Consider the following 55,409-nt stretch of genomic DNA (forward strand, 5'->3'; position numbering starts at 1 on the left):
GGAAGCCGCCTGACCCCAACGCGATGCGGGCCCCCGGCATCCCGTGGGGGGACACTTGATCAAGCTCGCCACCGGCGAGCCACCCGCGAAGCGGGCGAAGCCCCCAACACCCACTGAGGGGTGCCTGCCATCCCGTCGACCTGGCGAAGCCCGATCACACCGGGTCAAGGGGGCCCGAAGCACGACCCAACCCCATGCCCAAACTCCCGGGCCCCCTTGACGCGGTGTGATAGCCCGTGGGAGGTCGACGGGATGGCAGGCACCACCACGGACACCAGTCCCTGCCAAACCAACCCCGTGCCCAACCCGCTGCCATCCCGGAGACCAGCCCCTCCGGCGAGGAGGCCCGTCCGGCAGGACGCCCTCCGGCGAGGACGCCCGTCCGGCGAGGACAAACCCAGGACGGGAACAACCCCCGGCGGGAAACCCACGACAAGGTCAACCAGGGAAACCCTCGGAAACCGCAACCCGTCACCCCGCAGGCGGCGGAGGGACGTCCTCGGGCAACAGCAGGCAGAGATCGTCCATGGTGGGCTCGGTCAACGAGCGCGTACGCCGAGCATGACGGGCGATGGCCTCGTCGAGCACCTGCCGCGCGTACCGCCCGTTCCCGAACGACTCCCCACGCCGCATCTTCGCGAAGTGGGCCCGCAACGCGGCAACCGTGGGCCCGGTGCACTCGTACCCGGCGGCCGTGGCGTGCTGGTTGACGATCGTGACCAGCTCGTCCGGCGTGTAGTCGGCGAACCGCACCCGGTGTGAGAACCGCGACGACAACCCGGGGTTGGCCGCCAGGAACCCGCCCATCTCCCGCTCGTACCCGGCGGCGATCACGACCACCTCGTCCCGGTGGTCCTCCATCAGCTTCACCAGCGTGTCGATGGCCTCGCGGCCGAAGTCGTGCCCGCTGCCCCGGCTCGACGACAGCGTGTACGCCTCGTCGATGAACAGCACCCCGCCGCGCGCCCGGTCGAACGCCTCCGTGGTGCGCCGCGCGGTGTGGCCGACGTACTCGCCCACCAGGTCGGCCCGCGCCACCTCGGTCACCTGCCCCTGCGCCAGCACCCCCAGTGCGGCCAGCAGCGACCCGTACAACCGCGCCACGGTCGTCTTGCCGGTGCCGGGTGGCCCCGCGAAGATCAGGTGCCTGCTCACCGACGGCGCGGGCAGCCCCATCGCCTGCCGCCGCCGCGCGGACGCCAGCAGGTCGACCATGTCGGACACCTCGGCCTTGACCTCCTCCAGGCCGACGAGCCCGCGCAGCGTCCCGAGCAGCTGCTCGATCCGTTCCTCGTCCACCCGTCCCGCACCCGCGCCGACCGACGAACCGGGCAGCGGGCCGAGGTCCTCGGGCAGGAGCCGGGTGAGCGCGACGTGGCCCGCGTCGGGGTCGTCGGCCAGCCGGTACGCCTGCCTGCCGAGCATTTCCTCGAACACCTTCCGCGCGGTGCGGCCGTTGCCGAACGCGGCGTCGCGCGGCAGGTTCGTGAAGTACGTGTGCAGCGCGGCCCTGGTCTCGAACTCCAGCCGGTAGTCGTGGCCGCGGCACAGCCCCTCGACAATCGTGACCAGCTCGGCGGACGAGTAGTCGGCGAACTCGATGGTCCGCGAGAACCGGGACGACAGGCCGGGGTTCGCGGCGAGGAACGACCGCATGTCGTTGGTGTAGCCCGCGACGATCACCACGACCTCGTCGCGGTGGTCCTCCATCAGCTTCACGAGCGTGTCGATCGCCTCGCGGCCGAAGTCCGGGCCGCCGCCGCTGCCGCCGCCCTGCGACAGCGTGTACGCCTCGTCGATGAACAGCACACCGCCGATGGCCCTGGTGAACATCTCGGTGGTCTTGATCGCGGTGCCGCCGACGACCGACGCGACCAGGTCCGGCCGCGCGACCTCGACCAGCTGACCGGACTTCAGCACGCCGAGCGCGGTGAGGATCCGCCCGTACAACCGCGCCACGGTGGTCTTGCCGGTGCCGGGCGCGCCCGTGAAGACGAGGTGGCGCGACAACGGCGGCGACGGCAGTCCCGCCCGCGCCCGGCGCTCGGACATCTGGTGCAGCCGCACCAGGGTCTCCACCTCGCGCTTCACGCCGTCGAGCCCGACGAGCTCACCGAGTTCGGCGAGCAGGTCCTCCAGCTCCTCCGCGTCCGCAGGCCTCTCGTCCGGTGTGGCCTCCTCGCGGGGTGGTGCCGCGCCGGCGGGCAGGCGGGTGCCGGCGCCGAGGTTGCGGTCGGTGACGTTGTCGCCGACCTCGACGTCCTGGTCGGACAGGACCGCGATGCCGTCGCCGAGGTTGTCGCGGACCACGCAGCCCGCGATCGAGCCGTCCGCGTGCCCGTGCCAGGTCACGCCGGACTGGCACTCCCGCACCTCGCCGCCCGCGACGACGAGCCGGGCCTGGTCGCGTGCGGTGAGCCCGGCGGCGGCCGCGCCGACGACGCGGCAGTCGGTCACCGTCGCCCGCGCCTGCCGCTCGACCACGACGCCGTTGCCGGTGCCGCCGGTGATCTCGCAGCCCGCCATGCGGAGCGTGCCGTCCTCGCCCGCGACCACCGCGTCGTGCCCGGTGCCGGTGAACACGCACTCGGCGAGGTCACCGGCCGACCCGTCCAGCACCTGCACGGCGTGGCCGCGCGCGCCGTCGACGGTGACGCGGTCCAGCTCGACGAACGCGTTCTGCACCACCACGATCGCCTGCGCGGTCACGTCACGCACCCGGCAGTCCCGCAGCACGGGCCGCGACCCGCCCGCGGACAGCAGGGCCACGCCGTCCACATCGGACACCTCGGTGCCGGTGGCGGTCAGCCCACCGCGCTCCTCGACGACGATCGCGGTGCCGGTGATGTCGCGGACGCGGGACTCCCGCAGCTCGACGACCCCGCGGTCGGCGGCGAGCACGGCGCCCTTCGCGCCGGTGATCGCGCAGTCCTGCAGCGTCGCGGCGCCACCGGACCGCGCGACCACCGCCGTGGTGTCCACATCGGACAGGGTGCAGCCGGTCAGCTCGGCCCTGGCGCCGTCGAAGACGAGCACACCGGCGCCGCCCTTGTTGCGCACGGTCGTGCCGTCCGCCCGCAGCTGGGCGTCCTTGCGCGCCACCACCGCCACCTCGGACCGCGCGGTGATCACGCACTCGTCCAGGCGCAGCGCCCCGGTGCGCAGGTCGACCGCGACCTCGCCGTCCCGGTGCGCGAACTCGATCCCGGACACCTCGACGTGCTCGACGGTCACCCGCAGCACGGGCTCGCCGACCGACTCGACGCGCACGTCGCCGGGGGTGCCGGAGCCGGACAGGGTGATGTCCCGGTCGAGCACGATCGACTCCGGGTACACGCCGGGGCGCACGGAGATCACGTCCCCGTCGCGTGCCGCGCTGATCGCGTCGCCGATGGTGCGGTAGCAGTCCGGCTCGGTCGGGGACACCCCGAGCACGGAGCGCACGCCGGTCATTCTGCTCGCCACGTCGGGCCCTCCTGGTCGGTCGGGGTCAGCGCCACGCGCACGTGGTGGCGGGCGAGTGGGGAGATCCGGGCACCCGACGGGGCGGTCGCCATGGCGTGGACCGCGAGCCGGGGATCGGGTGCGAGCTGGTAGCGGTCGAGGTAGTAGCCGGTCGCGTCGGACCACACCCAGGTGCCGTCGGTGCGCAGGCCTGCCGGGACCGCGCCCGCGGCGCCGGAGACGACGTCGGTCATCCTGCCCGCGGCGGCGAGCACGACCTCGCCGCCTGCCAGGAACCGCAGCAGCCGCCCGCGTTCCGCCGGGTCGACGACCAGCTCGTGGTCGAGCGCGAACCAGGGGCCGCGCACTCCGGCCCCGTCGAACGCGCGGGCGACGTGCACGTCCGGGCCGGGCGTCGCCGACCACAGCAGCGTGGCCGCGAGCAGCGCCCGCTCGTGGTAGCCGGGCAGCTCGGTGTCCGGGCCGAACACCTCCACCTTGGGGGTGTCCTCGAGGCGGGACAGGGCCTTCTGCGCCACCGCGGTCACCGCGGGCAGGTCCGCGTCCGCCTTGGCCTGCACCAGGTACACGCGGTGGGTGCCGTCCCGCGTGGTGGCCCAGCAGGCGTCGGCCTGCGTGCGGACGGCGGCGACCAGGGTCCGGTCGGTCTTCTCGTAGCCGCCGGGCTCCGGCGCGAACGTGTGCTTCCCGGGCGTCGCCCTCCCCGAGGGCAGCACGTCGAGCAACGCGCCGAGCCGCGGCAGGTCGCCGTCGGCGAGCGCCTCCCGCGCGATGAGGAGCCAGCCGTCCGGCACGCTTCCCGCCAGCGCGAGCAACTCCCGGTGCTGATCCACGGTCCTCCCCTTTCCGCTCAGCCCGCGGCCGGCAGTGCGCCGAACCAACGGCTGGTGTCGGTGGTGGCCACGGCCTCCTCGCGGGCCGCGGCGGCGGCGAGCAGGCGGGTCAGCGCCGCGTCCGACGCGGCGCCGTCCTCGGCGAGCAGGACACGGCGGACCGGCGTGGGCGCGATCGCGAGCACCCGCAGGCGGGTGTGCCCGGCGAGCACCACGTCGGCGCCCCTCCTCGGCGCGGGTGGTTCGTCACCGTCCGGGTCGGGCGGCGGCGGGTCGTCGAGCAGCCCGTCGAGGCGGCGGGCCGTGGTCGTCCAGATCAGGGCCTCGGCGGGCCCGACCGGTTCCGGCGCGGTGGCGGGCGCGGCGACCAGCGGCGCGGGCAGGCGGAGCACCGCGCCGGGCCGCGCGTCGGTGCCCTCCGGGATGCCGCGCACCACCACGGCGCGGGCCGTCGGCAGCCTGCGCAGGCCGTCGGCGAGGCACACGTAGAAGTCGGTGTCGTAGTCGCCCGCCGGGTCGTCGGCGAACACGCGCACGACGGCCAGCTCGGCGAGCAGTGCGGCGTGGTCGCCCGCGCCGAACCGCAGGCCGGGCCGTTCCGACAGCAGCCGGGTGACCGCGCGGGTCGCGACGTCGTAGCGCGACCCGAGCTTGGCCCGCATGGCGCGGCGCTGCGCGACCGTGCTGCGCGCGTTCTCGGGCACCTCGATCGCCGCGCCACGCACCGGGGACCGCGCGGGTTCCCGGCCGGGCAGCAGCCCGGCGACGGACGCGACGGGCGCGGGTTCCGGCGCCTGCTCGGGCTGGGCGGCCGGCACGATCGCGGGCACCGCCGTGGCCGCGGCGACGCTGGGGATGCCGCCGGTGGTGCCCGCGGCGGCGACGTTGGCCAGATCGGCGAGGTGGGAGTCCTCCTCGGCGGTCGCGACGGCGGGCGCCACCGCCGCGGGCACCACGGGCTGGTCCACCGGCCGCTCCGCCGCGGGCTCGCCGACCGACGCGCCGGGCGCGGCCGACGCCGTGAAACCGGCGGGCCCGCTCCTGGCGACCTCCGCCGGGCTGGCAGACGACGCGAACCCAGCGGTCTCACTCCTGGCGACCACGGGCTGGTCCACCGGCCGCTCCGCCGCAGGCTCGCCGACCGACGCGCCGGGCGCGGCCGACGCCGTGAAACCGGCGGGCCCGCTCCTGGCGACCTCGGCCGGGTGGGCAGACGACGCGAACCCGACGGGCTCACTCCTGGCATCCTCCGCCGGGCGGGCAGACGACGCGAACCCGACGGGCTCACTCCTGGCATCCTCCGCCGGGCGGACGGACGCCGCGAACCCAGCGGTCTCACTCCTGGCGTCCTCCGCCGGGTGGGCGGACGCCGCGAACCCAGCGGTCTCACTCCTGGCGACCACGGGCTGGTCGACCGGCCGCTCCGCCGCGGGCTCGCCGCCCGGCGCGCCGGGCGCGGCCGACGCCGTGAAACCGACGGGCTCACTCCTGGCGACCTCGGCCGGGTGGGCAGACGACGCGAACCCGACGGGCCCGCTCCGGGCATCCTCCGCCGGGCGGACGGACGCCGCGAACCCAGCGGTCTCACTCCGGGCATCCTCGGCCGGGTGGGCGGACGCCGCGAATCCAGCGGGCCCGTTCCTGGCGACCTCGGCCGGGTGGGCAGACGGCGCGAACCCGGCGGGCCCGCTCCGGGCATCCTCCGCCGGGCGGACGGACGACGCGAACCCAACGGGCTCACTCCTGGCATCCTCGGCCGGACGGGCAGACGACACGAACCCGGCGGTCTCGTCCGGCACGGCGGTGGCGTCCACCACCGGTCCGATGGCGGGCGCGAACCCGTCCACCACCGGCTCCGGGTCCGCGGGCGGGTCGGCGGACGCCAGGAACTCCGGTGCCGCGGCCTCCTCCTCGGCGTGCTCCGGCGCGACGGCGTCGAACGCGCGCTCCTCCTCGTCGACCTCGTCGGCGACGACGAGCACGCCGTTCTGGATGTCCAGTGCCGCGGTCGGCGCCGGCGGCTCGGGTGGCAGGGCGACGGGTGCCGTGACGACCACGCGGGGCGCGGGGGTGGCGAGGATGGGTTCCTCGGGGAGGATCCGCCCGTCCGCGGTCACGACGACCCGGCCGACGGGCGGCACGGCGTGCTCCCGTTCCGGGGCGGTGCCGTCGAGGAGGGTGGTGGCGGCGGCGACGTGGTCGGCGGCCTCGGCACCGGTGAGCGCCGCCGCGGCGGCCTCGTCGACGGGCAGGATGCGCAGCGCCGCCTTCGTGTCGGCGGGCAGCTCGCGGACGAGGCGGTCCAGGGCGGGGAGCACGGCGCCGGGCACCGGGCCGTCGGTGGCGAACACGATGTCGGCGGTCGGCCCGGTCTCGACCGCGAGCGCGGTCAGCACCGCGGGGTCGGGCGGCACGGTGTCGGGGCGCACGACCAGGCCGCGGGGCACGACGTCGACGCGCCAGCCCGGCACCAGCCGGAACGACCCCGGCTCGACCATGGGCAGGCGCGGCGGCGCCACCCACCGGTCCAGCACCGGCCGCGCCCCGCCCGGCCGGTACACGCTCTCCACCGCGAAGGGCCGCCAGCGAGCCGTGCCGTGTTCGTCGACGTGCACGAGGCCGCCGTCGCCCGGCACCCCGTGCGCCACCCGCACCGGCGCGCCGAGCGCGTCGGCGACCGCGCGGACCAGCTCGCCCGCCTGTCCCGCGGCGCCGTACCAGGCGAGGACGGCGCGGTCGCGTGCCTCGTCCGGCAGCGCACGCAGCACCTCGGTCACGGTCTCCCCGGGCGGCGGCTGCTCACCGGGCGCGCCGAGCACCACGTACAGCCGGTCGCGGTCGGGCACCTGCCGCAGCAGCGGGTCGCCGGGCCGCGCGTCGCCGCCCGGGGCGCGCAGCCACAGCCCGACCGGCACGTGCGTGAGGTGCTCGGCTTCCTCCGGCAGCCCGTCCTGCCACCACGGCGCGGGGAACCGGGCGCCGACGCGGGTGCGCCTGCCGCCGGGCCGGTAGGACACCCAGCCCGCGGCCGGGCCGGGCACGAACACACTGCCGTCGGCGAGCCCAACCGGGTCGCCGTCGGCGGCGGTGACCTCGACACCGAGCCGGTCGGCGAGGAGGCGGGCGGGCGGCAGGGTCCCGTCCGGGCCCATCGACCCGAAGCCGGGCGCCACCACGCACAGGTCGCCACGCACCTCGTCGGCGAGGTCGGCGACCACCCACGGGTCGAGCCGCCGCATCGCGTCGACGGAGGAGGCGCCGACGACGACGAACGTGCGGTCCCGCTTCGGTGGCAGGTTCGCGGCCAGCACGACAGCGGCGCCGTCGGCGTCCAGCCTGCCGACGACCAGCGCGTGCCGGACCCGCTCCACGGTGATCTCCACGCGGCCTCCTCCCACTCATCCCTGACACGGCCGGGACGCCGGAAAGAGTTCACTCACACGGGGAGCGGCCGTCCGGTCGGCGTGAAGCGCAGCGGTTCGGGTTCTTCCGCGTCCGGCCCGATCACGAGCGCGATCACGTCCCGGCCGGTCATCGTGGCCAGCTCGGCCGCGAGCGCCGCGGTCACGGTCGTGCCGACGAGCCGCAACCCGCCGAGGGAGGGCACGAGCCTGCCGCTGCCGGTCTCCGGCACGGGGATCTCCTCCCCCGCCGCCGCTGCCGTGCGCATCTCGTGCACCCGGACGGCGCGCTCGTGCTCGGCGACCGCGTACGGGTCGGTGCCCGACGGCGCCGCGGGCGGCGGGGCGCCGGTCCCGGCGATGAACTCGTTGTCCGCGTTCAGGGGGATCGCGTAGACGCGGTCGAGGCCGGGCAGCGCACCGGGCTCCGCTGGCCGGACCGTGCCCGCCTGGCTGTCCACGATGGACAGCACGCCGTGGTGGTTCACCACGTTCCACGCGTGCCCCCGGCCCGTGCGCGGGAACCCGAACACGAGCGCGTCCGACCCGTGGCCGCCCCGGCGGACCCGCTCGATCACCTCCGCCACACCGTCCGCGCCGCGCCCGACGAGCTCCGGCGCGTACCCCAGCTCCTCGGCGGCCGCGGTCGCCCCGCTGGCAGGACCGCCAGGGGCGCTGCCCGCGACGCGCGGCGTGCCGTGCCAGGTCTCGTGGAAGGCGAGCGCGGCGTCGACGCAGTTCACGTCGCGGCCCAGCTCGGTCCGCGAGCCGTTGACGAGCGCGGCGAACGCGGCCGGGTCGGTGAACCGCGCGCCGGCCGGCACGACCGCACGCAGCGCGTCGACATCGGCCGGGGACGGCGGCACCAGCTGTTCCGATACGGGCCGGGTCGCGGGTGGTTCGTAGGTGGTCGAGGGGCCGTCGGCCTCGAAGTCGTCGCGGGATCGCTTGCGGGGGCCCGATTCCGCGGGCGTGTGGGTGGTGTCGTTCTCGTGCGGCGCGCCGGTGTCCTGGGGCTCGAACGCGCCGCCGATCCGGTCGGTGGAGCCGGGTCCCGGCTGGCCGGTTGCGCCCGGGTCGAGGGACCCCGGGGCGGGCGGCGCGGGGCGCGGCTGGATGCCGGTGACCGGACCACCGTCGGCCTGGAACGCGTCACGGTTCCGCTTGCCCGGCCCGGTGTCCGCGGTGCTGTCGGACGTGGTGGCCGGGTTGTCGAACCCCGGCACGGTGAACGGATCCGCGCCGGGTCCGAACAGGTTCGGACCGGCGAACTCACCCATCGCGTTCGGGTCGAACGCGATGGGGTCGAAGGTGGTTCCGCCCCGGGTGTTCGGGTCGATCGCGAACCCACCCGGATCGTTCGGGTCGAAGGTGCTTCCAGTCAAGAAGTTCGGGTCGAAGGTGCTTCCCCCCAACGCATTCGGGTCGAAGGCGGTTCCGCCCGACAAGTTCGGGTCAACCGTGAACCCGCCCGAATCGTTCGAGGCGAAGGCGGTTCCGCCCGGCACGCTCGGATCGACCGTGAACCCGCCGTTCGAAGCGAAAGTGCTTCCACCCAGCACGCTCGGATCAACCGTGAACCCGCCATTCGAAGCGAGCGTGCTTCCGCCCAGCGCCGCCGGGTCCACCATGGCCCCGCCCGGATTGTTGGGGTCGAAGGTGGTTCCGCCCAGCGCCGCCGGGTCAACCGTCAGCCCACTCGAATCGTTGGAAGCGAAGGCGCTTCCACCCAGCGCGTTCGGGTCAACCGTCAGCCCGCTCGAATCGTTGGGGTCGAAGGTGGTTCCGCCCAGCGTGTTCGGGTCAACCGTGAGGCCGCTCGGATCGTTGGGGTCCAGGGTGAACCCGTCCAGGAAGGCCGGGTCGATCGTGAGCCCGGTCAGGTCATTGGGGTCGAAGTTCAGCCAGGACAGGTCGGTCGGGTCGGTGTCGTCCCAGGGCAGCGCGGGTGCGGTCGCGGCGGTGTCGCCGGTGACCGGGATGGGCGCGAGCGTGGTGTCGAGGCCGGTGAACCAGTCCGTGGTGTCGAGGTTCATCGCGTCGCCTGCCCGCGGGCCGGTCCCGTGTTCGGTGGCGAGCCGCTGCGACAGCTCCCACGCCTTGTCGAAGCCCTCCTTGTGGTGCCGGTAGGCGACCATGTCGGTGATCTTGTCGAGCAGCGCCTTCCTGGCGTCGTCCACCTGGGTCAGGTCGTGGTGCATCATGACGATCAGGTCGGCCGCGCTCTTCGCGGTGGTGTAAGCGTCCTCGGGCAGCTTGCCGAGCTGGTTGCGCGCCGAGTTCACCCGATCGTCCCAGTTCGGCACCAGGTCGGCGACGGTCGTGTCCGCGTTGCCGAGCTTGCCTGCGAGGTCGGCCCGCTCCTGCTGGCTGAGGCTGCGGAACCAGTCGTGGAAGTCACGGCGGCTCGCGTCGGTCATCGTGTCGTTGAGGGTGTTGAACCGGCCGCGCGCGTCGTCCGGGAGCGCGGCGTGCCAGTCGCGGAACTGCTGCCGTTCCGTGGCCTCGATGCTGTACTCGCGGGTCCGCTCGTGCCACGACTGCACCAGCGTGCTGGCCTCCTCGAACGAGGCGGGGAACGCACTGTCCAGCCACGGCGGCGACACCGCACGCGGATCGGTGATGAGCAGCCGGGTCTCGTTCGGCCCGAGCGGCCCCTGATCGGCGGAGAGGGGCTTGGCGTCGTACAGATCGACTTCGTTGAACCCGTCGGTGACCCCGGCCATCTCCAGCCACTTCCGCACTGGCACGACACCCTTGCCCATCGCCGGGTCGAGCACGACCTCCAACGGCGGCCCGTCGTTCCCCAGGTCGATACTGATCAACGGCGCGACGTGGTACCGCCAGGTCACCGGCCGAGGGTTGCCCCTGGTGGCGCCGAACGCGTTCTCCGACTGCGTGACCAGGTCGTTCCCGTTGCGCCCGATGAACACCTTCTTGACGTCCACACCCCACTCGCGGATCTGCTGTGCCCACAGGTGTGCTCGGATGTAGCAGCCGTCCTCCGGGTGCTGGGTCGGGATCGGCAACGGCCCGTCCGTCGGATGGTGGAACGTGGCCGTCGCCAGCTGGTCGTAGAACTCGTTGGCCCTCGCCAACGTCGTGGTGCTTGCCAGCGGCGGCGGGGTGGCGTGGGGCTGGGTCGGCGTCGGCAGTCGCGGGGTCAGGAAGTCCCCGAGGTCCACGTTGGCCTGCCCGGACGACTCCCCGACCGGTGCGGGCGCCGGCTGCGGTGCACCGCCGGGCAGGCCACTGGTGCGAGTGGTGCCGAACTCCGTACCGAGGTCCTTGGAGGTCTGCCGCGCGGACTCGGGCCCGTTCTGGTGCAGGTCCAGCATGACGACGTCACGGATCTGGTCGAGCAACTCCTGCCGCGCGATCTGCTCCGCGGTCGGCCGCCCCACGAACAGCACGGTCTGGTGCCCACCGCTGACGATCGTCGACGCGTCCTGGAACAGCCGCTGCTGCGTGTCGCGGGGAAGGTTCGTGAGCACGTCCCGCGCGTCGTCGACGCGCGCCTCCCACGCGGGGTCATGCGGATCCCGCACCTGTCGACTCCCGGACGGCTGCGGCTTCCGCCCACCTGGCTCGGCCCCCTGCCGCCCTTCGTGCGGTTGCGGGTTCCGGGAGAGGTCCGGCCCCTTGCCCCCGACGTCCACCGGGTCGGGCGTGAACCCGGTGGCCGGTCCCTTGCCCTTCGACTCGGTGCTGTCAACCGGCCCCTCGCCCCTCGGCTCGGGGCGGTCGGCCGGACCCTTGCCCTTCGACTCGGGGCTCTCGGCTGGCTCCTCGCCCTTCGACTCGGGCCTCTCGGCCGGGCCTTTGCCCTTCGCCTCGGGTTTCTCGGCTGGCTCCTTCCCCTTCGCCTCGGACCGCTCGGCCGGATCCGTGCCCTTCTGCTCGGCGCTGTCCGCCAGGCCCTTGCCCCTCGACTCGGGATCGTCGGACTTGCTTGTCGCCTCGGGACTCTCAGCCGGACGCTCGCCCTCCGCCTCAGCGCTGTCCGCCGGACCGTTGCCCTCCGACTCGGCACTGTCCGCCGGACCCTTGCCCCTCGACTCGGGATCGTCGGACTTGCTTGTCGCCTCGGGACTCTCAGCCGGACGCTCGCCCTCCGCCTCAGCGCTGTCCGCCGGACCGTTGCCCTCCGACTCGGCGCTGTCCGCCGGACCCTTGCCCTTCGCCTCGGGACTCTCAGCCGGACCCTCGCCCTTCCCCTCAGGGCTGTCGGCCGGGCCTTTGCCCTTCGCCTCAGGGTCCTCAGCTGGGCCCTTGCCGTTGTTGTGCTCCGGCTGGGTGCCCGAGTCGTTCGAGCTGCTCGAACCCGAGTTGCCGGTGTCCGGCGGGGTCGTGGCCGAAGGCGGGTCCGGCAGGTCGTCGACGGCAGCGTGGATGTCGTCTGGGGTGAGCGTCGACGTCGGGTCCACCGTGTACGCGGCCGGACGCATGTCCCTCGGCAGCGTGGCGACGAAATCCCGCACGTCCCTTGCCGACACACCGGGCGCCACGTGCAGGGTCCGGCCGCGCGGCGCGTCCGCCGGGGCCGGGACCGGCGCCGGGTCGCCGACAGGGTGGAGGATCCCGCCCACGGCGTCGCCGGTCACCGTGAACCCGGCCGGTGCCTGCTTGCCGCCGTGCTGCCACACGTCGGCGATGGTGATGAGGCCCTTGTCGAGCGCCTCCTGCTCCCACACGCGCACATGCAGGTCGTCCCGGGACCCGATCTTCACAACCGTGTGCGCGTCGGGCCGGTCGGTGAACACGTTGCGCACCGACTCGACCGCCGAGTGGGTCCAGTTGGAACCCTTGCGGGTGACGTCGCTGTAGAAGTCGGCGTTCGCCAGGAACAGGTACGACCGGCCGGTGTACTTGACGCCGTCGGTGCCGCCCGTCTTCGACGACGTCGCGGTCGTGACGTCGTTGCCGATGGTCTCCGACACCGGCGGGCCCGTGCCGACCGTGGTGGGGCCCGCGGCCCCGGTGTTGGTGGTGGCGCCCGCGAAGAACGGCAGCGACGGCCCGTAGCTCGTGGACACGGTCGTCGACGTGCCCTGCGGGTCGCCGGTCTCGTGCTCCTGCGACAGGTTCATCTCCGTGCCGTCCGGCAGCGCCCGGACGAAGCGGAAACTGTTCGGATCGAAGTCCGCGGTCAAACCGTAGTCGAACAGCGTGTCGTGGAAGGTGTTCTTGGCGCCGATGACGTTCTCGGTGTGGTACTTGTCGCCGGTGAAGATGGCGTTCGAGCCGCTGTGCAGCGACGAGCCCTTCGTCATCGCGTGCGCGACGTACTCGGCGTTGCCGCCGGGCCGCGTGTAGCTCGACGTGGTGTTCGCGGCCGTGTCGATCCGGGCCTGCGGCACCGGCCCCGCGGGCAGTTTCTGGTTGCCGAGCTGGGCGTACAGCGCGTCGTGGATCGCCTTGGCCGTGCCGGCGCCGATGGCCTCGACGCGCCACCCGCCCGTCGGGCCGAACATCGGCGTGGGCCGCGGCGGCCGGCCCGGCAGCACGTCGAACGTCGGCGGCGCGGCGGGCCGGGTCAGTGGCGGCGACGCGTCCGCGCCCGGCGACAGCAGGTCCACCGACCCCTGCAGCGTGATCGCGGGCGCCGTCCGGTTCATGTCGAACTGGCTGGGCACCCCGAGCAGCGGCGTGTCGAACACCGGCATCGGCACGCGGCGGCGGCTGAACGTCAGCCGGTAGTCGACCTCGTGGCTGGTCCTGCCGACCTTGTCGGTGTCGACCTGGGTGTTGACCTTGTCGCTGCCGCTCCCCGGCAGGACCTCGTCGGTCTTCCTCGTCTTGCTGCCGCCGAACACCTGCGGCGTGAACGCCCCGCTCGACGCGCCCGCGTTCGGCTGCGCCTGCTGGACGGTGCCGTCGGCGCCGGGCTGTCCCGGCGGGACCGACGGCACCTCGCGGCTGTTGAACCCGACCTCGAGCGCGGCCGCCACGCTGTAGGCGTTGCTCTTCTTGTCCTGCACCGAGGACGAGACGTAGTCCGCGTTGCTCTGCTTGTCCGGGACGATCGGCCGGGCGGGCGGACCGGTGTGGGGCCGGTTCGACTCGACAGCGGTGACGCGGATGTCGACGACGTCCTCGAGCCCGATGTTCGAGTTCGGCACGGAGATCACGCCGCCGTGGCCCTGACCGCCGACGAGCACGTCCTTCAGCCACACGTGCCCGCTCGGGCTGTTCAGCATCGTGTCGATCTGGCCGGTGATGTCGGCCCGCCACTTGGCGCTGGTGACCCCGAGCGCGTCCAGTGTGGCGCCGATCTGGTCGGTCCCGGCGGTCACCTTGGCGTCGACGACCGCGGTGTCGCTGTAGGACGCGTACCCGTCGCCGGTCAGCAGTGTCTGCGCCGGGTTGGCGATCGGGTCCTTCGCGTCGGGCAGCGCGCCGGCGAGGTCCGGCGGCACCGGCATGCCGAGCGCGGTGAACAGGTCGATCGCGTGCGCGACCGGCATCTCGACCACCACACCGTTCGGCTGGTCGACGGTGACCGGCAGCGGGGTGAACGGCTTGGTCTTGATGACGTTGCGGATGTTCATGTCCGCTTCGTAGGTGTACCGCGCGTCGAGCGCGACGAACGCGGTGGGGCCCTTGTACTCGTAGGCGTGCTTGGCGCCGCTCGTCAGGTCGACGGCGTGGCTGCTGCCGCCTTTCCAGCCACCGCCGAACACACCGCGCAGCAGCGCGCCGATCCGGCCGTCCCGTTTGGACGCGTAGCCCAGGCTGATCTCGCCGTCGACGCCGATGGCGGTGGACTTCGTGCTGCCGGTGACGTGGTCGCCGGCCTGGTTGCGCTTGAGCGTCCCGTTCGGCCGGATGTCGACGAGCCGCGGCGACGAGTAGTCGACCTTCGCCTTCAGCTCGCCGTTGAAGTCGGTGAGCCTGCCGGTCTGCACCATCCGCCCGGTGCTCTTGGGCGCGCCGCCGATCCCCTGGGTGGCGGTGCCCCGGCTGCCCGCCTGCCCGACGAAGTCGCGGATCGCGTCGTTGGACGTGGTGCCGGGCCTGGTGAGCTCGGAGTTCTTGTAGGTGTAGGTCTTCGGCGTGCCGTCCGGGTTGGTCCTGGACTCGGTGAACTGCTGCTGACCCCACGTCGACCAGTTCCCGGAGCCGGCCGGCGGGGTGCGGGTGGCGCTCGGCGTGGTGCCCGGCGTGGGTTCGACCCGCTTGGCCATCGCGATGTACACGCCCTCGGTGGTGTTGGGCGTGACGTACACGTGCTCGACGTTGGTGTAGTCGCCGAGGCCGGCCGCGTCGATCCTGGGCGCCGCCGCGGGCGGCGCGCCGAGGTAGATGCCGGGGTTCATGGTGCTGGGCGGCAGGGGCCTGGTCGCCCACCCCAGCTTGTCCGACGCGGTCGCCACGTCGATCGCGCCGGTGACCGTGACCGTGTTCAGGTCGGCGTGGCCGGACGGGTTGCCCGCCAGCACGTGGTCGATGTCGGACTTCCAGGGCCCGGAGAACCGGTGCTCGGCGGCCGGCCCGAACAGCTGCCGGTCGCCGAAGAAGAACCGCTGCGCCCAGTTCGGGGTCTTGGTGGAGCGGTGGGAGGTGATGAACTCGACGTCGCCGGTGAAGTCGCGCAGGTCGCCGTCGTACTTGCTGGCGCGCCCGTCCTTGCCGGTGTAGCCGGACTTGTTGGCGTACCCGCCCTCCCAGGTGGCGGTGATCCCGGCGCGGGGCAGGCCGCCGGAGGTCGTCGGGCCACCCTGGTACGGGTTCGGGAGCCCGGCCTCCGGGGTGGCCTTCGGCGGGTTGGGGTTCGGGCTGTCGGTGCCGGTGAACAGGTGCGCGCCGCCGACGCCGAACCGGGCGGACCGCTTCGAGTCGTAGGTGCGGCGGTACTGGTCGGCGTTCTTGTCCTCGGCGCCGGAGTCGGTCAGCGAGGACGGTGCGGTGGTGTTCGGCGGCACGGGCCGGGCGATGATGTCGAGGAAGTGGGTGCGGCCGCCTTCCTGCCAGGTGACCTGGTCGCCGCCGTGCATGGCGTTGTAGATGGCGTCCCGGGCGCCGTTCTGGGAGCCGAACTTGGCCGCCACCGCAGCCTGCCCGTCGGGGCTGAGCCCCTGCGACAGGTCGCGCACGACGTCGGTCGTGTTGACCGAGGTGATCGCGTCCTTGCCGAACCAGTACGTGGTCGGCCGGTTCCCCGCGGGGTCGACCGGCTGGGTGCCGGTGAGGTGCGGTGGGAGGGCGAGGCCGAGGGACCGGGCGAGCGGGACGGGCACCTGAACAGTGCTCGACACGGTGTCCCGCACGCCGTCGCCGTCGCCGACGCGCATGGGCCGGTCGATGCGGTACACCAGCTCGGTGTCGCTCGTGGAGTGGCTGGTGGAGTGCTCGTTGGCGGGGTTGGTCCCGTCGGTGGCGCCGGTGCTGAAGTCGGTGAAGCCGCCGACGAACCAGCCCTTGAGGCCGCCGTAGAGCCCGGCGCCGAACGTGGCGTCGCTGCCGCGCGTGGTGGACCAGCTGTTGGAGTGGCTGTTCGAGTGCGAGTGGTCGACGCCGGTGGTGCCGACGAGCGTGATCGTCGGCGGTGCGGTGGGCGTGACGGTCACGGTGGTGCCGTTCACGTCGACCTGGGCGGGGTTGTTGTTCGGGGTGAGCAGGTTGTCGTGCAGGGTCTGCGCGGCGTTCGCGGAGCTGCCGAGGTGCGGCACGAACGACGGCGGCACGGTCACCGGCGCCGGGGTGAGCGAGGTGAACGCGGGTGCGGGCACCGGGTTGGGGGTGAGGACGTTCGTGCGGGTGATCGTGGGCAGCCGCAGCCCGGTGTCGACGGTCGCCGTCGCCTGCGGCCCACCGGGCAGGTTCGCGGTGATGGACATCGTCGTCGGCACGTAGGTCTGCTGGTTGGTGGTGCTGCTGCTCGACGTGGTGCCGGAGTCGAACTTCTGGGCGCGTTTCGCGACACCGCCGACGTAGACCATCGGCCGGATCGCGCCACCCGCGGCGTCGATGGGGCTGATGAACAGCACCGGGATGCGCAGCGGCATGCTGCTCGAGGTGGACGAGCTGAGCGGGTTCGTGTTCTCCGCGGAGCTGTCGTGGGACGTGGTGCCCGGCTGCGTGTGCACTGGTGTGTAACGGGTGTCCACCGGCCGGTGCAGGTCGGCGCGGAGGTCGACGGTGACGGGCCCGCTCGGTGTGCTGATGGTCAGCGAGCCGTTGTTGATCGCGTTCGCGAGCCCGTCCGTCCCGAGGTTCGTGAGCTGTGTGTGGACCGAGTCGGTCGTGACACCGGCGAGCCCGGCGAGCATGCCTGCGACGTCGTTCAGCGACCCGAGCGTGTCGATCGTCAACTCCGACCGCGGCGGCAGCGACGAGAGCTGGGTGATGGCCTTCTCCACCCCGCCCTGCTTGGCAGCCTCGGTGGCGGCGGTCACCGCGTCGGCCACGGTGGTCACGGCCCGCTTCGCGACGTCCCGGTTGCTGTCGGCCGTGTTCTCGGCGCCCCGCGCAGCCGCCGGCTGGTTGTTCGCGACGGCGTTGTTGGCGATGGTCAGCTGGTCGGCGATGGTCCGCACGGCGTTCCCGGCGCCGGTCACGGCCTGCACGGCGGAGTTCTGCGCGTCGAGAGCGTCGTTGTAGGCACGAGTGGCGGCGGTGTGGGATGCCTGGGTGGCGGCCAGGTCGGCCCGTGCCGTGTTCACGGCCCGCACCGCACCGGCGATCGCACTCTCGACGTCGGTGATCGGGGTGCTGCCGCGCCGTTGCCGGCGGTTGATCAGCTGCTGCCGCAGATCCGACCGGTGCTGACGGGCGTCCCGCAGCCGCTGCTGGGCCCGGGCCACGGCGTCACTCGTCCCGAGGACGGCACCGTGCGCGTCCCGCACCGCCCGCGCGATGGCGGGCAGCTGGCTGCGCGCCTGGTTGTACGCGGCCCGCGCCGCGCCTAGCGCTACGGCTACCCGGTCCCGCGCGTCGGCTGTGGCTGCCTGGATGTCGGCCGGGGTTGGGGTGTTGTTGCTGTTCTGGTCTCCGTTGTTGTTCTGGTCTGAGCTTTCGGGCTTCTTGTCTTGGGGTGTCTCGCTCTTGGTGTTGCTCTGTTCGCCGTTGTCGGTCGGCGCCTTGCCTTCGGGCTTCTTGCCTTGCGGGGTCTCGTCCTTGGTGTTGCTCTGCTCGCCGTTGTCGGTCGGACCCTTGCCCTCCGGCTTCTTGCCTTGCGGGGTCTCGTCCTTGGTGTTGCTCGGCTCCCCGTTGTCGGTCGGCGCCCTGCCTTCGGGCTTCTTTCCTTGCGGGGTCTCGCCCTTGGTGTTGCTCGGCTCCCCGTTGTCGGTCGGCGCCCTGCCTTCGGGCTTCTTTCCTTGCGGGGTCTCGCCCTTGGTGTTGCTCGGCTCCCCGTTGTCGGTCGGCGCCCTGCCTTCGGGCTTCTTTCCTTGCGGGGTCTCGCCCTTGGTGTTGCTCGGCTCCCCGTTGTCGGTCGGCGCCCTGCCCTCCGGCTTCTTGCCTTGCGGAATCTCGCCCTTGGTGCTGCCCTGCTCGCTCTTGGCCTCCGGGCTCTTGGTCTCCGGCCCCTTGTTTTCGGGCGCCTTGCCTTCGGGTTGCTTACCCCGCGGAGTGTTGCCTTGGGGCGTCTCGCCTTTGGTGTTGCTTTGCTCCGCGCTGTCCGTCGGGCCCTTGCCTTCCGGCGTACTGCCCTGCGGAGTCTCGCTCCTGATGTTGCTCGGCTCGCTCTTGGTCTCCGGTCCCTTGCTTTCAGCGCCTTCGGGTTTCTTACCCTGCGGAGCGTCGCCTTCGGGCCTCTTGCCTTGGGGAGTCTCGTTGGCGGTGTTCTGCTCGCCCTTGCTCTCTGGCTGCCTGCCTTCCGGGCCTTTGTCCTTCGCGCTCGTGCTCTGCTCGCCGCTGCTTTCAGGGCCCTTGCTCTCCGGGCCATCGCCTTCGGACTGGTTGCCCTGTGGGATGGTGGAGTTGCTCTGTTGCCCTTCCGGACCCTTGCCTTCTCGGCTGTTGCCCTCGGTGTTGTTCTGGTCGCCGTTGTTGTCCGAGCCCTTGGTCTCGGGCTGCTTGCCTTCGGGGCCTTTGCCCTGGGTGCTGATCTGCTCTCCGTTGTTCTCCGGAGCATCGACCTCGGGCTTCTTGCTCTCCGGCCCCTTGCCCTGCGAATTGGTGCGAACGGGCGGCGGGTTGGTGTGAACAGGGTTGGTGACCAGCTCGTGGGTCTCCGCCGGGGCAGTGTGGGTGTCGGCACCGAGGGTGGCCACAGCCTGCTGGGCCGTGTTCGGCCGAACCGGGGGCAACTTCGGAGCGCTCGTGCTCGGGGTCGTCTTCGGGGTGGGCGAGTCGGGTCGCGGAGGCTTCGGCGCGGGCTGGGGCGTCGACGTGGTGGGCGGCGTCGTGGATGTCGTCGGCTGGGGGCCGTTGTTCTGACTGCCCGCCACCGGCTGCTGTCCGCCGACGAGCGGAGGTGGCTGCTGCGTCGACGGGTTCTGCTGCTCCGACAGCGGTTGTCGCGTCAGCGGATCCACGGCCTGTGGCCTGCTGTCCTGGCCGGCCGGCGGGAGGTTCGTCTGCTGCCCGTTACCGTCAAGTGGGAAGCCCCGCGGCTGCTGCGACGAGTCGTTCTTCGGTGACGCCTGGCTCGGATCGGTCAGCAACTGCGAGTTCGACTGGTCGCCGACGGACGGCTCCCGGCTTGGCGGCGCGGGTTGGTCCGTCCCGCCATTGCCCGATGGCTGCCCGAACCCCGACGAATCCTGGCCCGGCTGCGGGTTCGGCTGCCCCAAACCGAGCGAGTCCTGCCCCGACTGCGGATCGGGCTGACCGAGGCCCGGCGATCCCTGACCAGGCAGGTTGACTTGGCTTTCGCCCGGCGAGTCCTGACCCGGCACCTCCTCCAGACCCGGCTGCGGATTGGACTGACCGGCACCCGGAGAACCCTGACCAGACGGGTTGACCTGGTTCCCACCTGGCGAGTGCTGGCCCGGCACCTCCCCCAGACTCGGCTGTGGGGCGGGCTGACCGAGGCCCGGCGAACCCTGACCAGGCGAGTTCACCTGGCTCCCACCCGGCGAATCCTGACCAGGCACCCCACCCAAACCCGGCTGCGGATGGGACTGACCGGCACCCGGCAAATCCTGACCAGGCGAGCCGACCTGGTCCCCACCTGGCGAGTGCTGGCCCGACACCTCTCCCAGACCCGACTGCGGATGGGACTGACTGGGACTCGGCGAACCCTGGCCCGGCATCTCCCCCGACCCGGGCTGCGGGTCGAACTGACCGGAGCCGGTTGAGTTCTGGCCCTGTGGCTGCGGGCCCTCCGGGCTGGTCTGCCCGAGACCCGGCGACTCCTGAACCGGCACGTTCGACCCGTCCACGGCCGACGGCTGCGTCTGCGCCGCCGGGGGCCGTTCGGAGCCGGTCGTCGGCTGGTCCATCGGCGGCGGGACCGTTGACGGGGTGGTGACCGGAGACGAGTTCGCCGGCGGGTTGGGGCCTGCGATCGTGTCGGTCCAGGTCGGGGTCTGGTTGCCCGGGCCCGGGTTGTTCAGGCCGCGGGGGTTGTCCTGGGTGAAACCGTTGCCGCCGGGCTGGCCGCCGAACGGGACCGGGGCCGGGCCATTACTCGTGCTGTTGCCGGAGCCGTTCCCACTGCCGAATCCATTGCTGTCGACGGGACCGTTGACCGGGCCATTGTCGTTGCCGGATCCGGTCGCGGGGCCATTGCCGAAGCCATTGCCCGGCCCGTTCCCCACGCCATTCGCCGGGCCGTTGCCGAACCCGTTCCCCGGGCCATCGTTGAACCCGTTGCCCGGTCCAGCGCCATTGCCCGGCCCAGAACCATCACCGTCGCCCGGACCGTTGCCGAAGCCATTGCCCGGCCCAAACCCGTTGCCCGAGCCGTTGCCGAACCCCGGCCCAAACCCGTTGCCCGGGCCGTTGCCGAACCCCGGACCAGAGCCGTTGCCCGGGCCGTTGCCAAACCCCGGCCCAGAGCCGTTGCCCGGGCCGTTGCCAAACCCCGGCCCAGAGCCGTTGCCCGGGCCGGGTCCGTTGCCCACCCCGTTGCCGGGACCATTACCCGCTCCCGGCCCACCGCCAGGATCACCCCGCGTGTCGATAGGCGGCGGCTGGTTCTGCCCAGCACCAGACCCGCCACCAGAACCGCCGCCAGGGCCGGGCTTCACGTCGAACACGAACTTGCCGATACCGTCGCCGAGGGCGCTGCCCGCGCCCGACGCGGCGCCGGACGTCGCCGCGTAGGGGTTCATTTCGAATTCGCCCTCGGTGGCGTATTTGTACAGCGCCTCGGTGAGGGTCTCGTGGAAGGCTTCCGTGCCTATCTCGGTGATGATCTCCGGCAGCTTTTTCTGCCACTGGTTGCCGAAGACCTTGCTGAAGTACGTGTTCAGGAACTTGGTCAGGCCGGCCGACAGCACCTTGCCCAGCCCGCCCATGAACGGCGCCAGCGCTGCCCCCATGGCACCGACGCCCGCGGCGTTCGCCGTCTTGTCGGTGTCCCACTGCGTCCTGGTGCCCATCGCGAACTGGGTGGCCTGGGCGGCCGCGTCGATGAGCAGCTGGAACGCGATGCCGAACACAGCGGCCTGCAGCAACTGGATGAGCAGCCTGCCCAGCAGGCTCTGCAGGAGGAACCGGACCACGGCCATGCGTGCCGCCAGCCACGCCATCGACGCGCCGCCGGTGAACGGGGACATGGCGATGGCCAGCGCGATCTCCGCCAGCAGTGCGATCAGCGAGTAGATCGACACGAGCTTCATGTACTCGACGTCCTGCGCCAGCTTCAGCAGGTAGTCGGACAGGCTCTTGAACAGCTGCGCCGCGGCGGCGATGTAGTTGTCGCCCTCGATGAACGGAGCCACGCGGGCGGCGAAGGCGCGTTCCGCCTCCCCCGCCCATTCCGACCTGATGGCGTGGACGGCGGCGCTCAGGCCGGGACCGAGCTGGTCCCCGAGGGCCTGAGCGCCCATCGCCCACTCCGCCGCGAGAGCGCGCAGCTGGTCCTCGTTGGCGTCCGGCCACTCCTCGCCGGTGAGCACCTGGAACAGCTTCGCCACTTCCGGGCTGACCATCATGGCCATCGGGCACCGCCTACTGCCGCGGGGTGGCCGCGTCGGCCTCCGTGTTGCTCTCCTCGAAGACCTTCGCCGCCTCGAACGTCTTCTCCGAGTAGCTGCCGACGACCTTCATGAGCATCACCAGGAACTCGAGCGCCTTCTGCTCGCCGGGCTTGTAGTTCGTGTCGAACTGTTCGCCCATCTCGCCGGTGCCGCCCGCGTTGCGGTACGTCGCCGCGGCGCCCTGGAGCCTGCCGCCGATCCGGTTCGCCAGCGCCGACCACTGGGCGAGGTTGATCCCGCCCCGGGTCAGCGCCTCGACGTCGACGTACAGCCGGTCGTTCACTTGGACCACCTCCCCACATCCGCGATCGCGTCGTCGATCATCGACTCCAGGTCGGGGCCGACGGTGCGCAGCTGTTCGAGGTCGAACCCGGCGGGCACGAGGCCGCCCATCAGCTCGGCCGTCCTCAGCGCCGCCTGCTCCTGCGCCTGGCCGACCACCTCGACGATCTTCGCGCCGAGCTCCTTCGGGGCCATCTCCCGCCACCGCGTGCCGTTGAACGCCAGCTCGGTGAGCTTGCCCTGACCGTCCACCGTGGCCTTGAGCATCCGGTCCTTCGACGTCGCGGTCGCGGTGGCCTCGTGCAGCTTCCCGAGGGCCGCGGCGATCTCGCCCTGCTTGTCGCGCAGTTCACGCATCGCCGCGGTCATCTCGTTCTCGAACGACGAGAACATGCCTGCCTCCTATCCGTTCGCCGTCTGCTCGGCCGCCTGCTCCGGCTGCTTCGCCTGCTCGGCGGGCTTGCCGCGGGACGGCGCGGAGCTGACGTGCACGTGGGTCGGCGCGAGCGGCTCGTCCGCCTCGTACCGGTCGTCGTTGGGCAGCCCGATGATGCCGATGCCCGCGTCGTTGTCGGTGCCCCAGACCTTGTCGTCCTCGGACAGCCACGTCTGCCGTTCGCGTTCCTTGCTGTCGCCAGCCCCGGACATGGGCGGCATCATCGGCGGCGGCATCATCGGCATGCTGCCCTGGCGGTTGCCGACGTCCGCGGTGAACCGCGAGCCGTTGTCGTCGAACTGCTGACCCTGCCCCGACCAGTCGGCCCAGCCCTCGCCGCCGAACCCGCCACCGGCGCCGGTACCGCCGCCGAGACCGGAGAAGCCGCCGCCCGGCGCACTCGCGCCGCCACCACCCGGCAGGTTGCCGAAGTCGCCGACGTTGGCCGTGCCGCCACCACCGCCGCCACCGCCCGGCAGGTTCCCGAAATCGCCGATGTTGCCGGTGCCGCCACCACCGCCCGGCAGCCCGCCGCCCGGCAGGTTGCCGAAGTCGCCGATGTTGCCGGTGCCGCCGCCACCGCCCCCGGGTAGGTTCCCGATGCCGTTGCCCCCCGGCAGGTTCCCGAAGTCACCGATGTTGCCGGTGCCGCCGCCACCGCCGCCGGGCAAGTTCCCGATGCCGTTGCCGCCCGGGAGGTTGCCGAAGTCGTTGCCGTTGCCGCCCGGCAAGTTACCGAAATCGTTGCCGCCCGGGAGGTTCCCGAAGTCGTTGGCACCCGGGAGGTTCCCGAAACCGTTGCCGTTGCCGCCGGGTAGGTTGCCGAAGTCGTTGCCGTTGCCGCCGGGCAGGTTCCCGAAGTCGTCCGCACCGGGGAGGGTGAAGTCGTTGCCGCCCGGTTGGTTGTTGCCGAAGCTGTCGCCGTTGCCGCCGGGCAGGTCGAACTCGGGGAGGTTCTGGTTGCGGAAGCCCTCCGGGCCCGGCTGTTCGTTGCCGAAGGACTCGGTCTGACCGTTCGGCAGCTCGATCGGGTTCCCGTTGCTGTCGACGGGGTTTCCGTTGACGTCGACGGGGTTGCCGTTCGCGTCGACGAACCCGCCCTTGCCGTCGGGGCGGACGTTGCCGCCGCCACCCGGGACGAGTCCCGGCGGGATGACCGGCGGCGGGGTGTTGCCGAACGACTCGCCGTCGGGCCCGGGTCCGTTGCTGGTGAAGGCGTTGTTCCCGGCGGGGTTCTCGTTGCCGAACGGGGTGCTGTTCCCGGTCCCCTCGCCGGGCGGGGGCGGGGTGGTGATCGCGTCGTCGTTCCCGAACGGGTTGTTGCCGCCGCCGGGGTTGTCGTTCCCGAACGGGGTGCCGTTCCCGTTGCCGAACGGGTTGTCGTTCCCGAAGGGGTTGTTGTTCCCACCGGGGTTCCCGTTCCCGAACGGGTTGTTGTTCCCTTCGCCGAAGGGGTTGTCGTTGCCGTTGCCGAACGGGTTGTCATTGCCGAACGGGTTGCCGTTCCCGTTCCCGAAGGGGTTGCTGTTGCCGAACGGGTTGCCGTTCCCATTACCGAAGGGGTTGCCGTTGCCGAACGGATTGCCATTCCCATTACCGAACGGGTTGTTGTTCCCGAACGGGTTGTTGTTGCCGAAGGGGTTGTTGCTGCCCCCGACCGGCGGCGGCGACGGGGTCTCCAGCTCCTCGAGCGAGTCCTTCGTGCCGTCGTAGGCGGTCTGGAGGTTCGACAGCAGCGTCCGCGCCTGCTCGTCCATCGGCTTCATGATGCGGCCGACGTAGTTGCTGATCTCCCGGTTGATGGTGTCCCACGTCGCCTGGCTGTCCAGCGGGCCGGCGAGCGTCGGGAACCCTTCCGGCAGGGGCGTCGGCTCGAAGGTGAACGTGCCGACGTCCTCGACCTTGAAGTCGTCCCACGGCCAGAACGGCGGTGTGACCCGGACCTGGGGCAGGGAGTTGGCGACGGAGCTGTAGCTGGAGACCACCGTGCGGATGTACTGCTCGGCGCGTTCCCGGCTCTGCAGGGCGTAGTAGTCGAGCAGGTACTGCGGCGTGCCGTGCGCCAGACCCTTGCCGACGATGTAGTTGGCCACGTTGTTGATGACCGAACCCATCGCGTAGTTCACCGCACTGGTCAGGGCGCTGTAGTGGTTGTACCAGATGTTCGCCATGCCCTTGCCGAACGTCAGCAGGGCGTTCGCGACCCGGTCCAGCGACTCGGGCGTCTTCCGCTCGGTGACGATCTGGGTGTGCAGGTCGTCCATCGTGTAGGTGATCTTGTCCAGGTTCTGCTTGATCACCGACGCGGCCTTGCCCTTGAACGCCGAGTCGTCACTGGTGAGCTTCTGCACCCACTGGCGCAGCACCTCGAGGTTCTCGGACAGCCAGTTCACGTACTTCGTGACCGTGGCCTGGGACGCCCGCAGCAGGTCGACGTCCATCAACCCGAGCTTGCCCGCCTCAAGACTGCTCATCAGGTCGTTCATGTCGGTGAGCGCGGTGTCCCAGTTCTGGGTCGCCGTCGTGTTCTTGTTGACGTTGATGTACCACTTGTCCCACGCGTGGTAGCTGTAGGCGGTGCCACCCGACTGGCCGTCCGACTGGGTCGCGCCGGGGCCGGGACTCGTGCCGACGTTGAGCCAGCCCATGCCGGCCTGCGCGCCGGTGCGCAGCAGGCCGTACAGGTCGTACCCGTTGCCGGTGACCGTGAACAGCACCTGGTCGTACGTCGACCTGGCGTAGTCCGTGCCTTTGATCGGCTTCGGCTCGCCGAGTGGGTCGGTCATCACTCACCTCCGGTGACGTCGCGCGCTCAGAAAGCCCCGCCGGGCAGGCCGCCGCTGTTGAAGCCGGGGTAGGCCGTGGTGAACCGCGTCGCGTCGTACGCGGCGAGGTCGTCGGTCTCCTTGAACACTTCCTTGGCCAGCTGCAACGACTCGTGGAACGTCTTGAGCGTCTTCTCCAGGCTGGTGTTCTCGGTGTCGACCGAGCCGCCGAACAGGCCGCCGCGGGTGACCAGCTTGGTCGCCGGCTCCCAGGTCTGGTTGTTCGGCTGGACCAGCAGCTCGGAGTCGAGGTAGGTGATGTCGTTGCGGGTCGCCTTGCCGATGGTGTCGCGCACGCCGCCGACGACCGCGATCAGCTGGTTGAAGGCGGTCTCGTCGAACTTGACGTTCGGGTCGGGGCCGACGTTGCCGTTGTTGCCGGGGAACGCGCCACCCGCGCCGGTGCCACCGGTGGGGAAGAGCGGGTTGGTGCCGCCGTTGGCGCCGGGGTTGGACACGGTCGCGGGCATGGTCGCCTGCAGGGCTGCCTGGCGCGGCACCTCCTGGGAGGGCGTGCCGTTGCCGTTGCCCTGGTGGCCGGGTGGGGGCTCGGACTTGTAGAAGGTCTGCGGGCTACCGCCGGACCCGGTGCCGTCGCTGTTTCCGTTGCCCTGGTAGCCGGGTGGGGGCTCGGACTTGTAGAACGTCTGGGGGCTACCGCCGGTCGCGCCCGGCCCGTTGCCTTCGCCGTTGCTGTTGCCGTTGCCGTTGCCGTGCTGGCCGTTGGTCGTCGGCGGTGCGAAGGACGTGGTCGGGGTGAGCGGTGTGGCGAGCTTCTGGACGGCCGGGATCGCCGGGGTGGTGGGGGATCCGCCGCTCGTGGACGGGGTGGACTGCCCGCCGAGCGTCCTGCCCGGCAGGGTCGCGCCCGTCTCGGTGGCGGGCTGGACCGGTTTGGTGAGCCCCTGCGTCGGGGGTGCCATGGTCGCGCGTTCGCCCGGGACGGGCGGGGTGGCGGGCTTGCCGCCGTCCACGGCGTAGTTCGAGTCGGTCGGTGTTCTCGGCTGGTCCTGCGAGCCGTGCGGGACGGGTTTACCGCCGACCTCGTGCCCCGACGGCCCGCCACCCGGACGGTCGCCACCGGGGCGGTCACCGCCCGGCCGATCGCCGCCGGGGCGGTCGCTGGCGTGGTCGTGGTGGCCGGGCTTGTCGTCGCCCTTGCCGGGCTTGTCGTGCGCGCCGTTGCCGCACTTGTCCCAGTCCTCGTCCTGCCGGGGGTGGTCGCCGGAATCGTCGGCGTCGCCGTGGCCGGGCTCATCGGCTGAGTCCTCGTCCCCACCGGGGTGGTCGCCGGAATCCTCATCATCGGCATCGCCATGACCGGACTCGTCACCCGAGTCCTCGTCCCCACCGGACTGGTCGCCGGAATCCTCATCATCGGCATCGCCATCGCCGGACTCGTCACCCGAGTCCTCGTCCCCACCAGACTGGTCGCCGGAATCCTCATCGTCCGCGTCGCCATGGCCGGGCTGGTTGCCCGAGTCCTCGTCGTCGCCGCCGCTGTGGCCGGACTCGTTGCCCGAGTCCTCGTCGTCGGCGGGGCAGTCGTCGTCCGAGTCGTTCTCGGAGTCGTCGCCGCCGGAATGATCGTCGTCCGGGTCGTTCTCGGAGTCGTCGCCGCCGGAATGATCGTCGTCCGGGTCGTTCTCGGAGTCGCCACCGGAATGATCGTCGTCCGAGTCGTCCTCGGAGTCGCCACCGGGGTGGTCGTCGTCGGGGGTCTCGTCCGTGTCCTCTTCGGAGTCCTCGTCGGTGTCCGTCGGAGTGCCGGCGGAGCCGTCGCCGTGGGCTTTGTCGAGGCCGGGGTGTTCGTCGCCGCAGCAGTGGCAGCAGCAGTCGTCCGGTTTGGTGTCGGTCGGCTGGGTGTCGGCCGTCGTGGTGGGACGGTCCTGCGTGTCGGGGCCGCGGTTGCCGACGGTGCGCACGTCGTCGTCGAAGGGGCGGTGTTCCTGGCCGTCGTGGAACGTGCCGCAGCAGGTGCAGGGCTTGTCCTCGACCGGCAGGATGTGCACGTCGTCGCTCGCCACGTGCTCGGCCGGGCGCAGGGGTGCGAGCGGTTCGGCCACCCGCGCCGCGATCGCGGGTTCGGCGGGCAGCAGCTGCCCGTGGGCCAGCGTCACGGCCGGTGAGCCGAAGCCCTCCGCCGGCATGTCGGCCGTGTAGAGGGGCTGGTCGGCCCGCTGCTGCGCGGCCGCGTCACCTGTCCTCGGCGCGTGCGGCGACATCGGCATCCCCATGGGCGGAACCATCGGCACGGCACCGCCCGAGTTCGACGTGGTCGCCTCGGCGACCTGCTTCTTCGCGGGCAGGACGCGCGCCGGATCCGTCTCTTCCACCGAACTCTCCTTCCGATTCCGCGGACCCGGGGAACCGGGCCGTCACCTGGGGATACCGATGCCGCCGGGCACTCACTGGATGAAGATCTGCGCGCCGCGGTTGTCGCCCTGCTTGAAGATCTCGTGCACGTTGATCGACGACACCGTGGTGGCGTTGATCTGCTGCACCATTTCCTGGTAGGCGGCGTTCCACTTGGTCTGGTACTCCAGCCAGATCGGCTGGGCGCCACCCCAGGCGGCCGCGGGGATGTTGCGCAGGGCGGAGTTGAGGTCCTCGATGATCACACCGAGGTTGCCCACCGCCTTGTACAGCTGCTCGTTGATCTCGAGGTAGCCGTTGTGGTTGACGTCGAACGCGGTCATGCTGGGTGTCCTTTCCGGATTGCGGGCGGGCGGGCCTGCGCTACTTCGGCGCGCTGCTGGTCTCGGTCTCGACGTTGCGGTTGCTCTGCAGCAGGCCGCTCGCCTTGCCGTTCAGCTGCTCCAGCTCGGAGATGATCTTCGAGTAGTTCTGGTTCCAGTCGCTGAGCAGGCCGGCGAGCTTCACACCGGAGGTCGAGTTGTTGACCGTGGGCAGCGCGCCCGCGAGGCTCATGACCGAGTTGTTCAGGTTCCGCATCTGGCCGATGCCGGTGTTGGTGGCGTTGATGACCGACACCAGCATCCCGTCGTCGTAACCGTAGTTCGGGTTCGTCACCGGATCTCCTCCTCGTTTCTATTCACTTGCGACCTGTTCGGGGATGTCGAGCACCGGGCCGGTCGGCAGCAGGGCGAGCAGCTCCGCCGGGACCAGCTCGGCGGCATCCACCGAGAACCCGAGCGCCTCGGCTGCTTCGCCGTCGGCCACGGGGAACTTCGCGCCCGCTTCGGTGATCAGGTACACGCCCGCGCCCGGCACACCCGGCGCGGGCCGGGTGCGGGCGAGCATGCCCGCGCCCGGGGCGACCTCGACGAGGTCGGCGACCCGCCCGTCGCGGGTGACGCCTGCCTGCGCGGTGTCCGGCGAACCGGGCATCGACGGCACGGTCACGAGCGCCGCCCGGTCGGACTGCCAGCGCACGCACGGCTTCCCCGCCTCGCTGTCCACAGCGGACGGTGGCGACGCGGGCAGCTCCGCCTGCCAGACCGGTGCGGGCAGCACGGTCTGGGTGGCGAGCTGCGCCGGGGTGATCGCCATGGCGGGCGGCGACGCGTTGCCGGGGTCGGCGCCGAGCAGCGTGGCGACGGTGCGGGACACCGGCACCAGACCGCCCTTCGCGACGACGAACGTGGTGTCCCCCACCGCGTCCGGCACGGTGACGAGCTGGCCGAGCACGGACGGCCGGTTCGCGACGTCCGGGCCGGGCCCGCCGTGCTCCACCGGCGGCGACCCGAGGTCGGGACCGGCGGGCAGGGTGTTCAGCCACGCCGAGTCGACCGCGACGGCCGCCGCGGGATCCATGCCGAGCGCGCGGGGCACCCAGTCACCGGTGACGCGCAGGCGCGTGCCGTGCCACGCGAGGTACCGCTCCTCGCCGACCCGCACCAGCACGGCCTGGCCGGCGTCCACCTCCCGCACACCGGGCACGTCGCCGACCGTCACCGCGACGCGCGGGTCCTCGTCGGACACACCGGCGCACACCAGCCACGGCTTGCCGGTGGTGGTCGCCGACGGCAGCGTGTCCGGGGCGCCGGGGATGCCGATGGGCGCGCCCTTGGGGAACCCGGCGAGGTCCTCGGCGCTGACGGACGCGACCGGCGGCTCACCTTCCACCAGCAGCCGCGCCGAGGCGTAGTTGAGCACGGGGCGCAGGCGACCGTCGATGAGCAGGTACCGGTTGCCGGAGTCCTCGTCGACGACGAGCGTGCCGGGCTCCTCGCGCCATGCGTCGCTGCCCCGGCCGGTGAACAGGGCGACGATCAGCACGATCGCCATCACCACGATGGCGATGCCGATGCCGCCCGCCATGCCCACGGTGGTGCGGCGCAGTGGCCGGTCGACCGCGTCGGGGTCGGTGCGCAGCACCGCCGCGAGAATCCGCCCGACCAGGAACGAATGCGCCTCCACCTGCTCACGCCTGCCGTACACGCTCGCCCCTCCTTCCCTTCCCGCTCACGGTTCTCACGTCGGCAGGGGTTCACAGCCAGGTGGCGACGAGGCCGTAGAACCCGGTCACGGTCAGCGCGAGCGCCAGCACGGCGAGCGCGCAGAGCCAGTGGAGGATGTCGCCGAGACGTCCCCAGCGCGGCACGAGCCTGCGGCCGGGGAGCACCTGCGCGCCCGCGACGGCGTTGCCCGCGAGCCCGAGGAGCCCGACGAGCACGCACAGCTGCCCGAGCAGCGGCAGGTCCGCGGCCCAGCGCAACAGGATGGCGACGAGCACCGCGGTCGCCGGGACCATCGCGGACAGCCGGTGCCAGATGCCCCGCATCTCCCGTGCCTGCAACAGGAGCAGGACGGCGACGACGAGCCCGAGCGTCATGGTGTCCCACGTCAGCTCGCTCGTGAGCACGAGCAGCGCCGCCGTGCCGACGGCGCCGAGCACGGCGAGGAACGACGTGAGGTGCACGTCGGCGAGCGCGGCCCGGTCGAGCACGTCCTTGCTGGGCAACGGGTCGAGGCCCTGCTGGAACTCCTCGGGGGTGGTGGGCACCGGTTCCGCGGCGAGCCCGGCGAGCCACGCCGCGAGCTGCGGCGCCGCGCGGGACACCGCGAGCACGAGCACCACCACGACCGCCGCGGTCGCCTGCGCGTCCAGGCCGATGAGCATCCCCGCCATGCAGCCGATCGCGGCCAGCACCGCGCACGAGGCCACGGCGAGGAACCCGGGCTGCCCCACGCCGAGCGCCGCCCGCGCGAGGGTGGCGGCCGCGGCGACGGCGACGAGCGTGGCGAGCACGCCGGCGCCGGTGAGCCACTCCCCTGCGGCGGCCGCACCGGCGGGCATCGCGAACCCGGCCATCCCGGCCGCGGCGACGCCCGTCGCGCCGAGCGTGATCGCGCCCCCGCGATCGTCGAGCAGTCGCGCGAGGACGGTCCCGCCGCCGACGAGCACGACCGCGACCGCGCACGCGCTGATCGCGGTGGTGGTCCCGTCGGCGGCGAACGCGGTGACGACGATGGCGAGCAGCCCGCACAGGGCGGCCAGCCCGAGGCACACGCGCCGCGTGATGGCGGGCCGCCAGCTGTCGCTGCGGCCGGACAGTCCGGTGTGGATCCCGTCGACCAGGTCGTCGAAGTCGGCCAGCGGCAGCTGGTCGTCCCGCGGCCGCAGGTACAGGACGTCCCCGTCGTACAGGCCCGCGGCGGCCGTCCCGTGGTCCTCGTCCAGCGGCGCCTCACCGAGCCGTTGCAGCACCCAGCCGCCGTGCCCCAGCCCCGCCGTGGCGAGGGAGGGGTCGAGGTGGCCGAGCACGGTCGGCATGAGGTCGGCGATCGGCACGTGCGCGGGCACGGCCAGCTCGACCCGCGAGGTGGGGCCGCAGATCGTGAGCCTGCACATCTCGCCGGAGCCACCCGTGGACGGGGTGGCCTGGGCAGTCACAGGAGCGTTCGAGTTCGTCGCCGCCATACCCCCCACACGGCACCCGTTCCGCCAAAGGTTCAGTCGCCCGGTGACGGCCCGTTCCCAGTTCGCGGTCCGGTGTGAACGGTGCCGGGTCCTGCGCAGTGAACCCTTCCCGGCCGGTGCCGACGTGTAGGTGGTGGACGGGAACCAGAGCGAGGAGCGGACCGCGATGACGACGACACTGTTCCGCAGGCCGAGCCGGGAGCAGCCACCGGAGATGCCGAGCGGTGACCTGTCGCTGCAGGAGCCGCCCGCCCTGCCGGAGACGGTCGGCCGGGACTTCATGTCCGCGCTGATGATGCTGCCGATGATGCTCGGCAGCGGCGTGTTCATGCTGATCTACATCGCGCCGAACAACCCCGTGCTGGGCCTGGGCATGTTCGGGCTGATGGCGCTCATGGCACTGATCATGTTCCTCGTCCAGCTGGCCCGCGGCGGCACGGAGCGCCGGGGCCGGATGCGGGGTGAACGGCGCGACTACCTCCGCTACCTCGGGCAGATCCGCAAGCAGGTGCGGGCGGCGGCCGCGAAGCAGCGGGAGTCGCTCGCGTGGCGGCACCCCGACCCCGGCGGGCTGTGGTCGGTCGCGATGACCGGGCGGCTGTGGGAGCGGCGGGCCGCGCACGGCGACTTCGCCGAGGTGCGGGTCGGCACCGGCGCGCAGCGGCTCGCGGTGCGGATGAACCCGATGAACACCAAGCCGATCTCCGACCTGGAACCGCTGTCGGCGCGTGCGTTGCGGCGGTTCATCAACGCGCACAGCACCGTGTCGAACCTGCCCACCTCGTTGTTCCTGCGCGGCTTCGCGAAGGTGCGGTTCTCCGGCGACCCGGACGCCATCCGGGCGATGACCCGCGCGGTGCTCGCCCAGCTCGTCACCTTCCACTCCCCCGAGGACCTGCGGCTCGCGGTCTGCGCCGAGCCGGGGCGGGTGCACCTGTGGGACTGGGTGAAGTGGCTGCCGCACGCCCAGCACCCCGCCGAGCAGGACGGCGCGGGTCAGGCCCGGCTGCTGGCCGACGGGGTGGACGCGCTCACCGAGCTGCTCGACGCGGAGCTCGGTGAGCGCGGCCGGTTCGAGGCGGCGTCCTCCCCCAGCGCGGAGGAGCCCTACGTGGTGATCGTGCTGGACGGCGTCGAGGTGCCGTCCGAGTCGCGGCTCGCGGGCACCGGCTACCGGAACTCGGTGGTGCTGGACGTCTCCGGTGCGCTCACCAGCGCCGGCCGCACCACGCTGCGCCTGGACGTCTCGCCGGAGCAGGTCGAGATGCTGCGCACCGACCGCACCGGCCAGGAGATCCGCACGAACCTGTGCACGCCGGACCTGATGAGCACCGCGAAGGCGGCGACGCTCGCGCGGATCATCTCCCCGTACCGCCTCGGTGGCACCGCGGACGTGGCGGAGCCGATGGTGGCGAACTTCGAGCTGCCGCAGCTGCTCGGCATCACCGACATCGACACGTGGGACCCGGCGGCGCTCGCCCGCACCGGGCTGACCCGCGACCGGCTGCGGATCCCGTTGGGCATCACGGAGAACGGCGCGCCGATCGAGCTGGACATCAAGGAGTCCGCGCAGGGCGGCATGGGCCCGCACGGCCTGCTGATCGGCGCGACCGGCTCCGGCAAGTCGGAGCTGCTGCGCACGCTCGTGCTGGGCATGGCGATGACGCACTCGTCCGAGGTGCTGAACTTCGTGCTCGTCGACTTCAAGGGCGGCGCGACGTTCCTCGGTCTCGACCGGCTGCCGCACGTGTCCGCGGTGATCACCAACCTCGCCGACGAGGCGACGCTCGTGACCAGGATGCAGGACGCGCTGCACGGCGAGATGGTGCGGCGCCAGGAGTTCCTGCGCGCGGCGGGCAACTACAGCTCCCTGCTGGACTACGAGAAGGCGCGCCTGTCCGGCACGCCGCTGGACCCGCTGCCGACGCTGTTCGTGATCGTCGACGAGTTCTCCGAGCTGCTCGCGTCCAACCCGGACTTCGGTGAGCTGTTCGTGATGATCGGCCGCCTCGGCCGGTCGCTGGGCGTGCACCTCCTGCTTGCCTCGCAGCGCATCGAGGACGGCCGCATGCACAAGCTGGAGAGCCACCTGTCCTACCGGATCGGCCTGCGCACGTTCTCCGCCATGGAATCCCGGTCGGTGATCGGTGTGCCGGACGCCTACCAGCTGCCCAGCGCGCCCGGCAACGGGTACCTGCGCAGCGACGTCGCGACCCTGATCCGGTTCAAGGCGGCGTACGTGTCCGGACCGCACCGCCGCCGCACCCGCGAGCAGCGGCAGGAAGAGGTGCGCAGGCAGGTCGTGCCGTTCGGGGTCGGCAAGCTGCCGGTCGGCGCGACGCCCGCGCCCGCGCCGGCGCCGCGGCAGCCGGAGGAGTCCGAGACCGGCGAGACCGTGCTGTCGGTCGTGGTGGACAAGCTCGTGGGGCACGGCCCGCCCGCGCACCAGGTGTGGCTGCCGCCGCTGGCCGACCCGCCGTCACTGGACCAGCTGCTGCCGCCGCTCGTGCCCGACCCGGAACGCGGGCTCACCGCGGTGGGCTGGCCGGGCTGCGGACGGCTGGTCGTGCCGGTCGGCGTGGTGGACAAGCCGTTCGAGCAGAGCCGTGACCTGCACGTCGTCGACCTGTCCGGGCCCGGTGGGCACGTCGGCATCGCCGGTGGCCCCCAGTCCGGCAAGAGCAACCTGCTGCGCACGCTGATCGCCGCGATCGCGGTCACGCACACCCCGGCGGAGGCGCAGTTCTACTGCCTCGACTTCGGTGGCGGCACGCTCGCCGCGCTCGAGGGGCTGCCGCACGTCGGCGGGGTCGCGGGCCGGCTGCAGGCCGAGCGGGTCGCCCGCACGATCGCCGAGGTGCAGACGCTGCTCGCGGAACGGGAGCAGGCGTTCGCCGAGCACGAGGTGGAGAGCATGGCCTCCTACCGGGAGCGGCGCGCGAAGGGCGAGTTCGCCGACGACCCGCACGGCGACGTGTTCCTGGTCGTCGACAACTGGGGCGCGCTGCGGTCGGAGTTCGAGCAGCACGACATGGCGCTGCGCGCGCTCGCGGGCCGCGGCCTCGCGTACGGCGTGCACCTGGTGCTCACCACGAACCGGTGGTCCGACGTGCACAGCCAGCTCCGCGACCAGCTCGGCACGCGTCTTGAGCTGCGGCTGGGTGACTCGATCGACTCGGTCATCAACATGCGCAAGGCGGCGGAGGTGCCGCAGATCCCCGGCCGCGGCATGACGTCGGACCAGATGCACTTCCTCGCCGGTGTGCCGCGCATCGACGGCGTCTCCGGCACCGTCGAGCTCTCCGACGCCACCCGCGACCTGGCCGCGGCCGTGGCCGAGACGTGGCAGGGCGCGGCGGCGCCCGCCGTGCGGATGCTGCCCGCGGTGCTGCCCGCCGAGGACCTGCCCGCGCCGCTGCCCGGTCCGAAGGTGGCGCTGGGCGCCGGCGAGCTGGACCTGCAGCCCGTGTGGCACGACTTCGGCGACCGGCCGCACCTGACGATCATCGGCGACAGCGGCAGCGGCAAGACCGCGGCGCTGCGCCTGATCGTCGGCGCGATCACCGCCGTGTACTCGCCGGAGGAGGCGCAGATCCTGGTGGTGGACCCGCGCAGGACGATCCTCGAGTCCGTGCCGGACGCCTACCGGCGCGGCACCGCGGTGTCCGTGCCCGCCGCCGAGGCGCTGGTCCGGGAGATCACCGCGGAACTGCAGGAACGCGTGCCCGGCACCGACATCACCCCGGCGCAGCTGCGCAGGCGCGACTGGTGGCGCGGCCCCGAGATCTTCGTCGTGGTCGACGACTACGACCTGCTGCTCGGCCCGGCGGGCGGCCCGTTCCAGTCCCTTGTGGAGCTGGTGCCGCAGGCGGGTGACATCGGCCTGCACATGGTGATGGCGCGGGCGGCGGCCGGGTCGAGCCGGTCGGCGATGGAGCCGGTGACGCGGCGGCTCCAGGAGTCGAACACACCCGAGCTGGCGCTGTCCATGCCGAGCACCGAGCTGCCGCTGCTCAACGGTGCGCGGGGCAGGCAGCTGCCGCCGGGCCGCGCGGTCCTCGTCACCCGCCGCGACGGGGTGGGGCTGCAGATCGGGTGGACGGAGGAGCCGGCATGAGGGCGGTACTGATCGGCGCGGTCCTGGGCGTGACGGCCGCGTTCACGCCGGTGCTTCCCGCCGCGGCCCAGCCGCCGCCCGCCGGGCAGTGCACGCCGCCGTCGACGACCCCCATCACGCACGAATCCTGGGCGCAGCAACGGATGGACGCCGACCGAGCGTGGCCGCTGACCCGCGGGGACGTGGTCGTCGGGGTCGTCGACACGGGCGTGAGCGCGGCGGCGCCCGCGCTGAAGGGCGCCGTGCTGCGCGGGACGAACCTGGCAGGCGGCCCGGGTAACGACGACTGCTTCGGACGCGGCACGTTCATCGCGTCGCTGATCGCCGCGCGGCCGAGCGACAACCCCGACGTCCCGTTCACCGGCATCGCCCCGGCAGCGCGGATCTTCCCGGTGCGCGTGCACGACGAACCGCCGAAGATCCAGGACCACGCGTGGCTGGCCCGCGCCATCGGCGACGGGATCGTCGCGGCGGTCGACGGCGGCGCGCGGGTGGTCGCGGTCGGGCTGGTGGCCACTTTGGACATGCCGGAGCTGCGTGCCGCGGCCGCGTACGCCGCGCAGCGGGACGTGCTGGTGGTGGCGTCCGCGTCGGTGCCGAAGCGGGGCCAGCTCGCGTTCCCGGCACGGATCCCCGGTGTGCTCGCGGTGGCGCCGGTCGGGCCGGACGGCCCGGTGTCGTCGCCGATCTACGGCGCGGACCCGACGCTCGCCGCGCCCGCGCAGAACCTCATCGGCGTCGCCCCGCGTGGTGCGGGGCACCGGGAGGCGTCCGGCGCCGAGCTGTCGGTCGCGTACGTGGCGGGGACGGCCGCGCTGGTCCGGGCGTACTACCCGGCGCTGTCGGCACGCGAGGTGGCCGACCGCCTGACGGGTACCGCCGACCACCCGTCGACCGCGCTGCCGAACAAACTGATCGGCTACGGCGTGGTGGACCCGTTCGCGGCGGTCACCATCGTCCCCGACGCCGACGCGGCACCCACGCCGGCGGCCGAGGACCTGACCGTCCCGAAGCCACCGGCCCCGGACGACGCGCCCGCAGGCAGAGCACTGTGGCTCGCGGGCGGTGTCACGGCGGCGGCGCTGCTGCTGGCGGGTCCGACGGTCGCGGCGGCGGCACGGCGCCGCCGCGCCACGTGACGTCGATCGTGGCGGAGAACAGGTAACCCATCCCCGGGTCGTACTCCGCCAGCAGCACCGGCCCCTCGGCGCCCCGCAACTCCGGCAGCCTGCGGGCCAGTTCGAGCCACACCCCGGTGTACGGCTGGTTCTCCCGGCACACCACCGCGTTCCCGGTGCCGGGCGCCATGCCCGCCAGGGTCGGGCCGAGGATCACGGTCGCCGCGTCGGACAGCTGCGCGGCCAGCGCGCCGGGCACCTCGTGCGGCGCCACCTCCGTGTGCCGTCGGACCGACAGCCCACCCGGCACGCCGGACGTCTCCAGCACCACGCCGACCGCCGCGGCGCGGTCGGGAACCGGGGCGGCCACGGGGAGTTCGTGGTACACGGTCGGCTGCTCGGCCACGAGCAGCACGGCGCGCCGTGCGCCGCCGGTGCGTGCGTACCCCTCGATCAGGTGCAGCGCGGTGAACGCGGCCAGCAGTCCCTGGTCGCACACCGTGAACGCCATCGGGGCGCCCGCGCAGTGCCAGCTCAGCACCGTCGCGGTGGACCGGCCGTAGCGGACGTCCGGGACACCGGTGGCGAGCACGAGCAGGTCGGCCGGGCGGTCCTCCGGCACCAGCTCGGCGAGCAGCGGCACGCACATCTCGGCGTAGGAGTGCCCGACGCCACCGTCGAGCAGGTCCTCGCGGACGGCGAGCCCGTACGGCGCGGCCATGTCGCGGACGTAGCCGGGCATCGTCGGGTTCAGCACCTGGCCGGTCAGCTCGTCGAACGTCCTGCCCACCGCCCCGCTGACCCGCAGGTGACCGCCGTCCTCGAGGATGTCGGCCGCGTTCAGCGGACCGGTGACGAACATTCCGCGCATGCCTGCAGTGTGCCCGTGATGCCCGGGATGTCCAGCTTGGCACCACGTCGTACCAAGGTCGTTCGGCAGACGGGAGCACATGGCTGACCCGTTCAGCCGACGAAGTCCCGCCCGCCGCCGGGAACCGCTTTTCCCCGTGTTTTCCCGGTTACGATTCGCGCGCTCGGATCGGATGGCACGCGTGTGACCCGTGGCCGAACTACCTCTGGAGTGTGTGATGACTTCACTGCCCGCGAGACCTGAGTACGTGTTGCGGGCACTGGAGCTCTTCGCCGGGTACGGCGACCGCGAGGGACTGGTCAACGGGGACGCGCGGTTCACCTACACCGAGATCCGGGCCGCCGTCCTCGACATCGCCGCGAACCTGGCCGACCACGGACTGCGGCCGGGCACCACGGTCGGGGTCATGCTCGGCTATCCCCCGCACGCACCGATGATCCAGCTCGCGCTGCACCTGCTCGGCTGCCGCACCGCGTGGCTGTCCAACGCCGCCTCCCCGAGGGAACTCGCGGCCTACATCGACCAGGTGGCGCCGGAGGCACTGCTCTACGAGGTCGCCGTCCACGGCGAACGCGGCCGGGAGATCGTGGAGCGCCTGGGGATCCCCGCGTACTGCGTCGGCTCCGGCGGCGCAGGACCGGACATCCTCGCGCCCCGCCACCCCGGCGCCGCACCGTTCGATGTGGACAGCGCGACCGGGACGCCGGAGTCGGTGTTCCAGACCAGCGGTACCACCGGGATTCCCAAGCCGCTGCTCCACACGGCCTACCTGTACGAGCAGATCCTCACCCTCGCGGAGGCCATCCTCGCCGCGGACGAGCCGCGCTACCGGCACGTCACGGTGACGCCGATGTGGTTCGTCGCCGGGCAGACGTCTGCGTTCCTGTACCTGTTCACCGGCGGCACCCTGTTCGTCCAGCGGTTCTTCCGCGCCGCGGAGTTCCTGGAGCTGCTGGAGCGCGAGCAGGTCAACTCCACGTTCATCACCCCGCTGATGCTCTACGAGCTGCTCGACCACCCCGACTTCGACAAGCGCGACCTGTCCGCGATGCTCGTGCTGAGCGTCGGCACCGCGGCGACCAACCCGGGGCGGTTGCGCCAAGCGGTCGAGAAACTGGGTCCGGTCGTCCGCATCACGTACGGCCTGTCGGAGTCCCCGTTCATCTCCGCGTACCCGGGCGTGGCCGCCGACCCGGACCATCCACACCGGATCGCGTCGTGCGGTCCCGCGTACGGCGACGTGCGGCTGGAGATCCGCGGCGAGGACGGCACCACCGTGCTGGCCGCGGGCGAGACCGGCGAGCTGTGGGTGGCGAGCAAGCTGAACTTCGCCGGGTACGTCGGCCGTCCTGAGCAGACGGCGGAGACGCTCGTCGACGGGTGGGTGCGCACCGGCGACATCGGGCACGTCGACGAGGACGGCTACATCTACCTCACCGGCCGCGCCAGCGACATGATCATCACCACCTACGGCAGCCACCACATCTTCCCGCGTGCCATCGAGGACGCGCTGACCACGCACCCGGACGTGCGGGCGGCGGCGGTGATCGGCGTGCCGCACGACGAGCTCGGCGAGGCCGCGCACGCGTACGTGGTGCTGCGCGACGGCGCGGCGGTGACCGAACAGGAACTCGTCGACGTGGTCAAGGAGAAGCTCACCTGGGTGTGGGCGCCGAAGTCGTTCGACTTCGTCGACGACCTGCCTCGGACGGGCAGCGGGAAGACGAACACCCGGCGGCTGCGCGAGAAGTACGCGGCTGAGCACGTGTTGGTGGAAAGCGCGGCGGATTGAGCGCGGTCACCGAAACCTCCAGCACCGCGGCCAGGCTCGGGCTCGTCGCACTGATGACGGGACACATCGTGTCCATGCTCGGCAGCGTGGTCACGACCGTGGCCGTGCCGTGGCTGGTGCTGACGAGCACCGGCAGCGCCGCGAAGATGGGCCTGATCTCCGCGTGCACCGTGATCCCGGCGCTGCTGTCCGGCATCTTCGGCACGCCGCTGGCCGACCGGTTCGGCATCCGCCGCACGCTGATCGTCGCGGAGGGTGCCGCCGCGCTGGCCATGCTCGGCATCGCGGTGACACCGGACATCGGGTTCCTCGCGCTGGCCGCGCTCGTCGCGGTGAAGGGCGCGCTCGTCGGGGTGGGCGGCCGCGCGCAGCACGTGCTGCTCCGCCCGGTCAGCGACGCGGCGGGCATGCAGATCATCCGGACGACCGCGATCTACGACGGCGTCGGCAACCTCGCGATGGTGACCGGCGCGCCGCTCGCCGGCCTGCTGATCTTCTGGCTCGGCCCGCAGGGCGCGATCTGGTTCGACGCGGCGAGCTTCGCGTTGTCCGCCGTGCTCGTCGGGCTGCTGGTGCACCCGCCCGCCGACGCCATGCCGGACCGCAAGGCCGCGGCGGACGAACGGTACTTCGCCGCGCTGCGCCGCGGTGCCGCGCACCTGTGGCAGGACCGGCTGCTGGTCGGCATGCTCGCGATGACCTCGGTGATCAACCTGTTCACCGTCGCCAACTACGCGGTGTTCGTGCCGCTGTGGGTGGACGAGCACTTCGGTGCGGCACCCGCGGTCGGCCTGATCCTCAGCGCGTTCGCGGCGGGCGCGATCGCCGGGAACGTCGCGTTCACCGTGTTCGGCCCGAAACTGCCGCAGTACCTGACGTTCACCGTCAGCCTGGTGCTGTGCGTCGCACCGCGGCAGCTCACGCTCGGGCTCACCGACAGCCTCGCCGCGGTGCTCGTGGTGTCGGCGCTCTGCGGTGTGACGCAGGCGGCCATCCGGCCGATCCTCGGCGCGATGCTCTACGCCCGGGTGCCGGTCGAGCTGCAGAACCGCGTGTTCGGCATGGTGACCGCGGTGACCGGCAGCAGCCTCGCGTTCGGCGGCACCCTGGCGGGTCTCGCGGTCGCCGGTCTCGGCCTGCAGCACGCGATCGTCCTGTCCGGATCCCTCTGCCTGGTGGTGACCATGATCCCGTTGCTGCGTTACCGGCCGAGCGTGCACGGCCGCCTGATCACCACCGAGGCCACCGGTGACCAGCCTTCGTGACGGGTCAGCCGGTCTTCAGGATGCGGGTGGTCGACGACCCGACGGCGACCACCTGACCGGACTCGTCGAGCAGCTCGCCCGCGAGGAAGGCGATGGTGCCGCCGCGGTGCACGATCCGCCCGCGCCCCACCAGCCGTCCCGGTTTCGCCGGCCGCAGGAAGCTGACCTTGAGTTCGATGGTCGTCCCGTACTGGCCGGGGTCCAAAGTGGCCGCGAGCGCGGGACCCATGGTGTCGTCGAGCATCGCAGTGAGGAAGCCGCCTTGCACCGTTCCCGCCGGGTTGAGGAAGTCCTCGGTCGCCTCGAAGGAAACCTCGATCTCACCCCGTTCCGTGTCGGCGTCGATCAGCGACCACCCGAGGGTCGTGGTCGCCCTGGGCATCGGCGCCCGTCCCTCGACAGCATCCCAGAAGTGGCCTCTGCGTTCGCCCGTCATGGGGCAAGGTTAGTACGCCGGAGAGGCCCGTCATGACCGCCTTGCGGGAGGTCGCCGGGCACCTGCCGGAACGGCGGGTGCCGCTCGGCGAACTGCTCGCCGGGTGGCAGCTGCCCGCGACGACCGTGGAGACGCTCCAACGGTCCTACGGCTACGCGGAGGTCCGCAGGCAGGAACCCGGTGCGACGCTGCTCGACCTCCTGGCGGGGTCCGCGCGGAACCTGGCCACGTTGTCCGCCAACGAAAGCCGCATCCGCTACGTGCTGTACGCGCGCACCGTGCCGGTGTCGCAACCGCACCCGCTCTCGCCGATGCCGGACCTGTGCGAGGTCCTCGGCCTGCGCGGGGCGACGGCGTTCGCGGTGACGCACCACGGCTGCGCGGCTGGCCTGCTCGCGGTGGACATCGCGGGCCGGTTGCTGGCCGTGGACGGCGATCCGGACGCGCTGGCGCTGATCCTGGCGGGCGAACAGGTCTTCACCCTCGACGAGACGCTGCGCCCGGAGGCGCGGATCTTCGGCGAGGCGTCCGCCGCGTGCCTGGTGTCCGCGGACGGCGCACGCGACCGGGTGCTGAGCTACGTGACCCTGCAGCGCGGCGACCTCGACCACTGGGCCACGGACCGCCAGGACGCGGCGGAGCGGTTCGCCAAGGAGTACACGCTGCTGCTGGGTGAGGTGATCAGCACGGCGGCCGCACGGGCCGGTGTGCGGCCCGGCGAGCTGCGCCTGATCCTGCCGCACAACGTGAACGTCCGCTCGTGGCGGAAGGTCTGCAAGCACCTGGAGCTGCCGTCGACGACCGTGATGCTCGACAACGTGCCGCTGATCGGCCACACGTTCGCCGCGGACCCGTTCCTCAACTACCGCACCGCTGTCGACAACGGACTACTCACGGAAGGCGACCGATATCTCTTCGTGTCGGCGGGCTACGGCGCGATCTTCTCGGCAATGGTCATCGAGCACTGAAAGGATGCCTCACCTTTTAGCACCAGTGCCGACGGGCCGTTCGGCGCAATACGTTTCAGCGAACGCAGCTTGCGGTAGCGAACACAACTGCAGATACTTTTGTTCGTATTATCCCACTAACCAAGGAGGCTCCATGGCGAGCTTTGGTGGCGCTGAAGTCGCAGCTTTCGGTGGCAGCGAAATCATCGAAGCCGCGTTCGGCGGCGGCGAGTTCGAGCGCGCTTTCGGCGGCAGCGAGGTCGAGGTCGGCGTCAGCGCGTAAGTGATGTGAACGGTGGCCCGCATCGCAATACAGCGATGCGGGCCCACTGTCATGGAAAAAAGCTCGTGAACAATTTCCGCGCGCTCCAGGAAAATTGCCGTCACGCGTTCCAGGGCACATTTTCGGCCCTGAGCGTTCCGGTCCTCACGTCGATCACGGAACGGCACCGGTCCGGAGAGGACAGAGCACGACCCTTCGCCGTTCCCGGTCAGGTCGCCGCGACAGCGTGTCTGATGTGGACACGGCGCGGTCCGCGCTCGCGGACCCGCGCTCTGCGGCACCACTCGGGGGCGGCACGACGCGCGGTACGTCGGCGGGGGGCTACCGCGCGCGTCAGTCGTGGGACAGCGGCGTCCTGGGCGCGACCGGATCACCGCGGCCCAGCGCACGCAGCTCGGCCCTGGGTCAGGCGTCGACGAGCCACCCGTGCTTGTCGGGGGCGAGACCGCGCTGGACGTCCGTGAGCGCGGTGCGCATCCGCGCGGACACCGGTCCCGCGGTCCCGTCGCCGATGGTCCACTCCCGTCCCTCCGCGACCACGCGGCCGATGGGGGTGACGGCGGCCGCGGTGCCACAGGCGAAGGCCTCGGCGAACGCGCCGGTCCCGGTGAGGTGCTGCCAGTCGTCGAGCGTGACCCGGCGTTCCTCGACGCGGAAGCCCTCGTCCTCGGCCAGGGTCAGCAGGGACCGGCGCGTCACGCCGGGCAGCAGCGTGCCCGTCAGCGGCGGGGTGACCAGGGTGGTCTCCTCACCGTGCCGCTGCACCCAGAAGATGTTCATGCCGCCCATCTCCTCGACGAACCGGTGCTCGGCGGCGTCGAGCCAGACGACCTGCTGGCAGCCGTGTTCGGCGGCCTCCTGCTGGGCGAGGAACGCGGGGGCGTAGTTGCCCGCGCACTTGGCCTCGCCGGTGCCGCCGGGCGCTGCGCGGCTGTAGCGGGTGCTCGCCCACACCGACACCGGCGGGCTGTCCGCGCCGAAGAAGTTCTCCGTGACCATGGCGAGCAGCAGGAACCGGTACTCGAGGCCGGGCGCGAGCGCCAGCACCGGGTCGGTGGCGAACATGATCGGGCGCAGGTACAGGCTGCGTGCCGGTTCGGACGGCACCCACCGCTCGTCGGCACGGACCAGCGCACGGGCCGCCTCGACGAACACCGCCACGGGCAGCTCGGGCATCGCCAGCCGCCGTGCCGAGTCGGCGAAGCGGGCGCCGTGGTCGTGCGGCCGGAACAGCACGGCGTGCCCGTCGGCGTGGCGGAACGCCTTCATGCCCTCGAACACGACCTGGCCGTAGTGGAGCCCGACCATCGCGGGGTCCACGGTCAGCGGTCCGTAGGGCACGACCTCGCCGTCGTGCCAGCCGCGGTCGGCGGTCCACCGCAGCGACACCATGTGCTCGGTCAGCACTCGCCCGAACGCGGGCCGCGCGCACCGGGCACGCAGTTCGTCGTCGGTGATCCGGTCACCGGCCGCCAGCGTCCGGTCGGCCAAGTCAAGCTCGCTCACGCCACCCCCACAAGGTCCGGAGTGACGCTATGCGGCCGTTTTCGGCAGGTCAACCCCCGCGCTGATAGCTTGCCCGCCATGGATCAGGCGCGGCGGGAGGCGTTCGGACGCCATGTGGTCGGCACGTTGACCGGTGGCGCGATGACGATGCTGATGAGCCTCGGGCACCGGACCGGGTTGTTCCAGGCCGCGGCGGCAGGGCCGGCGACGAGCGCGGAACTGGCCGCGCGGGCCGGGCTGCACGAGCGGTACGTGCGGGAGTGGCTCGGCGCGATGGTCACCGGCGGGTTCTTCACCCACGACGACGGCGTGTACACGCTGCCCGCCGAGCACGCGGCGCTGCTGACCGGGGACACGGCCGCGAACGTGGCGCCGATGGCGTCGATGCTGCGTGCGTTCGCCGGGGCGCTGCCTGCGCTCGAGCGGGCCTTCGCCGACGGTGGCGGGGTGCCGCACGCCGACTTCGCGCCGCACTTCGCCGCCGCGGGGGCGCGGCCGGGTGACACGTGGCGGCACATCTACGAGACGCAGCTGGTCGACGGGTTCCTCGGCGCGGTGCCGGGGCTCGTCGAGCGGCTGACCGCGGGCGCGCGGGTGCTCGACCTCGGCTGCGGCGCCGGGCACGCGGTGCGGGTGGCGGCGGAGGCGTTCCCGGCGTCGCGGTTCACCGGGCTGGACATCGACGCCGAGCTGATCGCCGCGGCGACCGGGCCCACGAACGCGGACTTCGTGGCCGGGGACGCCGCGCGGCTGGCCGCCGACCCCGCCTACGACGTGATCCTCGCGTTCGACGCGATCCACGACCAGCGTGACCCGGCCGAGGTGCTGCGGCGCGTGCACGCCGCACTCGCCCCCGGCGGGGTGTTCGTGATGGTCGACGCGAAGTTCTCGAGCGACCTCGACGGCAACGTCGGCAACCCGCTCGCCGCGCTGTGCTACGCGATCAGCCTCATGTACTGCACGACGGTGTCGCTCGCGGAGGGCGGCGCCGCGCTGGGCGCCATGTGGGGCATCGAGCTGGCCACGTCGATGCTGCGCGACGCGGGCTTCTCCCGGGTGGACGTGCTCGACTCGCCACGTGCCCAGAACTGCATCTTTGTCTGCGTTCCGTAGTCGGCACTAGGACAGACGAGCGAATCAGTTGGTGGATCTCTGACACGATCGGGCTGCTCCAAGTACCATCAGTGACAGGGAACACTGGGCAAGGGGGCAGCTGGCTTTGTGGGGGGACCACACTGATCCGATCCGGATCTTTCTCTACCACCCGTACAACCTGGCGTTGATCGGGCTGCGCAGCGCGATGGCGGGCGAGCCCGGGATCACCGTGGTCGGTGCGGGCGGGTCACGACGATTATTGGCCCGGCACGCCAAGGACCCGGACACGGACGTGATCGTGCTCGGCCTGCACGACGCGGCGCGGCCGGTCGAGTTCGACGACGTCCGCACGGCACGCGGCACGGCACAGGGCCCGCGGATCGTCGTGCTCAGCCAGGACCACGAACAGGGCACGGTGCGTGCCGCGATGCGCGCGGGCGCGCGGGCGTTCCTGAGCCTGGACTCGTCGGCCGAGGAGCTGCGGCACGCCGTCCGCACGGTCGCGGCGGGTGGCGCGGTGCTGTGCCCGTGCGGCGCGGAGGCGATGTTCGACGCGGTGGCGGGCCCGGTGCGGATCCCGGAGAGCAGGCCCCCGTCCGGTCACGACGACCTGAGCAGGCGCGAGCGCCAGGTCCTTGGCCTGCTCGCGAGCGGGCACAGCAGCGCCGAGATCGCGGAGCTGCTGTCGGTCACGGAGACGACGGTCCGCTCGCACGTCCACCACCTGCTCGGCAAGCTCGGGCTGCGCAGCCGCGCGCAGGCCATCGCGTGGGCGTTCCAGCACGGCCTCGTGCCGTCGGTGCCCCCGCCCCCGTCAGCCCCTGCCTCGCTCGACCGCGTCCGCCATGTCCGCCACAGTCGGCGCGTCGAACACGACCTGCAGCGGCAGCTGCACGCCTAGCTCCGCGCGCATCCGCGTCACCAGCCTCGTCACCAGCAGCGAGTGGCCGCCGACGGCGAAGAAGTTGTCGGTGACGCCGACGCGGTCCAGCCCCAGCAGGTCCTGCCACATCTCCGCGATCCGCTGCTCGGCCGGCGTCCTCGGCGCCACGTACTCCCCCGCCGCGACCGGGCGGCCCGCGTCCGGTGCGGGCAGCGCCCGCCGGTCCCGCTTGCCGCTGGCGGTCAGGGGGATCGCGTCGAGGACGGTCCACGTGGCGGGCACCATGAACTCCGGCAGCGCACTGGTCGCGTGCTCGCGCAGCGCGGCCAGGAACGCGGCGGTCCCCCGCCACAACGCGGGCCGCGTCCCCGCCACCAGGCCGGGGCGGGTGGCGTGCACGTTGTACAGGCCGGTGGTGGCGAGCTGCGGGTCGCGCAGCACCTCGACCCGGTACCCGTGCCCGGTGAGCAGGGCGGTCACCGCGGCGAGGCTGCCGTCCCGGTCGTGCACCTCGACGACGATCTGCGCGATGCGTGCGAAGTCGGCGTCGTCGATCCCGGCGAGCACCTCCTGCTCGCTCTTCTCCACGTCGATCTTCAGCAGGTCGATCCGGTCGGCGCCGAGGTCGGCGAGCACGTCGGAGAGCCTGCGGACCCGGCACTCGTACGGCACGGTGCGCAGCCGTTCGGCGAGCAGCTCGTCGAGCACGTCCTCGTCGAGCTCGACGCCCTGCGCCCGCACCTGCTCGACCAGGAACGACTTCACGACCCGGCGCTCGTCGGACTGGTCGGGGTGGCGGCCGGACAGCACGGACGCGTACGGGTAGTAGGCGAACGTCGCGGTGGTCTCTTCCGCGCCGAGCGCGACGGGCACGACCTCGCCCGCGACGGCGTGGAGCGCGCGGTTGTGCCGCAGCACCGCGACCGCCGGCGGCATCGGCTCGACGGAGTGGATGGTCGGCGACGCGCACAACCCGGCCGCCCACACGGCGAACAGGCCGACGTTCGCGCCGACGTCGACGATCACCGCGTGGTCGGGCAGCACGACGCCGCCCCGCAGGTAGGTCTCGTCGGCGAAGATCTCCCCGGCCATGAAGTCGGTCTCGGACCGGTTGAGCGCGAACACCGTGGTGCCGTCGGGCAGGTCGAGCACCTCCGCGCCGTCGGGCGTGGTCGCGGTCAGCCCGGCGACGCGGGCCGGTGCGGGTGCGTGCCGTTCGCCGGGCACGACGTACGCGGCGAGCCTGCCGTCCTCGCGCAGCACCACGGCCGCGTCCCGCACCGCGGGGTGCGCGGCGACCACGGCCTCGATCTCGCCGGGCTCGACGCGGAACCCGCGCACCTTCACCTGGTCGTCGGCGCGGCCGACGAAGTGCAGCGTGCCGTCGGGTGCGCGGCGGGCGAGGTCGCCGGAGCGGTAGGCGGGCGCGCCGGTGACGGGGGCGGGCACGAACCGTTCGGCGGTCAGCTCCGGCCGGTCGCGGTAGCCACGCGCGACACCGGGTCCGCTGACGACCATCTCCCCCGCGACGCCGTCGGGCACCGGGTTGCCGTGCACGTCGAGCAGGTGCACGGTGGTGCCCGCGAGCGGCCGCCCGATCGGGCTGACCCCTGAGTCCACATCGGACTGACGGCACACGTGCCAGGTGACGTGCACGGTGGTCTCGGTGATGCCGTACATGTTGACCAGCCGGGGATTCTCGTCGCCGAACCGGCCGAACCAGTCCCGCAGCGCCGACGGGTCGAGCGCCTCGCCGCCGAACACCACCAGCCGCAGCCGGTGCGCGAGCCCGCCGCGGTCCGCGACGGCGTGGCACAGCTGCCGGAACGCCGACGGCGTCTGGTTGAGGACGGTGACGCCGTGCCGTTCGAGGAGCTCGGCGAACCGGCCGGGTGCGCGGGTCAGCTCCTGCGGCACGACCACGAGGGTGCCGCCGTGCAGGAGCGCGCCGAACAGCTCCCACACGGAGAAGTCGAACGCGAAGCTGTGGAACAGGGTCCAGGTGTCGGTGTGGTCGAACCGGGCCCACGGCTGGGTGGCGGCGAACAGCGACACGACCTGGCGGTGCCGGACCTCGACGCCCTTGGGCCTGCCGGTGGACCCGGACGTGTACATGACGTACGCGAGGTCGTCCGGTCCGGCCGGGCACTCGAACCGTGCGTACGGCTCGTCCGACGGGGTCAACGGCACGACGGGCACGCCGAAGCCGACGTCCTCGGTCGCGAGCACGGCGATCGCCCCGGCGTCGGCGACCAGCGCGGCGACGCGGTCGGGCGGGTTCACCGGGTCCAGCGGCAGGTACGCGGCGCCGGTGCGCAGGGCCGCCAGCACGCCGACGACCAGTTCGGCCGACCGGTCCGCGTACACGCCGAGCACCTCACCGGGCCGCGGGCCGAGGCGTGCCGCGACCCGGCCTGCCCGGTCCGCCAGTTCGGCGTAGGTCAGCTCGCGGTCGCCGTCGACCACGGCGACGGCGTCCGGGGTGCGGGTGACCTGCTCGTCGAACAACGCGACGAGCGTGGTCGCCGGCACCGTCAACGGTTCCGCGGGCCAGGCGGGTGCGCCGCCGGGCGTCAACGTCGACACCGGCCGCGCGGGGTCGGCGGCCATGGCGTCGAGGATCCTGGCGAGCCCGTCGAGCATGCCCGCGACGGCAGGCTCGGTGAGCCTGCGCCGGTCGAACATGGCGTGCAGGCCGAGCCTCTCCCCCGGTTCGACCAGCAGCGTCAGCGGGTAGTGCGAGCAGGACCAGCTGCCCGCGAACGACACCGCGAGTTCCCCGTCGCCGCCGAACAGGTCGCTGTCGACGGGGTAGTTCTCGAAGCCCATCAACGTCTCGAACAGCGGCGTGCCGGGCGGGGTGTCCGCGCACGCCTGGATGCGGGCGAGCGGGGTGTTCTCGTACTGCCGTGCCGTCGCCTGGTCGTCCTGCAGCAGCCGCAGCCACTCCCCGACCGGCAGGTCGCCGCCGGTCAGGACCCGCACCGGCAGGGTGTTCAGGAACGGGCCGACGATCCCGGCCGCGCCGTCGAGGTCGGCGGGCCTGCCCGCGACCGCGGCGCCGAAGACGACGTCCCGGTCCCCGCCGTACACCGACAGCAGCGCCGCCCACGCGCCCTGCAGGACGGTGTTGGCGGTGACGTGCTGGGCGCGGGCGAACGCGTGCAGGCGGGCGGTGTGCTCCGCGGACAGCTCGGTCCGCAGCTCGCCGAACGCGTCGGCGGGCGCGAACTGCCCGTCCGGCCGCGGCACCCGCAACGCGGTCGGCTCCGACCACCCGGCGAGCACGTCGCGCCAGTACTTCTCGGCGTCGGCGAAGTCGCGCTTGGCGAGCAGCGCCACGTGGTCGCGGAACGACCCGGCGGGCGGCAGCGGCGTGCCGCGGTAGGTGTCGAGGACCTCGCGGAGCACGACGGCGAAGCTCCAGCCGTCGACGACGAGGTGGTGCGCGGTCCACGTGAGCACGTGCTCGTCGTCGGCGACGCGGAACAGCGCGAACCGCACGAGCGGCGGCACGGTCAGGTCGAACCCGGCGGCCCGGTCGCGCGCGAGGTAGGCGTCGAGGTCGGCCCGCTGTTCCGCTTCCGTGCGGTCGCGCCAGTCGGCGAGGTGCCAGCGCGGCGGGTGCGGCGTGGTGGCGACGACCTGCACGGGGTCGTCGACGTCCGCCCACACGAACCCGGTGCGCAGCGCGGCGTGCCGGTCGAGGACGGTCGCCCAGGCGGCACGCAGGTCGCCGACCCCCAGCGGCCCGCGCAGCACGAGCCGCACCTGCTCGACGTAGGCGCCGGTGCCGGGTTCGGCGATCGTGTGGAACAGCAGCCCGCGCTGGGTGGGGCTGAGCGGGTAGATGTCCGCGATGTCCGTCACGGGCGCACCTGCCGCACCTGCTCGGCGACCGCCGCGGCGACGTCGGCCGCGGCGGACTCCAGGAAGAAGTGGTCACCGGGGAAGATCCGCAGCGGCGCGTCCCGCGTGGTGAGCGCGCCCCAGTCGCGGACCTGCTCGGGGTCGATGGCGGCGTCGGCGTCCCCGGCGTACAGGCTGACCGGGCAGTCCAGCGGCGGGGCCGCCGGACGGGCGAAGGCCCTGCGGGTGGACTCGAACAGCAGGTAGTCGGCGCGGATCGCGGGCAGCATCAGCGCGAGCACGGCCGGCTCGGCGATCTGGCGCGCGGTGAGCGCACCCGCCTTGCGCAGCCCGCGCACGAACTCCCCGTCGGTGAGGCTTTCCAGGTCTCCCAACGACTCCTGCTGCCACGGCGGCGCCGCGCCCGACAGCACCAGCGCGGCCGGTTCCACCCCGTGCCCGGCACGCATGGCGACGGCGAGGTCGGCGGCCAGCAACGCGCCCATGCAGTGTCCGAACAGGACGGTCGGGCCGTCGAACCACGGCAGCAGCTCGGGGAGCAGTTCCGCGCGCAGTGTTTGGGTGTCGGTGACGGGGGTGTCACCGCGGCGTTCCTCGCGGGCGGGCAGCTGCACGGCGAGCACGTCGGCGGTGCCCGCGAGCAGCGCGGGCCAGTCGGCGAACACGGACGCGCCGCGGCCCGCGTAGGCGAGGCAGACGACCCTCGGCCTGGTGGGCCGTCCCGGCGGCGCGGTGCCCGGTCCGGGGCGGAGCCAGCCCTGGCTGGTGGTGGTCACGATCGCATCTCCTCGTCCTGGCGCGCGCGGGCGTTCGCGCGGCGGAACTGGTCCAGCACGGTGGTGAGGGCCTCGTCGGTGAGCGCGGCGAGCGGGAAGTCCGACGGCGTGTAGCGACCGGCGCCGGGGGTGACGCAGTGCCGGACGAGGCCGGTGAGTTCGACGACGAACCGGTCCACGGCGGCCTCGGCGGCCTCGTGGGCGTACCGGTCGCCGTCGTACGTCCAGGCGATGTGGAAGCGGCCGTCGAGGACGCGGCAGTCGATCTCCAGTGCCCAGGGGCGCCGGTTGCCGGGCGCGCTCGTCCGGCCCGCCATGCCGTCGGCGATGCGCAGCAGACCGCCGCCGAGGCCGTCGAGCCTGCCGAGGTAGTTGAGCACGATGTCGGCGCGCGGCCAGTCGGCGTGCAGCACCTCGGCGCCGCCGGGCAGGCCGCGCACGGTCTCCTTGACCGCGACGATCGCGTCGCCGGGGTCGAGGTGCGGGTCGACGGCGAGCGCGACCGGCGTGATCGTGGTGAACCAGCCGACGGTGCCGGAGACGTCCGGCAGGCCGGGCACCGCGCGGCCGTGTCCCTCCACGTCGACCCGCAGCGGCCCGCCGTCGGGCATGCGGATGGTCCTGGCGAGCGCGGTGAGCAGCAGTTCGTCGACCCCGGTCCGGTAGGCGCTGCCCGCCCTGGTGACCAGGTCGGCGGTGGTGGCCTCGTCCAGGGTCCGGGCGACGGTGACCGCCTGGCGTTCCGGTCCGGCGGGCGCCGCAGGCGTGACGTCCGCGAGGCGTTCCGCCCACGCGGCGGCCTGCCCGGCGAGGTCGGGACCGTCGGCGTGGTCGGCGAGCGCGTTGGCGTAGGCGCCGAACCCGGTCTCGACGGGCGGCAGCGACGCCCCGGCGTAGGCGGCGGCCACGTCGTCGAGCAGCACCTGCCACGACACGCCGTCGACCACCAGGTGGTGCGCGGTGACGAGCAGCGCGGCCGCGCGGCCACCGACGACGAACACGACGGCACGGGCGAGCGGCCCGTCGGTCAGGTCCAGCGCCGTGGTGGCGGGCAGGTGGTCCCGCCACGCGCCGCCGTCGGGCACGTGCAGCCGTTCGACCACCGCGGCGATCTCGTCGGCGTAGTACTGGGTCCACGCGACCGCGGTGCGGCGGAACCGCAGGCGGAACACGTCGTGCCGGTCGAAGGCGGCCGCGAGGGCGGCGGTGAGCCGGTCGGCGTCGAGTGGTCCGTCGACGGGTTCGAGCAGCAGCGCCTGGGCGAAGTGCGCGGGCTCGGCGAGGTCGAGGTCGAGCAGCCAGCGCTGGATCGGCAGGAGCGGCACCGAACCCTCGAGCTGTTGCCGGGCCGCCGCCGGGCCGTCGAGCCGCGCGGCCGCGGCGAGCTCGGCCACGGTCTGGTGCTCGAACAGGTCGCGCGGCGTGACGCGGATGCCCGCGCGGGCGGCACGGGACACGACCTGGATGCTCAGCACGGAGTCGCCGCCCAGCTCGAAGAACCGGTCGTGCACGCCGATCCGGTCGCGGCCGAGCACGTCGCACCAGATCGCGGCGAGCGCCTGTTCGACCGCGGTCGTCGGCTCGGCGTGGGTGCCGGCGTCGGGCTCCTGCCGTTCGCCCGCGCCGGCGGCGACGAGCCGCGCCCGGTCGACCTTTCCGTTGCCGGTCAGGGGAAGCGCGGGCCAGAACGTGGTCGTCGGAGGCACCATGTACGCGGGCAGCCGGGCGGCGAGGTGCGCCCGCACGTCGCGTGCGGTGAGCCCGTCGGCGACGACGTGCGCGGCGAGGGTGCGGTTCGCGTCGCGGGCGCCGAGCACCACCACGGCCGCGTCGGTGACCCCGGGCAGCGCGGCGAGCGCGGCCTCGATCTCGCCCAGCTCGATGCGGTGGCCCTGCACCTTGACCTGTGAGTCGGCGCGGCCGAGGAACTCGATGGTGCCGTCGGGCCGGTACCGGCCGAGGTCGCCGGTGCGGTACTGGCGTTCGCCGGTGCGCCGGTCGACGGGGAACGACGCCCGCGTCCGCTCCTCGTCGTCGTGGTAGCCGAGCGCGACGCCGACCCCGGCGATCCGCAGCTCCCCCGGTACCCAGTCGGGGCAGTGCGCGCCTGCGGCGTTGACGACGTGGAAGCGCTGGTTGGTGAGCGGCCTGCCGTACGGGATGCTCGGCCACGACGGGTCGAGTTCCCCGATGGGGTGGCTGATCGACCAGATCGCGGCCTCGGTGGCGCCGCCGAGGCTGGTGAGCGCGGTGTCCGGCGCGACGGCCCGGGAACGTTCCGGCAGCGTCAGCGGGATCCAGTCGCCGGACAGCAGCACGTCCCGCAGCCCGGGCGCGGGCAGCCCGGCGCGGGCGAGGTGGTCGACGTACATGCCGTAGAGCGCGGGCACGCTGTTCCACATGGTCACGCCGTGCGCGGTGACGAGGTCGGCCCAGTGCTCGGGGTCGTGGGCGCGGTCGGCATCCGGGAGGACGAGGGTGGCGCCGGCGGCGAGGACCCCGAACACGTCGTACACCGACAGGTCGAAGCTGAGCGACGACAACCCGAGCACGGTGTCCCCGGGGCCGACGGCGAAGCGGGTGTTGATGTCGGTGACGGTGTTGAGCGCAGCGCGGTGGTGGACCACCACGCCCTTGGGTTCGCCGGTGGACCCGGACGTGAAGATCACGTACGCGACGTCGTCCCCGGCCGGTCCCGGCCGTTCGCGGAGTTCGGCGGTGCCGTCCACATCGGACTCGGTGAGCACGGCGGTGGCGCGGGTGCGGGTCAGCAGGTGCTGCCTGCGCGCCTCGGGGAGGTCGGGGTCGACGGGCACGTAGGCGGCGCCCGCCTTGAGCACCCCGAGCACGGCGACGACCTGCTCCCAGCCCTTGCGCATGCGCACGGCCACGAGGTCGCCGCGCCGGACACCGGTCTCGACGAGCCGGTCGGCGACGTGCTCACTGGCGTGGTCGAGTTCGCCGTAGGTGAGGGTGCGTGCGGACGTCCGCACCGCGACCCGGCCGGGTTCGGTCCGCGCGCGGCGGACGAACGGCTCGTGCAGCCCGCCGCCGGGCACCGGCGCGTCGGTCCGGTTGGCGTCCCGCCGCGCGGTCAGCTGGTCGGCCGGGATGAGCGACAGGGGCGGCCGGTCCCATGCGGCCGCGTCGTCGGCCAGCTCGCGGACGAGCCCGGTGAGCGCGTCGACGAGGACGTCGGTGAGGCCGGGCGGGAACATCTCGTCGATCGTGTCGACGTCGAGCACCAGCTCACCCCGGTCGGCCATGACCTGCAGGTCGACCAGCACCTGCGGGGTCTGCGCGACGCTGTGCACGCGGGTGCCGAACCAGCCGAACGGCACGGTGCCGCGCGCGGGTTCGTCACCGGCGAGGAGGCTGGTGAAGACGTAGGGCACGCCGAGCCGGAACGCGTCGTCGCCGCGCAGCGCGCCGGCCTCGGCGACCAGCTCGACACCGCTGCGGCCGACGTGCTGCACGTCGCTCCACAGCCTGCGCTGCACCGCCTTCGCCCGGTCGCGGAGCGTCGGCGCACTGGCCGCGTCGACGGCGACGGGCACGTTGGAGGTGAAGTCCCCGACGATCGAGTCGGCGGCCGGGTGGACCGTGCGCAGCGTGAAGGTGGTGACGTTGACGCAGAACTCGGGACTCGCGCTCCACGTGCCGAGCACCTCGGCGTAGGCGGCGAGCAGCACCGCGGAGGGGCTGATCCCGGCCGCCGCGGTGGCGGCGAGCAACCGCTGCCACCGGTCACGGTCCAGCCGCGCACTGCGCCGCGTGAAGGTGGGCCGGCCGAGCGCCTCGGGATCGCGCGCCAGCGGAAGTTGCGGTGGCGGCGGCAGCTCGGGAAGCCGCGGCCGCCAGTACTCGTCGGCGGCGGACCGGTCGGCGGCCAGGTGGTCGAGGACGACATCCCGGAAGGACAACCCGAGCGGCGGCAGGACGGCGTGCGGTTCGCGGTGGAGCAGCTGCCACTCGTCGGAGAGGATCGCGAAGCTGCGGCCGTCGCAGGCAACCATGTCGACGGCGAGGTGGAGCCGGGTGGTGCCGTCGGGGTGCCGGGTGGCGTGCACGTCGAAGAGGGGCCACTCGGCGGTGCTCCGGCCGGGGTCGGTGAGCCGCGCCCGCAGGTCGGCCAGTTGCGCGTCGCTGCTGATCTCCGTGCGCTCGACCGCGTAGTACGGCACCTCGGGCAGGATCCGCTGCCGCCCATCCGGGTCGACGACGGCACGCAACATCTCATGCCGCCGCACAAGCCGGTTCCAGGCGGCTTCGAGCCGGTCGATGTCGGCGTCGGTCTCGTACTCGAGGTAGTGCCGGGCAGGCACGCCGCCGAGCGCCATGCTCTGGCCGACCCAGTACGCCCGCTGGATCGGCAGCAAGGGGAATGGCTCGTACCGGTTCTCGGTAGCGGGCGGCGCGTCATCGATGACGGGCTGCCCGGCATCGGTGGCACTCCGCGCAGGTTCGCCCAGCCCACCCTCGACAGCCGACGCCGCGACAGGCGATCCGGCGACCACCGAAGGCGGTGCAGCTTCGGCACCAGACAGCCCACTCTCAACGGACAACGCCGAAGGCGGCGCGGCCTCATCAGGAGACAGCCCAGCGTGAGCAGCCGCAGGCGGCGCATCCTCGGCAAGGGGCACGCCACCCTCAGCAGATGGCACACCAGTCCCCGAGGGCGGCGCAGCCCCGCCAGCAGGCAGCCCACCCTCGGCAAGCGGCACAGCAGCCGCCGAAGGCCGCGCATCCCCCGCAACGGGCAGGCCACGCTCAGCAGCCGCCGCAGGCGGCGCAGCCCCACCAGCAGGCAGCCCACCCTCGGCATGCGACGCGGCGACCACCGAAGGCGGCGCAGCAGCCGCCGAAGGCCGCGCATCCCCGACAACGGGCAGGCCACCCTCGGCAGCCAGCGCAGCCGCCGAAGGCGGCGCGGCCTCAGCAGGAGACGCAGCCCCGCCAGCAGGCAAGCCAGTCTCGGCAGGAGGCGCAACCGCCGCCGAAGGCGGCGCGGCCCCACCAGCAGGCAGGGCAACCTCGGCAGCCTGCGCGGCTGCCGAAGGCGGCGCAGCCCCACCAGCAGGCAGCCCACCCTCGGCAAGCGACACGGCGACCACCGAAGGCGGCGCAGCAGCCGCCGAAGGCCGCGCATCCCCGACAACGGGCAGGCCACCCTCGGCAGCCAGCGCAGCCGCCGAAGGCGGCGCGGCCTCAGCAGGAGACGCAGCCCC

Annotated in this window: 27 protein-coding genes (1 of these 27 running past the window's edge); 9 read left to right on the plus strand and 18 right to left on the minus strand. The window is 72.7% G+C overall.

Going from position 1 to position 55,409, the window contains the following annotated elements; translation table 11 throughout:
* Positions 1–13 carry the 3' portion of a sigma-70 family RNA polymerase sigma factor gene (locus tag ACYQ77_RS36305; RefSeq protein ID WP_459719932.1) on the plus strand. Its footprint begins 509 nt before the window's first position, so only the last 13 of its 522 coding nucleotides appear in the window; its start codon lies beyond the left edge, outside the window; the stop codon is at positions 11–13.
* A 458-nt stretch (positions 14–471) separates the two neighbouring features.
* Here ACYQ77_RS36305 and ACYQ77_RS36310 read toward each other — a convergent pair whose 3' ends face one another.
* The 12 genes from ACYQ77_RS36310 to eccD all read right to left on the minus strand — a co-directional run bounded on the left by ACYQ77_RS36310 (position 472) and on the right by eccD (position 31,195).
* A complete protein-coding gene (locus ACYQ77_RS36310; protein WP_459719934.1) occupies positions 472–3,465 on the minus strand; it encodes an AAA family ATPase in 2,994 nt (997 codons plus the stop codon).
* A complete protein-coding gene (locus tag ACYQ77_RS36315) occupies positions 3,450–4,298 on the minus strand; it encodes a hypothetical protein (protein ID WP_459719937.1) in 849 nt (282 codons plus the stop codon). Before ACYQ77_RS36315 ends, ACYQ77_RS36310 begins: the two co-directional genes overlap by 16 nt.
* Positions 4,299–4,315: 17 nt before the next feature.
* The gene (locus ACYQ77_RS36320) at positions 4,316–7,681 is read right to left on the minus strand and encodes a hypothetical protein (protein ID WP_459719940.1); all 3,366 of its coding nucleotides are present in this window, start codon (positions 7,679–7,681) and stop codon (positions 4,316–4,318) included.
* Between the two features lie 53 nt (positions 7,682–7,734).
* Positions 7,735–21,753, minus strand: a complete 14,019-nt coding sequence (locus tag ACYQ77_RS36325; protein WP_459719942.1) for a protein-glutamine glutaminase family protein — start codon at positions 21,751–21,753, stop codon at positions 7,735–7,737.
* A 10-nt stretch (positions 21,754–21,763) separates the two neighbouring features.
* Entirely contained in the window at positions 21,764–22,075 is a 312-nt protein-coding gene (locus ACYQ77_RS36330) for a hypothetical protein (protein ID WP_459719945.1), read from the minus strand.
* Entirely contained in the window at positions 22,072–22,467 is a 396-nt protein-coding gene (locus tag ACYQ77_RS36335; protein ID WP_459719948.1) for a YbaB/EbfC family nucleoid-associated protein, read from the minus strand. Before ACYQ77_RS36335 ends, ACYQ77_RS36330 begins: the two co-directional genes overlap by 4 nt.
* A 9-nt stretch (positions 22,468–22,476) precedes the next feature.
* Positions 22,477–25,296, minus strand: coding sequence for a hypothetical protein (locus ACYQ77_RS36340; RefSeq protein WP_459719951.1), 2,820 nt, complete (start codon positions 25,294–25,296; stop codon positions 22,477–22,479).
* A gap of 26 nt (positions 25,297–25,322) precedes the next feature.
* Positions 25,323–27,671 carry an ICP22 family protein gene (locus ACYQ77_RS36345; protein ID WP_459719954.1) on the minus strand — a complete coding sequence of 783 codons (2,349 nt, stop codon included), beginning with the start codon at positions 27,669–27,671 and terminating at the stop codon, positions 25,323–25,325.
* A 72-nt stretch (positions 27,672–27,743) separates the two neighbouring features.
* Entirely contained in the window at positions 27,744–28,034 is a 291-nt protein-coding gene (locus ACYQ77_RS36350) for a hypothetical protein (RefSeq protein ID WP_184809971.1), read from the minus strand.
* A 40-nt stretch (positions 28,035–28,074) separates the two neighbouring features.
* Positions 28,075–28,368 (minus strand): hypothetical protein, encoded by a 294-nt coding sequence (locus tag ACYQ77_RS36355; protein ID WP_459719955.1) that lies wholly within the window; start codon positions 28,366–28,368, stop codon positions 28,075–28,077.
* An 18-nt stretch (positions 28,369–28,386) separates the two neighbouring features.
* Positions 28,387–29,739 (minus strand): type VII secretion protein EccB, encoded by a 1,353-nt coding sequence (gene eccB, locus ACYQ77_RS36360; protein WP_459719958.1) that lies wholly within the window; start codon positions 29,737–29,739, stop codon positions 28,387–28,389.
* Positions 29,740–29,788: 49 nt separating this feature from the next.
* Positions 29,789–31,195 carry a type VII secretion integral membrane protein EccD gene (eccD, locus tag ACYQ77_RS36365; RefSeq protein WP_459719961.1) on the minus strand — a complete coding sequence of 469 codons (1,407 nt, stop codon included), beginning with the start codon at positions 31,193–31,195 and terminating at the stop codon, positions 29,789–29,791.
* A 193-nt stretch (positions 31,196–31,388) separates the two neighbouring features.
* Here eccD and eccCa point away from each other — a divergent pair, with 193 nt between their 5' ends.
* Positions 31,389–35,339 carry a type VII secretion protein EccCa gene (eccCa, locus tag ACYQ77_RS36370; protein ID WP_459719964.1) on the plus strand — a complete coding sequence of 1,317 codons (3,951 nt, stop codon included), beginning with the start codon at positions 31,389–31,391 and terminating at the stop codon, positions 35,337–35,339.
* Positions 35,336–36,478 (plus strand): S8 family serine peptidase, encoded by a 1,143-nt coding sequence (locus tag ACYQ77_RS36375; protein WP_459719967.1) that lies wholly within the window; start codon positions 35,336–35,338, stop codon positions 36,476–36,478. Before eccCa ends, ACYQ77_RS36375 begins: the two co-directional genes overlap by 4 nt.
* On the opposite strand, the gene ACYQ77_RS36380 is transcribed toward ACYQ77_RS36375, so the two are convergent.
* A complete protein-coding gene (locus ACYQ77_RS36380; RefSeq protein ID WP_459719969.1) occupies positions 36,408–37,328 on the minus strand; it encodes a hypothetical protein in 921 nt (306 codons plus the stop codon). The genes ACYQ77_RS36375 and ACYQ77_RS36380 overlap by 71 nt on opposite strands.
* 217 nt (positions 37,329–37,545) lie before the next feature.
* Between ACYQ77_RS36380 and ACYQ77_RS36385 the strand changes: the two genes are divergently transcribed.
* Together ACYQ77_RS36385 and ACYQ77_RS36390 are read left to right on the plus strand one after the other, a co-directional pair.
* Positions 37,546–39,120 carry an AMP-binding protein gene (locus ACYQ77_RS36385; RefSeq protein WP_459719972.1) on the plus strand — a complete coding sequence of 525 codons (1,575 nt, stop codon included), beginning with the start codon at positions 37,546–37,548 and terminating at the stop codon, positions 39,118–39,120.
* A gap of 53 nt (positions 39,121–39,173) precedes the next feature.
* The gene (locus ACYQ77_RS36390; protein ID WP_459719975.1) at positions 39,174–40,385 is read left to right on the plus strand and encodes an MFS transporter; all 1,212 of its coding nucleotides are present in this window, start codon (positions 39,174–39,176) and stop codon (positions 40,383–40,385) included.
* 4 nt (positions 40,386–40,389) lie between these two features.
* Here the strand turns inward: ACYQ77_RS36390 and ACYQ77_RS36395 are convergent, their stop codons facing one another.
* Complete coding sequence (locus ACYQ77_RS36395; protein WP_459719978.1) at positions 40,390–40,821, minus strand: PaaI family thioesterase; 432 nt, start codon at positions 40,819–40,821, stop codon at positions 40,390–40,392.
* Between the two features lie 32 nt (positions 40,822–40,853).
* Here ACYQ77_RS36395 and ACYQ77_RS36400 point away from each other — a divergent pair, with 32 nt between their 5' ends.
* Both ACYQ77_RS36400 and ACYQ77_RS36405 read left to right on the plus strand, forming a co-directional pair.
* Positions 40,854–41,789: a 3-oxoacyl-[acyl-carrier-protein] synthase III C-terminal domain-containing protein gene (locus ACYQ77_RS36400; protein ID WP_459719981.1), complete on the plus strand. Its 936-nt coding sequence runs from the start codon at positions 40,854–40,856 to the stop codon at positions 41,787–41,789.
* A gap of 133 nt (positions 41,790–41,922) precedes the next feature.
* The gene (locus tag ACYQ77_RS36405; RefSeq protein ID WP_459719983.1) at positions 41,923–42,051 is read left to right on the plus strand and encodes a hypothetical protein; all 129 of its coding nucleotides are present in this window, start codon (positions 41,923–41,925) and stop codon (positions 42,049–42,051) included.
* A gap of 405 nt (positions 42,052–42,456) precedes the next feature.
* On the opposite strand, the gene ACYQ77_RS36410 is transcribed toward ACYQ77_RS36405, so the two are convergent.
* Positions 42,457–43,557: a branched-chain amino acid aminotransferase gene (locus ACYQ77_RS36410; RefSeq protein ID WP_459719986.1), complete on the minus strand. Its 1,101-nt coding sequence runs from the start codon at positions 43,555–43,557 to the stop codon at positions 42,457–42,459.
* Between the two features lie 78 nt (positions 43,558–43,635).
* Here ACYQ77_RS36410 and ACYQ77_RS36415 point away from each other — a divergent pair, with 78 nt between their 5' ends.
* Positions 43,636–44,670 carry a class I SAM-dependent methyltransferase gene (locus ACYQ77_RS36415; protein WP_459719989.1) on the plus strand — a complete coding sequence of 345 codons (1,035 nt, stop codon included), beginning with the start codon at positions 43,636–43,638 and terminating at the stop codon, positions 44,668–44,670.
* Positions 44,671–44,836: 166 nt separating this feature from the next.
* Positions 44,837–45,553, plus strand: a complete 717-nt coding sequence (locus tag ACYQ77_RS36420; RefSeq protein WP_459719992.1) for a LuxR C-terminal-related transcriptional regulator — start codon at positions 44,837–44,839, stop codon at positions 45,551–45,553.
* Here ACYQ77_RS36420 and ACYQ77_RS36425 read toward each other — a convergent pair.
* Genes ACYQ77_RS36425 through ACYQ77_RS36435 form a run of 3 tightly spaced genes read right to left on the minus strand, consistent with a single transcriptional unit; the run spans position 45,467 to position 54,560 of the window.
* Entirely contained in the window at positions 45,467–49,405 is a 3,939-nt protein-coding gene (locus ACYQ77_RS36425; protein ID WP_459719995.1) for an amino acid adenylation domain-containing protein, read from the minus strand. The genes ACYQ77_RS36420 and ACYQ77_RS36425 overlap by 87 nt on opposite strands.
* Positions 49,402–50,181, minus strand: a complete 780-nt coding sequence (locus ACYQ77_RS36430; protein WP_459719998.1) for a thioesterase II family protein — start codon at positions 50,179–50,181, stop codon at positions 49,402–49,404. The genes ACYQ77_RS36425 and ACYQ77_RS36430 overlap by 4 nt, the downstream gene beginning before the upstream one ends.
* Positions 50,178–54,560: an amino acid adenylation domain-containing protein gene (locus ACYQ77_RS36435; RefSeq protein WP_459720001.1), complete on the minus strand. Its 4,383-nt coding sequence runs from the start codon at positions 54,558–54,560 to the stop codon at positions 50,178–50,180. The genes ACYQ77_RS36430 and ACYQ77_RS36435 overlap by 4 nt, the downstream gene beginning before the upstream one ends.
* Between the last annotated feature and the right edge of the window lie 849 nt (positions 54,561–55,409).

The organism is Actinophytocola sp. KF-1 (assembly GCF_054661535.1).

Excerpts from the sequence above, each read along its gene's own strand:
- ACYQ77_RS36325 (WP_459719942.1), bottom strand. The coding sequence starts at position 21,753 with ATGGCCATGATGGTCAGCCCGGAAGTGGCGAAGCTGTTCCAGGTGCTC.
- ACYQ77_RS36335 (WP_459719948.1), bottom strand. The coding sequence starts at position 22,467 with ATGTTCTCGTCGTTCGAGAACGAGATGACCGCGGCGATGCGTGAACTG.
- ACYQ77_RS36340 (WP_459719951.1), bottom strand. The coding sequence starts at position 25,296 with ATGACCGACCCACTCGGCGAGCCGAAGCCGATCAAAGGCACGGACTAC.
- ACYQ77_RS36350 (WP_184809971.1), bottom strand. The coding sequence starts at position 28,034 with ATGACCGCGTTCGACGTCAACCACAACGGCTACCTCGAGATCAACGAG.
- eccCa (WP_459719964.1), top strand. The coding sequence starts at position 31,389 with ATGACGACGACACTGTTCCGCAGGCCGAGCCGGGAGCAGCCACCGGAG.
- ACYQ77_RS36375 (WP_459719967.1), top strand. The coding sequence starts at position 35,336 with ATGAGGGCGGTACTGATCGGCGCGGTCCTGGGCGTGACGGCCGCGTTC.
- ACYQ77_RS36380 (WP_459719969.1), bottom strand. The coding sequence starts at position 37,328 with ATGCGCGGAATGTTCGTCACCGGTCCGCTGAACGCGGCCGACATCCTC.
- ACYQ77_RS36385 (WP_459719972.1), top strand. The coding sequence starts at position 37,546 with ATGACTTCACTGCCCGCGAGACCTGAGTACGTGTTGCGGGCACTGGAG.
- ACYQ77_RS36390 (WP_459719975.1), top strand. The coding sequence starts at position 39,174 with ATGACGGGACACATCGTGTCCATGCTCGGCAGCGTGGTCACGACCGTG.
- ACYQ77_RS36395 (WP_459719978.1), bottom strand. The coding sequence starts at position 40,821 with ATGACGGGCGAACGCAGAGGCCACTTCTGGGATGCTGTCGAGGGACGG.
- ACYQ77_RS36400 (WP_459719981.1), top strand. The coding sequence starts at position 40,854 with ATGACCGCCTTGCGGGAGGTCGCCGGGCACCTGCCGGAACGGCGGGTG.
- ACYQ77_RS36405 (WP_459719983.1), top strand. The coding sequence starts at position 41,923 with ATGGCGAGCTTTGGTGGCGCTGAAGTCGCAGCTTTCGGTGGCAGCGAA.
- ACYQ77_RS36415 (WP_459719989.1), top strand. The coding sequence starts at position 43,636 with ATGGATCAGGCGCGGCGGGAGGCGTTCGGACGCCATGTGGTCGGCACG.